The sequence below is a fragment of the candidate division WOR-3 bacterium genome, assembly GCA_011052815.1.
In the GTDB taxonomy this organism is placed as follows: Bacteria; Hydrothermota; Tepidihabitantia; order SM23-42; family SM23-42; genus DRIG01.
Genome location: DRIG01000032.1, coordinates 1 through 43,849 on the forward strand (window position 1 = coordinate 1; position 43,849 = coordinate 43,849).

Below are 43,849 nucleotides of genomic sequence, written 5' to 3' on the forward strand. Positions count from 1 at the left end.
AATCATCGCATAGCATATAACCTTCCTTCTTTCAGATTATACACATCTGTACCTATTTTTTCAATAGCCAAAGAATGAGTAACCAGGATTATCGTCCGCCCCTCATTCTTTAGACCACGAAACACTTCAAGCAGTTTATCAGTGTTCTCATCGTCGAGATTACCCGTGGGTTCGTCAGCGAGAATTATCAAAGGATCATTGATAAGGGCGCGTGCGATCGCGACCCGCTGTTTTTCACCGCCGGAGAGTTGCTCAGGCAAACGGCCTTTCTTGTCAGCCATACCGAACTTCTCGAGCAGCGCCATAGCCTTACTGTAAACGACCTTCGGAGAAACACCGTTGATCAATCCCGGCAGGGCGATATTCTCCAGACATGTGAATTCAGCAAGGAGATGATGAAACTGGAACACAAACCCGATCTTCTTATTCCTTATTCCGGAAAGTTCCCTGTCACTGCAAAGCGACAAGTCCAGATTATCAAAGATGATTCTGCCTCCTGTAGGTCGGTCGAGGCTTCCGATTATGTTAAGAAGCGTCGATTTGCCGCTCCCCGACGGTCCGAAAATACCGACGAAACTGCCTGCTTCAACCTTCAGGTCGATCCCCTTCAATACTTCGATTGTTTCGTGTTTCAGATAGTAGGTCTTCTTTATGTCGGAAAGTTCAAGGATATTACTCATTACGTAAAGCCTCCACCGTCGTCAACCGCGTCGCCCTTATCGCCGGATATATTGTAGCAAGAAAACTGGTGACAAGCGCCGCCCCTGCGGTCATAATAAAATCAGTCAAAGACATTTCAACCGGCAGGGTTTCGATGAAGTATACATCACCGGGAAGATTTATGAACCGATATTTTCCAAGAAAGAAACAAGCCGCAAAAGCGAAGATCACACCGAGCACCGTTCCCATTACGCCGATCATTGTACCGTGATAAATAAAGAGCCTCATTATACCGGGACGGGTGAACCCGAATGAACGGAGAATACCTATCTCCTTGGTCTTCTTCTTGACCATATTCACGAGTGTCCCGACGATATTGAATGCGGCGACGAGGATAATGAGCGCCAGGACGATGAAGGTAACAATCTTCTCCAGTTTAAGCGCCGCAAATACAGAATGATTGGACTCTATCCAGTCCTGGGCACGGTAAGGATAGCCCAGTTCATCCTCAATGATTCCGGAATATCGAGGGGTCTTGTAAACATCATCGACACTCAACTCAATACCGCTCACTGAATTACCCATCTCGAAAAAATCCTGGACGTCCTTTATATCCATAAAAACAAAGAGCATATTGTAGTCATAATATCCGAAGTCGAAAACCCCCCTGAGCACGATCTTCCTCGCCCTGGGCAGCATGCCGAAATGTTCACCGAAAGGAGAAGCGATGATCAGGGTGTCCCCCACTGCAGCGGCTAAATTGTGGGCGAGTTCCACACCTATAACACAACCGTCCTTAAGGTCGAAAACACCGTCGATCATCTTGTGGTTGATCTGCGTAATCCTCTTTTCGATCTCCTGATTCACACCCTTTATCACCACACCATCCATCCGTTTCTTATGCCTTACAATGGTCTTTTGATAAACAACAGGTGCAGCCGCTTTTATAAAAGAAAATTTTGAAAGTTTTTCAAGCAACAGAGTATGATCTTCGATAGGCTCATTGAAGTAGCGACGGACGAGAATATGGGGAGCACCGCCGAGGATTCTCCGTCTCAATTCGTTCTGGAAACCGTTGAGCATGGACAGGGCGATCAGGAGCGCCGCCACACCGACGAAAATCCCTCCGATCGCAATCACTGTGGATAGAGAGAAAAAAACGCCGCTCTTCGAACGAAGATAACGCCGGGCTATGAATAACTCGGTATTCATCTTTCCCTGCGCAGCTGCGGAAACAATATCACATCACGGATCGACGGTTGATTGAAGAGCACCATACATAATCGGTCGATTCCGATACCGAGACCGCCGGTGGGAGGCATTCCGTACTCCAGTGCCTGGAGAAAATCTTCGTCAATTTCACTCAGCCCTTCTTCTTTTGCGGCGAGTTGCGCCTCGAATCTCCTGCGCTGTTCCAGCGGGTCGTTCAACTCTGAAAAGGCATTAGCCAATTCTATTCCGCAAATAACAAGCTCGAATCTTTCTACAAGATGCTCGTTCTCTCTGTGGACCTTTGCAAGCGGTGATATTATCTTGGGATAGTCGATTACAAAAGTCGGTTCAATAATCCGTTTCTGGACGAGTTCACTGAAGAGCTTGTCTATCTTGGCGCCCTTTGACAGCTTTTTGAAATCAATACCATGGTCTTTACACGCATCATCGATAAGCCTGTCATCGGCGGAGAGAATATCGAAATTAAGCCTTTTGTTGAGGGCGTCGACGTATTTGAGTCTTGCAAAAGGCCGTTTGAAATCGACCTCCTGTTCAATGAACTTTATCCTGCGCGAACCGATGAGACCATCCAGCAGGAATTCAAAAAGTGATTCGACAAGTTCCATAATCCCCTCGTAGTCCGTATACGCCTGATAGATCTCAATCATCGTGAACTCAGGATTATGAAAACGATCGAGTCCCTCATTGCGGAAATCGCGACAGACTTCATAGACCTTTTCAAAGCCGCCGACAAGGAGCCTTTTCAAATACAGCTCATCGGCAATCCTCAGATACATATTCTGCTCCAGGGCGTCATAATACGTCGTAAACGGTGTTGCCGCTCCTCCACCGTATATCGGCTGCAGGATCGGAGTCTCTGCTTCAACAAAACCTTTCCTATCCAGGAAATCCCTGATATGGGAGATGAGCCGTGCACGGTTCTTAAAGACCTCCCGCACCCCGGGGTTGGCGATAAGATCAAGATACCGTTTTCGATATCGAAGTTCAACATCTTTAAGGCCGTGCCATTTTTCAGGCAGAGGCCGAAGTGCCTTGCAGAGAATAACGAAATCCTCAACGAGGATGGTTATCTCATCGGTCTTTGTCCTGAAGACCTTGCCGGATACACCGATGAAATCACCGATATCGATAAATTTGAAGAGATCGAATTTCTCTTTGAGAATATCTTTTCGTAAATATATCTGAAGGGTATTACACTCATCGCTGAGCGTCGCGAAAGCGGTCTTTCCATGGCCTCTTACCGAAATAATCCTGCCGCATGATTTAACAATCTCTTCTGATTTGCTGAGCGCGTCAAAATTATCTTTCACCTCTGTAAAGGTATGCGTTCTGTCGAATTTATAGGGATATGGATTAATTCCCTGTTCTCTTATCTTTGCGAGCTTGTTCAATCTTTCTTCCATAAGTGAATAATATCCTAAAAACCATAAAAGTCAATAAAAATGATGGAACCGTAAATACAAATAAGGGTATGAATTACGAACTTCGGCTATGGTTCACAGGATGTCGTCGGTCGTCAGGAGGGTGGCGAAGCCGTATCCCAGATTCAACAACGTCGCTTTATGCATCTCCCTGGTGTAAGTGGCTGTTGCATCGATGCAAAAATAGACTTCAAATCCCCTCATAAAGGCGCTGCGCGCCGTGGTCTCACAACAAAGGTTGGTGAGTACCCCGGATATCACAACCTGTCCCACCCCTGCTGTTCTGAGAATCCGCTCCAGTTCCGTATATAAAAACGCATCGTACTGCTCTTTAATGATGATTCTACCGGCTTTTGTATCCAGAACATCGATGATGACACTCATCGGGTTGTCTTCGGTTATATTCTCCCGCCACCATTTGAGCATCAGATTGTTCTTCCGCCTGGAATCAATATGGCGTGTGAAGATGATCGGTCGGTTTCTCTCTTTAAAACACTTGATCAATCGACGGATATTGGTGATTACTTTTTTTATGCCGGGTACACAGGAATCACTCTTTTCATCGCAAAAATAACGCTGCATATCAATAACCAGCAACGCACAATCGTCCTTGTTTAACTGAAATCCTCTACCTGCCATGCGGCCTCGCGTTTCCTCAACTCACCGGGGATAACCTACGGGAATTATATAAAGAGGATCTTCTTCAACAAAAGCGAGTATTCCCTTGAGCTCGAGATCATCGAATGCTCCGATCGGGACCGAACCCAGACCCGCTGCCACCGCCTCGAGATGAATATTCTGGGCGCAATGGCCGACCTCGTTATAGACATAGCGGATGCCGCGCTCACCGTATCGTCCGGTTGTACGTCCAAAGATCGCCGCAATGACGATCACCATCCCGGCTTCAGCGATGAAATTTTGTTCCAAGGCGGCATGGGCGATTGCTTTACGCAGATCACCATCCTGTTCTTTCGTTACACCATGACTCTCGGGGATATAACGAAAAAATCCATCCTTGGTTGCATAAAAAATCTCGAGAGGATAGGTTGCACCCGCCGAAGGCGCCGCACGAAATCCATTCTCTTCATCAGTGATTCCCTGTGCCGCCCAGAGAATATTGGAAATCACCGCCAGGGGAATCTCCTTATCCTTGAAATCCCTGATTGACCTTCTTGTTCTTATGCACTCTTCAATCGATTTGTTCGTGAACTTCGGTTCAGGCAGTCTTATCATATTGTCCTGTCCTTGCATAATAATAAAAACAGCAAAAAGGGAAAACATCTAATCAATCTCCTCTTCAGTTCAATTATCTTTCTTCTCTTGTTCATGGATAACCCGTGCGGTGTTACAGTGTATTTCAACGGTATCATCCAGCATTTCAGCATAACCTCCGCCCAGTACCACTGCAAGAGGAATCTTTTTATCAAATGCACGCCTCACGACCGTCTCGTCCCTCTTTTTCAGGCCGTCGATAGTGAGACGCAGATTACCGAGTTGATCAAAGACATAAGGGTCGGCGCCGGCAAGATAGATTATAAGCTCAGGCATAAAATTCTCATAGAGCGCATCCAATCCTCGATTGAGCTCTGATAAATATTCATCGTCGCCGACTCCCATGTCGAGGCCGATATCCAGATCTGAACGTTCTTTTTTGGGGTACAAATACTCCTGATGTATGGAAAAAGTAAACACCCTCTTTTCATCCTGGAAAAACCTTGCCGTGCCGTTGCCCTGATGTAGATCACAGTCGATTACGGCGATCCGTCCGATCCCCTGCTCGAGCATTTTGACCGCGGCGAAGACGACATCATTGAAATAACAGAATCCTTCGGCGTGGTCATAGAATGCATGGTGGAATCCACCGCCGATATGGTAACAGGCACCGCCTTTTCGAGCGCGCTGCGCAGCCAGAAAAGACCCGCCGCAGCACAACCGCTGCGCCTCGATAATCGCTTTGTTCACCGGCATCTCAGAAGGAAATGTACGGGCGGTGAGACGGATATTCAACAGGTCATCAAGATACTCTTCAGAAACGATTTTGAGAAGATCATCCCTGTCGGGCATCTCTGGTTCAAAGAGATTGGATTCCGTGATTATCCCTTCTTCCTTCAATTTATCATGGATTAACCCGTATTTTTCGGTCCGGAAAACATGGACACCGATGTCAACGCGGTAATCCCAAGAAAAGACAAAGTCCATTATCTTGAAACGGATTGCAGACTATATCTCAAGACCGGCACAGCGGACAAATGTATCGCGCATATAGGTGTTCATTCTTCTGAGTCTTTCGCAGAGCAGGCGGACCAGTGAATGATAGAAATTCAACCCGACACGCGGAAATCTCTCTACAAGTTCCTTGAAATCCTCACGGTGGATGATGCCGAGTGTCGAATTTTTTGTACAGCGTGCAGTCGCGGAACGGGATTTCGGATCGACAAACGCAAATTCGCCGAAGACATCATACGGACGGACGATGTAGACGGTCGATTCACCGAGTTGCGGTGCAATCTTTATCTGAATCTCAACCTCTCCCTTAAAGAGCATATAAAATTCGGTCGATACATCACCCTCGGAAAATACTATATCACCCTCGACAAACTCCTTCTCTTTTACAATCTTAAGTAACTCTTCCCATTCCATTTCTTTGAGTTCACCGAACAGACCTGTCTTTTGTAACTGTTCCTTATCAATCATAATATTATTTTAACGATGAAAATCAAAATGTCAACGGGTTAAGAGCGAAGGGCATAGAGCAAAGGGTTAAGGGCGGAGGGTGTTAAGAGGTGATGATTTTGAAGAGATAATAGAGCAGGAATATCAATATCACAATAAGCAGAATCGAAATATAGAGCGACTTATTCTTTTTTCTGCGTCTTTTTTTCTTTTTCACCTTCGGCTTTCTCACGATCGTCGTGGCATGCCGACTCTGCTCTATGCTCTTCAACAAACCCGCAAGGTCCTCCTCGACCTGCGCCGCCTTTTTCCAACCGATGAAACGCCGCAGGTCTTTGCTCATCTGTGCTGCGCTTTTATACCGCCGATTGAGGTTTTTACTCATCGCCCTGCGGATTATACGTGAAAGCCTTAAGCTGTGATGGGGATCATGCCAGAACGGAGAAGAATATTTACCTCTGATTATCTTTGCAGTGATGGCGTGGGAATTTTCACCGGTGAAAGGTTTTTTACCCGTCACCATCTCATAGAGAACAATACCGATCGAATAGATATCAGATTGATGCGTCAACTTCTTGCCCACCGCCTGTTCCGGCGACATATAGAACGGAGTTCCAATGACCGTTCCGGTCGAAGTGAGATGCGGCATATCTTCACCACGGGCAACACCGAAATCAGTGATCTTCACCTCTCCCTGCCGGGATATGAGAATATTGGTCGGTTTTATATCACGGTGAATCACGCCGTTCTTGTGGGCGTGTTCAATCGCCTGACAGACCTCACGTGCAATCACCGCTGCAGTGACTGGATGCAGGGGTGCTTCGCACTCAATGATCTCGGCGAGATTCATTCCGTCGATATATTGCATAACCAGATAGCAGGAATTGCCGAAATTAAAGTAGTCATACACGGCGACGATGTTTTTGTGATCCAGGTTTGCGGAAATAAGGGCTTCCTGTTTGAATCTCCGCCTCGATTCATTCCTGCCCATCTCTTTAATCACCACGACTCGATTAAGCGGAATATGGATCGCCGTATAGATTTTAGCCATACCGCCTTTACCGATGATGTCAAGAACCTTATAGTTCCCGATGAACCTGACTTCTTTCTTCATATTTAACGACTCTGTTTCTCCCCGCCCTCTTCGCCTGATAAAGGGCTTTATCAGCACACTCCAGAATCTTTTTTAGACCGCCGCCGTCTGCAGGAAACGTCGCTGTCCCGATGCTCACGGTTATCTTAATCCCCAGAATCTTTCCGGTCTGCTCGGCGATTATCCGATTGATGTCCCTGCCCACCTTGAACGCATCAGCAGAGACGGTGTTCGGTAGAATCACCACGATCTCTTCCCCGCCGTAGCGAGCCACCAAATCACTCTTTCTGCAGGAACTCTTTATCAACTGGGCGACCACTTTTAAGGCATCGTCGCCGACACTGTGGCCGTAAGTATCATTTATCTTTTTAAAATGGTCGATGTCGATAAATAGTACCGAAAGGGAACGGCCGTTCCGCTTCGCTTCGGTAAATTCCTTTTTTGACATTTTGTCAAAGTATTGTCGATTGTATAAACCGGTGAGTCTGTCTTCGTGGGCGAGTACTGACAGCCGTTTTCTGCTCTTCTTGACCACGCTCTCTATCTTTTTGAACTCTTCTTTTAATTCGCTGTCTTTTATCTTACGGCGCAGGGAGATAAATTTGTTCTCGAGAAGCACTGTTTCTTCTCCTTTTCTGCCGAGCTCGGTCGCTTCAGGATAAGGCAGTTTAGCAGTACCGTCATCAAGGAGCAACAAATAATCTCCAATCGTCACCTCATCATGCAGGTTCAGAAATTCCTTCTTGATCCTGACGCCGTTGACAAAGGTACCATTGGTGCTGTTGAGATCTTCAATGATAAATCTCTTACCGTCGTATTCAAGAGCGGCGTGATGTCGGGAAACATCTTTACTGCTGATAACGAGGTCGACGTCGTCACTGCGGCCGATCAAATATCGACCCTTTTTGCCGACAGAAAACTTCTTTACGACAACGCCGTTGTCAACAAGCAACAGAAAATACTCATTCATAATCTTCTCAAAAACTCAACATCAGCTGCAGATAAGTATGGTTGTGCAGCCATTTAGGGGTCGGAAAGTCGCCTTCCATCGCCTCAACGAAATAGAACCAGATTCTTTTATAACGGTATTCAAAACCGACATTAATCCTCCGTTCGGCGAATTCCCTGGGCTGGTTATTAAAATAGAACTGACGCTGAGTGCCGAAATGCCACACGAATCGGCCACCGGGATGGTATTCAAGGTCGACAAGATATGCATAGATCTTTCTCTGATAATCAAAAAGACTGTCCGGAACCGCCGAAAGGTGATAAACCGACTCGCCTGCGTTCTTGTGATTATACGTCAGATATAAATACGGACGCCACCTGTCATTGAGTCTTAAACCGACCATGGTCTCGGTTATCATCTCGAAAATATCACTGCTGAAAACCCGCATCGTGTCCTGAATATCTGTTTCAAGGTATTGCAGATTGAAGATAAATCCGAGACGCAGTCTGCCGATATCCTGCCACACCCTTGTATAGAAATTCCTGTGCAATCCCTTCTCACGATAAGATGGCGGCTGAATACTGTCGGGTTCAGTGGATTCAAGACGGTACCTGTTCGACAGATCGAGTTTCAAAGAAAGATGGCCGGAACTCCAGTATCTGTTGAGATTCATCTTCACTTTAATCGGATGTTGTTTATAAATTATCTTCTCGGCACCGGCAGGATGATTCTTCAGTGAAAAGTTCCGGTCAAAATCCTCGGCAATGACAAAGAGTTCAAAAAAGTTCAAATAATCTCCGCCGAAGAAAACGCCTGTGCCGACCTCATCTTCACCTTTGTAATAATGGGTTGTAATGGTGAAGAGAAATTTGAAATTTCTCCACAGACGGAAATAAGGTTCAAACCTGTGATTTGAAATATGAGAACCATAATCAGCAAGATATTCATTTCTGTAGCGCAAGCCGAACCAATCGGTGAGCTCCGCCTCCAGTTTCGTATCAAGTGAAATATACCAGTTGAGCAAATCAAGACATCCCTGTGAAGTGCGGAAGCCAAAAGTAAGTGAATCGAACCTCGCTTCCCACTCCGGGAAATAATGCGCCAGCTGTTTATCGAGCAGATACTGACAATTCGAATCTTCAGGGACACAGAAGAAAAAGAGATATAAGATAATACTCATAACTCCTGACGTCGTGTAATATAAATATCGCCGAAGACTTCCTGTTGTTCCACCCGGGCATAACCCGATTTAACGAGCTCCAGCATTCCGAAGAAATATGCGACCGCAATCGTCACGTTGTTCTTCTCCCGTAAGAAATCGAGGAAATTAATCTTTTCCTCATTCGCCAATAAATTTTTAATCTCTTCAACAATGACCTCGATGGGTACTTCCTGGCGTTTGACCACAAGTTTTTTCTCTTCCTGCGGCTTTAACCTGCGGAAGGCGAGAATCAAACTTTCGATATCCCCCTCTTCGAGCGGCGGCTCTTCCCTGCTTATCCTTGGAAACTGTTTACTCGTCTCCGCCTCCATCAAACTGAACGCCTTTGCTATCTCCTTATACTTTTTAAACTCCTCCACAATCTGCATAAGTGTTATCGGCTTTACTTCTTCCTCATCAACCGGCGTACGCGGCAAGAGTGAACGCACCTTCAATCTTATCAGGATCGCCGCCATGAGAAGAAAATCAGCGGCGTCTTCGAGATCGTCCCTTTCTATCTTTCGGATGTAATCAAGATACTCTTCAGCGATCTGGGCGATCGGGATATCGAATATATCAACCTCTTTTTTCCGAACAAGATAGACGAGCAGATCAATCGGACCGTAGTAAATTCCAATATCTATCTTCATCGTTTAAAAAAGTCTATTCAGGATTCGAAGGGTGTCAATAATCTCTATTAAATCTTTCAATGGGCGCCTCTCCGACTGAGTGAATAGACCTTAATCGTTTCCTCCTTACCCTTCACCTTGACTTCACCCAGTTCCCTGAATTCCAGTTCAGGAACCGGGTCCGCCATTACCATCTTATAGGTTGCGGCACCGACCACGATACTGCAGTCAAATTTCTTTGTCACTCCCTCAAGTCGGGATGCAAGATTGACCGCATCTCCGATCACCGTGTACTCCATGCGCATCGGAGAACCGAAATTACCGCTGATCACTTCTCCTGAATTTATTCCGACACCGATCCTGAATCCCAGTTTCTCGGCTTTTGCCACCATATCCAGAGCCGCATAACAGGCATTCACCGCATGATTTCTCACCCTGACCGGAGAACCGAATACAGCCATAATACAATCACCGATGAACTTGTCGACCCTGCCCTGATATTCAAATGTCGATTTCACCATCTCATCGAGGAATCTGTTCAACTTCATCCCGACATCTTCAGGAGCGGTCTTCTCGGCATAAGGTGTGAAATTCCGGATGTCGGCAAAAAGAATCGTACAATCGACCTTTTCCCCTCCTAACTTCGGCGGCGCCGCAGTAACCTTTTCAACCAATTCGCGTGAATAGTAACGTGAAAAAATCTGTTTGATCTTCTTCTTCTCTTTCTCTTCAAATCGATAACGATGGATCAAGGCGATGACGACCGTGCAGACCAGAATATATGTGGGACGTATAATCCCCAGTTCAATGCGAAGACTGAAGAGGAAAAAACTCAGAATAATAAAAATCAGGTAGATGACGATAATCGTAATGAGATAGATATGAGTATGGCGATACAGGATAAGAAAAGCGAAGATAATTGATAGAATCAATATTAAGATAATGGCAAAACTATACGGAATTTCATCTATTTTGAGGTTGTTGATAAAATTATTTATTAAATTCGCCTGGACAAGGACACCGGCGAGTTTTCTGGTAAACGGTACTGCATGGTAGTCGAACAATCCAGAAGCAGTGCCGCCGATGAGTATGATCTTATCATTGAAAAATTCCTGTGGTACACGCCGGAAATAGACATCAGAAAAAGAGATCCTGCGGAAAGAGCTTCTGTCCAGAAAATAGATCAAAAAATCGTTCTGGAGAGGCCTCTTATTCAAGAAAGCCGCAACTTCAGCGGCAAAGGTCTGTTTACCGAAAAGTTCTGAAAATCCCCGACGGATGACACCGTCGTCGTCGGCAAAGACCTTGCCGAGCCCTATCCGATTGAATCGCGTGTATATCGGCGGTTTTTCAAAAGAAGAAACGAGCACCACGCGCCCATTCTCTTTGATTGCAGCTTCGAGAAGTGAATCATAAGATGGTTTTGTAAAATACCGGCGGAGTTCCAGAGACAGGGTGTCCGGTTCTGCAAACAGGATATCCAGACCTATGACCCGGGCATTATTCAGATAATCTATCACCTTTGCAAAATAGAGCCGCTGCCAGTTCTGATACCGACCGAGTTTAAGAAGGCTCTTCTCGTCGATTGCGACAACCACTATCTCTTCACACTTTTCATGGGAAATATTCAACCGGTATTTAATGTCATATACTCTGCGTTCAAACGGAAGCCAGAACGGTTTGAACAGACAGAGCAGATTGACCAGAAACACCGACGCCGCCGCAATGGCGAATACCGTGATTATTTTATTTTTCACGCTCAGAAGTTTTGACTGTGGTGTTCTTTGAATTCTTTGATGAATACCCTGACAAGACGAGCATCGAATTGGGTGCCGCTGTTCCTCTTCAACTCATTGAGCGCGGTCTTGAAACTCTTTCTTCTGCGGTAAGGACGATCCGTGGTGATCGCATCAAAGGAATCAGCCACACATATTATCCGTGCATACAATGGTATCTTCTTTCCTTTAAGACCGTGAGGATATCCATTACCGTCATACCGTTCGTGGTGATGCAGGATATTGGGGATTATATCCCTCAACTCGGCGATCGGCTCGATGATGGAACTTCCGAGCACAGGATGGCGTTTCATATAAGCGAATTCTTCGAATGTCAATTTACCCGGTTTCCCCAGAATACGGTCGGGAATACCGATCTTTCCGACGTCATGAAGGATTGCGGAAATCTCAAGTTTTTTAAGCTCTTCTTTTCCCAGCTTCAACGCCTCACCGATTATAAGTGAATACTTGACGACCCTCGACGAATGGCCCCGCGTATAAGGGTCTTTTGCATCAACCGCTTCGACTATCGCACGGATGGACGAAAGAAAGAGTTCATCCAGTTCTTTATATAAGGATGCATTCTCAATAGCGATGGCGATCTGATGGCCGAGTGATTCGAATAATTCAAGGTCTGTCTTGTTGAACTTTCGGTTGCCCCTTTTATTGAGCACTTCAGCGACACCGATGATCTTACCTTTGGCGATAAGAGGAACCGCGATTATTGAACGGGTCACGAATTTCGTCTTCTTGTCGACTCCCTTGAACCATCTGGGGTCTTTTCTGACATCAGCCACGAGGAGTGACTTGCCGTGTTTCGCCACCCATCCCACTATTCCTTTGCCCATCGGCACCCTGATCTCTTTTGCCTCCTGACCTTTTTCACCGCGTGCCGTGATAAAATAAAGCTCGTTCTTCTCTTCATCGATTCTGAAAACCGACGATGCCTCGGCGTCCATCACCTCTTCGGCTTTCCGCAGTACGATGTTGAGCAGATCGTCAATATCCAGAATCGAAGAAAATATCATCGATGTATGAATCAGGGTTTCAAGCCGTTTTATCTTTCTGGTAAGTTTCACCGGCTCATCGGTTTTTTTAGAGCTTTTTGATTTCATAATTGCGTTCTCCTGCACCGAATTTTTCTGCAAAGACAAGCTGCTCCTGGGCGTCGACCTCAGGATGTAATTTATCTATCGGCTCCTTCACAAAATCATAACATGCCTGGTCCAAGCTGACCGGGTCAAAGGACGCCAGAATTCCGACATCAGGAGCGATCATCGGCTCATTGGTATGAAAACAATCACAGTTGGGTGAAATATTGATCAAAAAGTTGATGTAAAAAAGTTTTCTGCCTTTTATGAGGTCGGCGGCGTATTTTGCAATACCTTTCTGGATATCTGTAGAGGCGGCGTCCCAGGAAAAGACGATCGCCCTTTCCGGACAGATCGACATACATCCGCCGCACCCGGAACACAATTGATGATCGATCTCTAAAATCTTATCATTCTTTTTTATTATCGCTTTGTAGATACAGTAGTTGTAGCATCTCAAGCAGTAGGAACATTTCTTCATCTCGATTCTCGGCTTTGAACGTGAATGCATCATAAGTTTACCACCCTTTGCGGCACAACCCATACCGAGATTTTTCAGGGCACCGCCGAAACCGCAGTTGAGATGCCCTTTGAAATGGGAAACGCAGATTATCGTATCAATGCGTTCAAAGAGGCGGGCGATCCTGGAACCGTTTATCTCTATATATTCATCGCCGTGAAGTCCGTCCGCCACAATAAAAGGGGCGAAATCAAAACCGTGTTCCAGGGCGAGTTGCATATGTAAATCGGCGCGATGTCTGCGGCCGGCATAGAGTGTCGTTGTATCCGTCAAAATCGGCTCACCGCCCTTTTCACGGATCAGGCGGCAGAGCCGCCTGATATAAAGAGGACTGACGAAGTTGAAATTGCCCTCTTCTCCGACATGGAGTTTTACGGCACAAACAGAGTCTTTGTCTATGATCCGAAGCCCTCCGGTATCTTCTATGAATCGGTCGAACAACTTATCAATGCCGTCTTTATATCTCTTCCTTAAATCCAGAAAATAGACCTCTGACATCTTTAAGACCCGGTTTGTTGATTCCTTTTAAGACTGAACCCAGCTGAGCTCAGCTTCTGATATTTATAACCTTCTTTACTTCGGAATAATTTCCAGAACTCAATTTGATGAACAGCACACCCATGGGAAAGTCAGTGGAATTCAAAGTTATTTTGAGCGGCGCATTAACCCTGCCGGTGTAGAGCTCCTTTATCACCCTGCCGACGGCGTCGTATGCCTTTATGACGACCGGCCGTGAATATTCATCGACCTGCAGATATGCTATGCCGCTTAATATCGTAGGAGACTCCATCAAATGTGCCGAGGTTCTGCTCTTAGCCACCTGTTCGGCACTGCTCAACTCCGAAAGCAGGGCTTTGCTGAAATAGAGGTCGTTGTCATCACCGTTTCTGCCGTCGGGCCAGATTGCATAGAGATACAGACTGTCACTTGCGGTCACATGATATTCACCGAGAAAATCCGCAAGGCTCTTTACAGAGGTATCCGACACCCGGATACTCGGGTTGAAGGTAAGACCGCTGTCCGACGAATATTGATAACGCAGTTCAAAGAGACTGTTCTGATTGGTGGGCCAGCTCGGAGAATGGATGTATGTCACATGAAGTCCGCCGTAGACGTCAAAATGCGCCCAGCCCTTGCACTGACCACCGGCGGTTATGTCATTGACCGTGAACACCGAGCCCCAGGTTGAACCGCCGTCTGAAGAACGTATACCCATAACATCCCAGGAACCGTTGTTCAGGGTGCTCACCCAGGTGATGAAGACGATGTCACCATGGGCGGTGATGGAGTTGATCGGCGCCCTATCACCATAACTCGAGCTGTAATCGAACGACGAAAGGTATGTTTCGCTCGACCAGGTTACGCCTTTATCTGTTGATTTGCGGTAGTATACGGCACCGGCACCCCAGTGGACCAGACATAGATGGAGATTTTCATTCTCATCCATACAGAGGGCGGTGATCCCGGTACGCCACCAGATGTTCGAGGTACTCCAGGTAGCGCCGTAATCCGTTGATTTGGCGAAGATGATTCCGGTCGAACCCGATGTCTGCTGCCAGGTGATGTAAATCTCGTTATTGTGCACGACCATCCAGGGTTTGTCAACGCCGTAACTGGACCAGACAACCGATGTGTCGGACCAGGTCTGGCCGCCGTCACGGGAAAGATAATGCTTCAGCATATTGATCGAGAATTGAATCAACATATGGACGTGGCCTGAATCATCAAATGCAATCACCGGATCAGTATGCCAGCCGATTCCCGTGGTGTTATCAGTGAAGGGTATTGAAGTAAATGTCTGACCTCCATTGAATGAATAGGCATAAGGTGCAATCGGAACATCACCCCGCTCCGCAGTATTACAGATCGAAACAATCGTGTCACCGTAAATAGCAAAACAAGATTCTCCCTGGTTCAATGAATCCCACGGCTGGTCAGTACTGACACGCACATTTGCAGTCCAGGGCGGATCTGCATAAAGAAAACAGAAAAGAACAGCCAATACTACAGCGATCTTCCTCATAGTACCTCCTTGACAGGTTATGATAACATAAATTCTGAAATATGTCAAGGGGGGAAGGGCGAATGGAGAATGGGAGAAACGGAGAGACGGAGAATGGGAGAAGCGGAGAATGGGCGGAGGGTGTTAATCGGTTGACAAGATTATATTTATGTGTAAAATCTAATCATGGATAAAACCATTGTACCAATAGCACTGCTGGTTATTGCTATTGGTGTTCTCTTTTTTATCGCCAGGGAACTGGACCCGAAAAAGAAAAGAAAGCTGACAGGGTTCCTTTTCCTGCTTCTGTGTATACTTTTTTTGATCTCACAAATATCTTATATCTTGAATCCACTCAACAAATTCAAAAATTTCGGAGGTCTCTTCGGTTACTATTCATCCGCCTGGGTGTTCTGGCTTGTCGGTTTCTATCTCTTTATAATCCCCGGAATTCTGGGTTATCTCGGTTATCTCTACCTCTTCTCACCGGACAAGAAAGCCGATACCCAGCTTCTCTTCATCTTCCCCGTCGGCGTCATATTCGATACAGCCGCCGCCCTCTTTTTGAAAATCCAGGTAGCCGGGATCTCGGCAGGCGGTAAACTCGGGTCGATAATCAGTAATTTTTTAATCAACTACTTCGGTAATGTCGGAACCCATCTCATCCTCATCTTCGGTACGATAATCGTACTCTTTATGATGATTAAAGAAAAACTCTTTTCTCAAGCCGGGATAATCGAATTTCCAAAACCGACGACCAGAGAAAAGGTCAAAAAATCCAAAAAGCCGAAGAAGGATGAAAAACCGAAGAAGGAAAAGAGCACCTCCACGACAAAGATCATAAAAAAGGTGGTCCGACCGGTCGATTATAAGACCGAATATTTGAATATACTTCAGGATCCACCGACAAGCTACGGCGTCGACAAGGAAACCTTGAAAAAAGAGGCTGAACTTCTGTCACAGCGGCTTCAGGAATTCGACGTAAAAGGAAAGATCGTGGGAGTGGAATCAGGACCGGTCATTTCCCGCTTTGAGTTCGAACCGGCGCCCGGAGTAAAGGTGAATAGAATCGCGAATCTGGATAATGACCTCGCCCTCGCCCTGAAAGCCACGCGCATCAGGGTGGTCGCTCCGATACCGGGTAAGTCCGCGGTCGGCATCGAAGTTCCTAATAAAGAACGCAGCCTCGTCTGTCTGAAGAGCGGAATCCTCGATCCCGCCTTTGAAAACGCCGCCTCTCCCCTCACGATCGTTCTCGGTGAAGACATCACGGGTAAACCGGTCATCGACGACATCTCGACTATGCCGCATATGCTAATCGCCGGTACGACCGGCGCCGGAAAGAGTGTCTGCATCAATACCATCATCCTGAGTCTCCTGTACCACTCGACATATAAGGACCTGCGGTTCCTTATGATCGATCCAAAGCGTCTGGAACTGCCGATGTACAATCCGATTCCTCATCTCCTGCGCCGGGCGGTCACCCAGCCGAAGAATGCGGTCAAAGAACTTGAAAGATTGGTCTCCATTATGGAGATGAGGTACCGTGATTTTGCGCGTGAAGGAGTCAGAGATATCGACGGCTACAACGAAAAGATGCGGAAAAAAGGTGGGAGCATCAAACCTTATATACTCATCATCGTGGACGAACTTGCTGATTTGATGCTCACTGCACCGAGCGAAATAGAAGAGAATATCACCCGTCTCGCCCAGATGTCCCGTGCCGTGGGTATCCACCTTGTTCTGGCGACCCAGCGGCCCTCAGTGGACGTGATCACCGGTTTGATAAAAGCGAACTTTCCCTGCCGCATCGCATTCCAGGTTGCGTCAAAGACCGATTCCCGCACAATCCTTGATATGAACGGTGCCGAATCACTACTGGGACGCGGAGATATGCTCTTTCTGCCGCCGGGTAAAGGTACACCGATAAGGCTGCACGGCGCATATATATCGACTGAAGAGGTCAACGGCATCAGCAGCCTTATAGCAAAGAAGTATCTATATGAACTGCTCAGCGACGTCGAAGGCGATATCGAGGAGATCGTGAATGCAATCATTGAAGAAGAACTCTGGACCATCTTCGTCAATAAGAGGGATCCGGCGTTCGAAGAAAAGAGACGCACCCTTTCAAATCTCATCCCGGTGGAAAAGATCGATGAGATAATCGACAGCGGATATTATCCAAAACTTGAAGAGCGGGAACCGAAAGAGGAACTTGTTGAAATAGAAGAAAAGAGCGAAGTCGATCCGCTTTTCGCCGAAGCGGCTAAACTCGTATTCAGACATCAGGTCGCATCGGTCTCCCTGCTCCAGCGCAGACTGGGACTGGGGTATGCGCGGGCAGGCAGGATTGTGGATCAGCTCGAAGCCGCCGGAATCGTCGAACCGTTTCAGGGCAGTAAATCAAGAAAGGTTCTGATTGAACGCCAGGAAGAACTCGACTCCATACTCAAGAAATACACCACATAAAATATCCTGAGCCAGCGGTTCTATTCTATCACCACCACCTTCCTGCAAATAACATCTTTTCCTGAAGAGAGTGCTACAAAATAGACACCTGAACCGACCTTTCTTCCCTGATTATCATCACGATTCCAGAATAATGAAAAAAACCCGCCGCCCTTGATGTTGAAAAGTTCCTTCACCACTGCACCTGTCTGGTCGAAAATTTGAATCTTCACTCGGCTGGCCGGCGGCGTCGTACAATTTATAACAAGTCTTTCATCCACAACAGACGGAACAACATTCAGTTGAAAAGCCAGCCGGCCCGTTTCCGTTTCCATTACTGCGGCGGCTGGAGAGATATTGAATGAAGCCGGGGTCAGGGCAACGCTGGTATTAGTGGAAGTGACCGCTGTATAGCGGATATAACAGTTGTTTGAAGAGATTCCGACAGGGATCGACCATTGATATCGGCAATTATTGGGTGTGCTTGCTGTAATCTCAGACCAGGGTCCGCCAGGACCGCTGATCGACAGCTCGAGTTTAATGTCTGCCGTGTCGCCTGCCGGCACGCCGCAGGTCCATTCTATAAAGTGTACAGAACCGGCGATAAACGTCTCACCGCCGCGTGGAAAGATCGGAAAGACAAAAAGAGAAGAAGGAACACTCGTCTCTTTATAAAAATGTGGAGTATTAACAGGATTCCAGGAATCCCCCTGTTCACAGATCAGGACGATATCAGGATAACCATTGTGGTCTGCATCACCACCGACCCGGAACGCCGAAAGACCGCCCGGTCCCGGTGTATAGAACGTAACATCCTCGGTCCAGGTGCCGCCGCCGTCACCGACCCAGAGCGTAACCGTACTGTCACCGAATGCAATAACGTCAAGGTCACCGTCGATATTCATATCATAAAGTTGAACCGCGGAATAAGGCCCTGAGTCAGGAAGGCTGCCGGAGAAATCACTCCAGGTATTTCCTCCTTCCCAGGTCCACACCTCCACCCCGCCGTTATCATTACAGAAAGCAAAATCCTGGTCACCGTCATTATCGACGTCACCGAGTGCCGGACCTCTTCTACCCATGCTGCCTGCCGCCGGCAGATTACCGTCAGCCAGAGTAAAATTACCGTTGCCGTCACCGAGATAAACACTGCCGTACTCGTGTGCCGCCACAAAATCGGCATTACCGTCGGCATTCACGTCGCCGAAGAGAAAATCCATTGTTGAGTTGCCGCCGAGAAAACCGAAACAACTGCTCCAGGTGCCGTCACCGTTGTTCAAAAAGAGATGGACTCCGTCATCAGCGCCAAAGGCGTTTGCGCCGAGGTCGAGATAACCGTCGTTGTTGATGTCAGCGAAATCAGTACAGAACATACCCCATTCATCCGGGTCATTGATCGAGATACCGTCATCCCAGGCAGTCCAGTTCTGGCCGGTACCGTCACCCAGGGCGGCTTCAAGAATTGAATCTCCGAAATCAACCCCTGAATAATTATGGTGCATTCCATATCCGATATCAAGATAACCGTCGTTGTTGATATCACCGATCGCTATGCCGCCGTAACCAAAATCACCGTTTTGATAGACTGTCCAGTTACCCTGACCGTCGCCGAACCAAACCATTACACCATGTTCCTGGGTATTTACATAAGGTGAACCGTGGTCCCCGATACAGAGGATGTCCATATTGCCGTCATTGTCTATATCAACAATCTCCACCTCGGTCCTGCCCGACTCCATTGTCGGAGTTCCAAGACCACTGGAAGAATCAACATAATCAAGACCATATAGCACGACGAGAAGCAAAAAGAAGGAACTGACAAAAATTACTGAATTCTTCATACTACCTCCTTTTAAAATACAAAAAGGGCAAGTTCCTCAAAACCCGCCCCTTTTATATCCCTCCACAGACTCATCTGTTAATCTATGTCAAACAGTCCTGACAACTGATCCCAGTATTTCTCGACCAGATCTTTGTTTTCCTGTGGTACTTTGGCATACATCTCACGTGTCTTTTTCAAATTTTCAAGAACCTCTTTAAAGAGTTTTTTCTGCGCCTCGGGAATCTTAGGATCTTTGAGCTGCTTCTCCATTTCAGCAGCGCTTTTGTCCATCTTGTCACCCATCTTAACGGCGATGACTGCAAACCAGGTCTTTGAAAAAACAGGCCAGAACTCTTCCCAGGACATCCCGGCAGCCCGCATCTTTGCATCCAGACCTGCAATCTCTTTGTTCAATGCCGCCAGATTACTGAATCCCTGGAGCGGAGAATCCGCCTTTTTCAGGTCCAGTCGCTTCCCCGCCTTTTCAATCTCTGTTCTGGCGATGGGATATACCTTGATGAATCTCTGTATCTCAGATTCACTCAACTTCTGATAGATTATGTCTTGACCGGTCTCTTCCGTCTTTACGCCGGTTTTGGTCTCTGCTCCCCTATCTTCAGGCGGTGCACCGCAAAAGATAAAAACAAAGGCCATTAATAAAATCGTTCCGAATATTTTCTGCATTAAAACCTCCTTACAGGTTATTATACCCACAAAATATGATAAATCAATACGGAATAGATCAACCAAAGGTTTCGACACGGTTCTTGCCGTGCTGTTTCGCCTTGTAGAGCGCCTCATCCGCAACTTTAACAAGGTCGATGAAGTCCTCGGCATCACCTGGATAGGTCGCCACTCCGATCGATACAGTCAATCTTTTCCTGCCCGCTCCCCTTATCAAAAGCATCGCTCTTTCAACCTCAGTGCGGATCCGCTCAGAAACATGGACCGCCATATTTTTGTTTGTCTCCGGAAAGATAATCACAAACTCCTCACCGCCGTAACGGGCGACGAAATCCGTATCCCGGACATTATTCCTTAAGGTGCGGGCGATATGGATGAGCATCTTGTCTCCGGCGATATGGCCGAATCTGTCATTGAAGTGTTTGAAATTGTCGAGGTCGATCATCGCCAAACTCAGAGGTCTGGAATACCCGCGTGCTTTTTTCCACTCGTTCTCAAGCATTAAATCAAAGTGGCGCCGATTGGCGATCTTGGTAAGGGCATCGGTCAAAGAAAGTGCCTTTGTTTCATCAAAGAGACGCGCATTTTCAATTGCAACCGCTGCCTGGGATGCAAAGACCGAGAATATCCGCAGATCCCTTTCAGTAAAGGCATTCAATTTATTACTTTCAATATCAAGAACACCGATGATCTCCCCTCTTATCTTCAAGGGGATCGCCGCCTCGGACTTTATCGACTTCTTGCCTTTCACATAAAAAGGAATTTTGGAAACATCAGGGGCATAGAACAGTTCTCCTGTGGCGGCGACATGACCGCAGACCCCTTCCTTACCGATCTTCAATCGAACGTTCTTCATTATGTATTGCGAGTAACCGTGAGCGGCTTTGATATAAAGTTCATGCTTCTTTTTATCGACAAGCAGAATGGCGACATTTGCAAAGCCGAACGTGGAACGAATGACTTCAAGAATCTTATGAAGGACGTCATCAAGTTCCAGCATCGAAATCAAGGACTTTGCAATCGAAAAGGAGACGGCGAGCTCCTTGGCGTGATTGGTCGCGTCTTCATAAAGCCGTGCATTATACAGAGCGGCGCTGAGTCGGTCTGCAATCAGTTCCAGGATGCGCTGGGTGTTCTTGTTGAATGCATTTAACTCATTGCATTCGATATTCAAAACCCCGATCGTCTTATTGGAAACCTTCAGGGGCAGGGCGATCTCAGAACGTGTGCAGCTCTGTCCATACGCCCGATAGCGTTTGCTCCTTGCCACGTTGTTCACGATAAGCGGCTTGCCGGTCTTCGCCACATAACCGACTATCCCCTCCCCCAATTTTAAAGAGAGGTCGCGCGGCACCTGGTCTCTGAAACCCTTTGACAGTTTTTTCAACACCACCTTTCCGTTTTCGATGATGAATATCGAAACATTGAAATTCTTGAATTGCTGAATAATTGATTTCGTAACACTCTCACAAATATCCTCGATCCTGAGACTCTTTGTCAGACGGTGCGCAATCTTATTCATCAGCTCCAGCTCCTTCGCCCTCTTCACCTCTTCATCGATCAATCTCGTATTGGCAATAACCACTGCGGCGCGTGCCGCAATCCCCAGAAGGAACGACTCATCTTCAGGCGAATAGACATTGTTCTTCTTATAATCCTGGATGGTGATGACACCCTCAACATTATTCTTATATATCATCGGAACGCCCAGCCAGCTCTTTGCATTCCTGCCGATGGGTTTGATACCGAGCCTGCGACAGAATGCCCTGAGGTTTTTATTGATCCTTATCGGCTTTTTCGAACGAATCACATATTCGGTCAATCCCTTTGATAAAGGCCTGGAAGAAACTGCATATTCCTTTCCCTCAATGGTATAGACCTCAAAATGTATTGTATTCTCCAACCGGTTGTAAAGTGCGATGTAGAAATTACTCGTGTCCATCACCTTGCCGATCTCTTTATATATCTTACGAATGACCTTGTGGAGGTCATAAGATGAACCCAATATACTGTCGATTTTGCGTAACAATGCCAAACGCTTCTTTTCTATTCTCACATTCCCCATACGATTATAATAATCGAAAAAGGCTGTTTGTCAAGACCGGGGAAGGGCATAGGGTATAGGGAGAATAGGAGAAACGGAGAGACGGAGAATGGGAGAGCGGGAGAAAAGGGAGAAACGGGGAACGGGGAAAGGGCATAGGGCTAAGGGCGGAGGGAGAAACGGAGGAAGGAATAGATTGACAAAGAGCTGAAAATCAATATAATTGAAGTATGTTGGATAAGATCAGCGTGAGAACCGGCAAACGTACAGAACTTGTCGATATAACCGAAAAAATCCAGAAGGTGATCGACAGCCGTAAGGTCAAAGAAGGTGTTCTGTATATATTCTGTCCCCATACAACAGCGGCTCTGATCGTGAACGAAAACTGCGATCCGTCAGTCCGGACAGACATAACCGAGGTCCTGAATAGATTAATACCTCATAGTGCAGGTTATGCCCACAGTGAGGGTAATGCCGACGCACATGTTAAAGCATCAATAATAGGTTCTTCAAGAACACTCTTTATTGAAAACAAAAAAATTGCCTTGGGAACCTGGCAAGGTATCTTCTTATGTGAATTCGACGGCCCACGGACAAGAGAGGTGTGGGTCAAATTAATAGAGGAACAGAGCTCATAAGGCTCCCCGAGAAGATGATGGGTATGAAGAGAGTCTGTATACTCTATGTTTGGTCAACAGCGCAAAATTATTCTGCAGTGAGCATTTAAAAAATAGGAGGAAAAATGCATAAAAAATTATTTATACCTGGTCCAACCGAGGTAAGGAAGGATATTCTCGATGCTCAAGCCGAGCCGCTTATCGGTCACCGTATGAAAGCCATGACCGAGTTGTACACCGGTATCATCGGCAAATTACAGGAACTCCTTGCGACAAAAAATTTCACTTTTGTGCTGACCGCTTCAGGCACTGCGATAATGGAAGGTGCAATCAGAAATTGCGTAGCCAAAGATGTTCTCTGCTGTGTAAACGGCGCGTTCAGCGACCGATGGTATAAGATAGCCCAGAAGTGCGACAAGACCGCCGATGCAATAACCCTGGATTGGGGTAAGGCGATTAAACCGGAAATGGTCGAAGAAAAACTGAAGGCAAAGAAGTATGAAGCAGTGACCGTGGTCCATAATGAAACCTCAACAGGAGTCAGGAATCCTGTCGGAGAGATTGCAAAAGTTTTAAAGAATTATCCTGACACCCTTTTACTCGTTGATACAGTGAGTTCTCTGATGGGCGACGACATCAGAATCGACGAATGGGGTATTGACGTATGCCTGGCTTCATCACAAAAGGCATTCGCCCTTCCTCCGGGACTCGCCGTGGGTGTCGTCAGTGAAAGGGCGTTGAAAAAGGCTGAAGGAGTGACCGGACGCGGCCATTACTGTGATTTTATCGGTATCAGGGATTATTATGAAAAGAAAGGACAAACTCCATCCACTCCGGCAATCACCTTGATGTATGCCATGAACAAACAGCTCGACAAGATCAAAGCAGAAGGAATGGAAAACCGCTATAAGAGACATCTTGAAATGGCGAAATATGTCCAGGATTGGGGCAAAAAATATTTCAGTCTCTTTGCTGAGCCCGGCTATGAATCCGTAACTGTATCCTGTATGAATAACACCAGAAATATCAGCGTGGCGGACTTGAACAAAACGCTCGGCGAACGCGGCTTCGCGATATCGAACGGTTACGGTAAATTGAAGGAAAAGGCATTCCGCATCGCCCATATGGGAGATCTGACACTCGAAGAAATCAAAGATCTCATAAATAATATCAACGACATTCTGAAGTTATAAAAAGAAGGAGGAAAAGATGAAAATTTTGGTCTCAGATCCCATCGCGCCGCAGGGTATAGAAATCCTGAAGAACGCCGGCTTTGAGGTTGTTGAAAAAACAGGCCTTTCTCCTGAAGAGCTCGCCAAGATCATTCCGGATTTCGACGGCATCATTGTACGGAGTGCGACCAAGGTGAAAAAAGAAGTGATTGACGCGGCGGAAAAGTTGAAGGTCATCGGCAGGGCCGGAATCGGTCTGGATAACATCGACCAGGAAGCGGCAAAAAGTAAAGGTATAAAGATCGTCAATACGCCGACGGCGACGTCGATCTCAGTAGCTGAACTCGCCCTGGGAATGATGTTCGCCGCAGCCCGGAGAATCCCGCAGGCAAGTGTCTCAACCAAAGCGGGGAAATGGGAGAAGAAGCAATTCAAAGGATTTGAACTTTACGGAAAAAAACTCGGCATCATCGGCATCGGAAGAATCGGAACAGAAGTCGCGAAAAGAGCCAAAGCACTCGGTATGGAAGTAATGGCGTACGACCCCAATGTAAAATCGCATGAATATGCAGAATGCGTTGATCTTGACACCCTGCTTAAAAACTCCGACTATATTACACTCCACATCCCCCGAACCAAAGAGACCGAACATATCCTCGATAAAGCTGCTTTTGAAAAAATGAAGGACGGGGTGGTCATCATCAACTGTGCCCGCGGCGGGGTAGTCGATGAAGAAGCGCTTTATGAAGCGATAAAATCGGGCAAAGTAAGGATTGCCGGGGTTGATGTTTATGAATCAGAACCGGCGAAAGAGAATAAACTATTCGAACTTGAACAGGTGATCGCCACTCCCCATATCGGCGCCCAGACCAAAGAAGGACAGACACGTGCAGGTATTCAGATTGCAGAATTGGTAAGGGACGTTCTGAAGGGATAAACGGACAAAGGAGAAAAAATGCCGGAAATCAAACCTTTCAAAGGAATCAGATACAACCCGGAAAAGATTGAAGATTTAACCGGTGTGATCTGCCAGCCTTATGATCAGATAACGAACAAGATGGAAAAGGAATATAAGAATAAAAGCCCCTACAATTTCGTCCGCCTGGTTCTGACCAAATACGCCGAAGGCCATGACCGCCAGAGGGAATACCGCGATGCGAAAAAATTCATCGAACACTGGCTGAGGGATAAAATCTTCATCAGAGACGACTCCCCTGCGATCTATCCTTATTGGCAGGAGTTCTCAGTCGAGGATAAACAGTTGACCAGAAAAGGCTTCATAAGTCTGGTCCGCCTGGAAGAATTAGGAAAAGGAAACATCCTTCCCCATGAAAAGACACTTTCAAAACCGAAAGCGGATCGGTTGAACCTGCTGCGTATCACTGAGAAAGACCTTGAACCGATATTTCTCCTCTACACGGATCCGGAAAATGAAGTCATGAACCTCATAGAAAAAGAATGCAGCACTCTGCCGCTCATGGAAGTGAAGGATGAAAAGGAAGTAACCCATAAGGTCTGGCGGATCGATGCAGCGGAAATAATCAAAAAGATAGCGGACAAATTGAAAGATTCCATCTTCGTCATTGCAGACGGGCACCATCGTTATGAAACAGGATTGAATTACCTTAAACAGGTGGCGCCTGAAGACAAAGATCACCCGGCGAATTTCAAGATGATCACCCTCGTCAACATCGAGGACCCCGGATTGGTGATCTTACCGACCCATCGACTTATCAAAGACCTTGCCGGATTCAGTCTCGGTGGATTTCTGGAAAAGACCGAAGAATATTTTGAAATAAAAAAGAGCAACAAAGAAAATATAATGCAGGAATTGAAAGAGGTGGACGGAAAGGCATTCGGGTTCTACAGCCCGCAAACCTGCTATATTTTAAAATTGAAATCCTTAGAGCCGATGAGAAAATTACTGCCTGACCGCAGTGAAGAATACCGCACCCTCGACGTCGCCATTCTGCACACCCTCTTGATAGAGAACGTACTCGGTATTGAACCGGCCAAGATTGAAGACCATATCCGCTATGAAAGAGGTATCCAGAGAACAATGAAGAGGATTGAAAGCGGAGAGTTCCAATTCGCCTTCTTGATGAACCCGACAAAACCTGAACAGGTGAAGAAGATAGCACAGAAAAAAGAAAGGATGCCGCAGAAATCCACTGATTTCTATCCAAAACTGATTTCAGGGCTTGTCTTCTATGATATAGGAGGCGGCTAAAAAAAACTCTTTAAAATTCCCTACCCTATATCAGGTAGAACTACCTATTGATATAACAGGCAAAAAGAGTATAATTATTATTAAGAAAGTTTCAGTTATAATGTTAGCCTGATGTTATTTCTGGTTAGCAAATAAAGAAAGGAGGTAAAGCGCAAATAAGGTTGGTATGTTTTGGTAACAAAAGTAAATATATACAGAACAAAAGGAGAAAAAATGAAGAAGATAATAATGGGTATAACAGTGATCTCGATGGCGATGCTCTTCGCCGCAGAGATTGAAAACCCGGGCACGCATGATGTAATGCAACCGAAAATATCAGTGGTCCAAGGTACCACTGACAACATTTCGGTAAAAATCAATGAATCCACAAAAGTAAGTGGTATAGAGTATGACCTTCCTTATGGGCCGCAATATTCGCCGACTATCGCTCCTATTGACCCGACAACCCTGCCAGACCCCGATGACCCGACCTCAGGAAGGAGATATCAATTCCCTCTCAAAAGGCTCAATATGGAAAAGAACGAATCAGGTCAGAAAAGAGAGGAGAGCAGATGGGATAATGATGTCCTTGTTTATGACGGCGAGGTCGGTGAAGGGCAGGATTTCGATGTTGACCCCTCAACCGGCGACATCTATGTAATTTTTGATACCTACCATACAAGTCAGGACAGTCTTGTTGTTTACCGCTCAACTGATGGAGGCAATTCATTCCAGTGGTGGCGGGCAAGCTATAACGGTGATGGAGAAATCGGTAATCCAAAGATACGCATAGCCCAGGATGCTGGCGGGCAGACCTGGGTCTGTATGTTCGGTATCTGGCATGAACCATCAGGAGATGATGTTCTGTATATGCGCAGAATGACCCCGGATCAAAGTCAGGGTTACTGGGAAGAGGTCAACTCAAATGTCGTTTACGCAGATGTCGACGCCGACGTCGGCACCGGAGCCTGGGTCTATGTGACCTATATTCCAGAAGGTACAGATAATGATATCTGGGCGGCGAGGAACAACCTTGACGGCACTGGCTGGCAGGATAACCAGCAGCTGTTCGCCGACCCCGGTGTAACACCCTATCCGCAAATTGCGGCTGGTTCAGGCGGTAATGTCGCCGTGGCATTCATCGACGACAGGATTACCACAAATAATGAAGTACGCATCAAAAGAAGCACCAATTACGGTTCGACCTGGATTAGTTCTGAACAGGTGAGTAACAACTCCGGTGCTTATCCGATAAGAGAAACCGATATCGCCTATTCATACAGCGCCAGTTATGAAACCGGCTGGATCACTGCAACGTTTTACGTCGTTGATAATGACAACCTCGTCTATTACTGGAGTACTGACGCCGGTGTCAACTGGACTTACGGCGGACTGATCGGTTCAAGCTCAAATGATGAGAATCTCAGCTCAATCCGTGCCCGTAAAGCAACGGGTTCTCTGACCGTCGCTTACAATCAAGATCCCGGTGACTCAACAATGTTCACCTGGACAACAGCATCAAATCCGACCAACTTCATCACACCCTATCGTATCAATGATTACAATGCAACAGGCATCTGGGCTCCTACAGCCGGATGGATCAGTAGTTACTCTGCAATCTGCTATTCTTCGTACACAATGGGTTATAACCTCTTCTTCGACTGGTTCAATAACACAGGTGTTGCGGAACTGCCGGATGAGCAGACCGGTGCCGGAGTAATCAATCTTGCGCCGAATCCTTCGAGCCGGGTTACCAGACTCACGTATGCAATCAACAACGAAACCGATGTCAGAATCACACTCTATGATGCGACAGGTCGATTGGTGAAGAATATTCTGCAAAAGACACAGGCACCGGGTGAATACACTTTGAACATCAGAACCGATGAAATGGCTTCCGGTATATACATCATAAAGATTCAAACAGCAGAACATACCATCACCAGGACGATGACGGTTGTAAGATAAGATACAGAATACGGTTGAATAAAAAAGGGGAGTGAATAACTCCCCTTTTTTATTTCTTCACACTAACCGACCGTCTTCAGCAACTCATCAATGATGTAATCTGATTTAATCCCCTCGGCTTCCGCCGCAAAATTGGTAAGCACACGATGGCGCAACACCGGGTGCGCCACATATCTGACGTCGTCGAAATCAGGGGCATATCTTCCTTCAAGAGCCGCCCGTGCCTTGGCACCGAGGATAAGATACTGGGACGCCCGCGGTCCTGCGCCCCAGGCGACATATCCCTTTACTATTTCCGGACTCTTCTTTTCTCCGGGCCTGGTCAACCCCACCAGTTCGATCGTCTTTTTAATGACCTCATCGGACACAGGAATCCGCCTCACCAGTTTCTGGAACAAAAGGAACTTCTCTGCTCCGAGTATCTTCTTTAATTCCGCCTCATATGCTGAGGTGGTGGTTTTGATAATCTCTTCTTCTTCTTCAGATGACGGATAATCGATATTGATCGTAAACATAAATCTGTCGAGCTGGGCTTCAGGTAATGGATAAGTACCTTCCTGCTCAATGGGATTCTGCGTCGCCAGGACAAAGAAAGGCAACGGCAGATCATATGTCTCTCCGGCATAAGTGACCTTATATTCCTGCATCGCCTGAAGCAGTGCTGATTGGGTCTTGGGCGGTGCCCGATTAATCTCATCAGCAAGAATGATATTGGAAAAGAGCGGCCCCTTTACAAATCTGAAGCTGCGCCTGCCTGTGGTCAAATCCTCTTCGATAACCTCGGTCCCTGTAATATCCGAAGGCATCAGGTCCGGCGTGAACTGAATCCTGTTGAACGAAAGATCGAGAATCTGCGCGATGGTATTTACAAGCATGGTCTTTGCCAAACCAGGCACTCCGATGATCAATGAATGGCCGCTGCAGAAAAGGCTGATGAGTACCTGCTCGATTACATCTTTCTGTCCGATAACAAGTTTGGCAATCTCCCGACAGATTGCATCATAACTGCCCTTCAACTCTTTCAAAGCTGCAAGGTCTGATTTTTTCATTTATTCGAATTATTATAAGATTGTGGATAACTCATAATAAATTTCATTAAAAAATGCAGGAAACCTATGTAATATCAAGAATTTTGATTTATCCACACCTTATCCTCATTTATCCACATCATTTTTGACAAAATTATTCACAGGTAATCCCGTTATAGAGTTCTTTTCGCCGTGCTTCCAGAAGCTCTTCTTTCTTTCCCAGGTATGCAGCGGCAGAACATACCGTCACCCTCTTACTGAAATTCTTTATTGAAACGAGGTATTCTGACCAGTTGATGTCCCTCAAAAGATGGTGATCGATTATCAATTTTTTCACTGAAGTCTGTTCGATTATCTTTTTTATATTCTTCAAGGCGAGGGCGATGTCACTCTTTTTGTAATGTGACCCCAATAAATAGGTTGCAGGCCCGTCGAGAATAATCGTATCAGGAGATCTTTCAACTATAAAATTCACCGCCTCGTCGTTCAATGGTCCCTGGACATCAGAGGTATAAATAAATTTTTCTTTCTCTTCGATATATACTTCCACTACATAACCGAGGCGGTTGGACAGACCGTGAAAAACCGGTTCAGAAAATATGATCTTTGTATTTCCGAAATTGAATGTTCTGGCGTCAGCGATATTTATCGCTTTGGCGCATGATTCAATCATCCCCAGAAGCACCGTCGCCCTTTCTTTTTGACTGTGATTGATGAACTCGCGCGGATGTTTCAAAAAGATCTCTTTACCAGCATAAATGCTCTCTTCATCAGGATTGTGATGGTCATAATGATAATGGGTGATGATAATTACGTCTGAAACTCCGGTCCAGTGTTTGATCGCCTCGACCATCTCCCGACGGCGGTCCAGCTCAAGTCTGTGCGGCGGCAGAGAGTATCTGTCCGGACTGACCGAAACTCCGGGATCGATGAATATTCTCACGTCCTCGGTTTCAACATAGGTCGCCATGCTGCGTACCCCAAAACTCTCAAATGCCACAGGTAAAATCTTCATGATTTCAACCTTGAAGAACGGGTTCGACACTTACATAAAACCCTTTTCTCATAATCCTTTATCATATTGATCCTACGTCGATGCCTTCCGCCTTCAAATTTCGTCGTCAAAAAGATATTGATCAAAAAACAGAGTTTTTTATTGAACCTGACAAAACCGCCGGGAAGAACCAGAATATTGGCATCATTATGAGCCCGGGTAAGACGCGCGATCTCTGAAGACGTACACACAGCCGCCCTTATACCCCTTACTTTGTTGGCGGTCATCGCCATTCCCTGACCCGTATAACAGATTAAAATCCCGAATTTGAATCTTTTTTTAATAAGGCCGTCTGCCAGGGACAGAGCGATCTTCGGGTAATCAACCGACTCTGCAGAATCAGTACCGTAATCAATAACCTTATGTCCTGATTCAGTCAAAAACTCTATTATCTTCCTCTTCAACAAAACTCCCCGATGATCAGCACCGATTCCAATCTTCATGTCGTTAATGAAAAAGTTTTGATATCATGAGACCCGGGTGAGCCAGCCGTACTTATCTTCTCTTCTGCCTTCAACAACATCAAAAAACGCCGCCTGCAGTTTTTTGGTGATCGGACCGGCCTTACCCGCACCGATCTTAATCTTATCAATACTTCTGATCGGCGTGACCTCAGCCGCCGAACCGGTGAAAAACACCTCATCAACGATATAGAGAAACTCCCTTGCAATCATCGTCTCAATGACCTCGATCCCCATATCTTTTGCCAGGGTCATAATCGTATTTCTCGTTATGCCGGGCAGAATCGTCGCATGGAACGGCGGGGTATAGATCACACCGTCTTTGACCGCAAATATATTTTCACCCGAACCTTCACTTACATATCCGGTAACATCCAGGGCAATACCTTCGACAAAACCATAGGTGATCGCCTCCATCTTTATAAGTTGTGAATTCATATAGTTGGCACAACATTTCGCCATCGCCGGAAAGGTATTTGGTGCCATACGGTTCCAGCTGGACACCATCACATCAACTCCCTGTTCCAGGGCTTCTTTACCAAGATATTTTCCCCAGCGGAGTGTAGCAATACAGACATTTACAGGACAGGGAAAAGGATCAACACCGAGTGCATTATATCCCCGGTAAGCAATGGGTCTGATATAGGCATCTTCCAGTTCATTCTTCTTGATGAGCTCGATGGTAACCTTCACCAATTCATCCTGGGGATAAGGAATCTCCATACGATATATCTTCGCAGAATTAAAGAGCCTTTCTATATGGTCTTTAAGTCGAAATATCACCGATCCTTTAGGACTCTTATAACATCTCAATCCTTCGAAAACTCCTGTTCCATAATGAATAACATGAGAAAGTATATGTATCTTTGCATCATCCCAATTTACGAAATTCCCATCCATCCAGATGTATTTTGATTTTTCCATTGCCATAGGATACCTCCTTGATTCAATAATAATTAAATTTTACTGAAAGTCAAGAAAATAATCCGACAAGTAATTATGATTGACTTGATAATTTTTTTGTTTATACTTTTTAGCGATGGAAAAGAAAAAAATAAATCTCGGGATCGTCGGATGCGGAGTCCACTCACAGATCGCCCATATTCCTTTTTTTAAAAAGAACCCGCAGTGTGAGTTGACCGCCATCTGCGACTCAGATGTGCGGAAGATCGACCATCTCAGTTCAAAATACAATATACCCCATAGGTATCAGGATTTTCAGGAGATCGTCCAGGATGAAGAGATCGATGCCCTGATTATCGCCACACCCAATTATCTCCATGCCGCAATGACCATTTCCGCCCTCAAGTACGGCAAAGACGTACTCTGTGAAAGTCCGATGTCGATAAATCTCAAGGAGGCGGAAGAGATGATTGACACCGCGGAAAAGACCGGAAAGAAATTGGTCCCGGCGATGAACAACAGGCTGAGACCCGATGTCCAGATCATAAAAAAATTCATCAAAGAGGGAGAATTGGGAGATATCTATTACGTCAAGGCTGGCTGGCTCATCGGTTCGAGTGAATGGGTGCTCAAACCATGGCGCCTTGAGCAACTCAAGAGCGGCGGTGGTGTCTTCCTAAGTCTCGGCAATACGCTTCTTGACATCGCACTCTATCTACTCAAAGATAAAACCGTTTCCACGATATTCGCCTCGATGCACAAAAAGGAATCTGAAGCAGAGGTCGAAGACACCGCGATGTGTATAATCAATTTCAAAGACGATACATTGCTCACGATCGAAGTGGGCTGGTCTCTGATATTTGAACAGGATTTCCTTTACTGTAATATATTCGGAAAAAAAGGAGCGGCGCTGCTCAATCCCCTGCGTATCCAGAAGGAACTTCACAACGAACTCTTCAATGTAACACCGAGCGTCGCACATAAAAATCCGTATCAGGACTCCTATGAAAAACAGGCGCAAAAATTTCTTGATTTTCTGACAGGCAGCGGCAAACCACCGATAACCTGCGAAGACGGCCTCACCATTGCAAAGATAATCGAAGCCTTTTACAGATCAGCAAAAGAAAAAAAATTGATCGAGATAAAATAAAAAACCTGTATGACGCGAAAATCATTCATCCTCATCGTCATATCCGCTGCCCTGACCTCCCTCTCTTTTCATCCACTCAATCTCTACTTCCTGCTCTGGTTCAGTCTTGTCCCCCTCTTATGGGCGATTGAAGAGATGGACCCATCTTCTGTCTTCAAGTCCGGCGTACTATTCGGAACCGTCTTTTCCCTCCTGTCATTATTCTGGATCGTCTTCCTCCAGATCGAAACGACGATAAAATTGATTATGCTCTTCGGCCTGCTCCTCCTGTTTCTCTATTACGGTCTTTATTACGGAACCGGACTGCTCATTGCAAAAAGAATCGGTATATGGTTCCTTCCATTTATTCTCACCGGTCTGGAATTCATCCGCAGCATCGGCGAACTGGGATTTCCCTGGCTGGTGTTCGGATATTCTCAGGCGCGTTATCCCGTAATCATCCAGCAGGCCTCGATATTCGGGGTATACGGCGTATCTTTCTGGTTGATCCTGGTGAATGTCGCCCTGTTCAAATTGACCGAATTAAAACGAATCAAAAATCTCGTCATCCTGCTTCTTGTTTTTTCCATTCCCTTAATATACGGCGCACTGAGAATAAAAGAACCCGTAGGTAAAACCATGCTGGTCGGAGTAATCCAACCCGATATCGATCCCAATCTGAAATTCACGAAGGCGATGCGTGATGAAACCTTTGAACGCCTCATCTCTCTATCCGAAACCGCGAATCAATACAGTAAAAAAAAATTCGGTGAGAACCTTGATTTGATTATCTGGCCCGAGACGGCTGTACCGGTATTCATAACCTTTCCCGGCAAATATCAAAATCTTATCTTCAGTTTTGTAGACAGAACAAAAACACCCCTCCTGACCGGAACACCGATATATGAATCAAAAGAACACAGTATATACAACGGTGCGATTCTCATTGAGCCGGACAAGGGAATCACACAGCAGTACAGAAAGATGCACCTTGTCCCGTTCGGAGAACATATCCCTTTTGACCAACAACTCACCTTTTTGAAAAAGATCGACGTCGGCGGGGGAAAATATACACCCGGTACTCTTTATACCGTCTTTGAACTTGATAAGACGAAATTTTCCTGCCTTATCTGTTTTGAATCGATCTTTCCCGAACTCTCCAGAAGGTTTGTCAAAGACGGCGCCGAACTGCTGGTGAACATCACCAATGACGGCTGGTTCGGCAGGATCTCCGGACCGCAACAGCATAATGACATGGCGATCCTGAGAACCGTTGAGAACGGCAAACCCCTCGCCCGCAGCAGTAATACCGGCATATCGATGATCGTAAACAAGTACGGAATGGTCCTGCAACAAACCCCTCTTTTCACCCGGGCCGTTCTCGTGGAAAAAATCGTCTTTGACAAAGAAAGGACAGTGTACAATATCCTCGGCGACATCCTGCCCGCGGTTTCACTCATTTTAACCACCGTGCTCCTCGGATTCTGGTTTTTCAACCGGATGCGCGGTTCTTAATCTTTCTCTCTACCTGTTCCGTTCCTTTCTCCTTGACTGTTGACATTATTTTTTCCTGCAATATAATTATATATGTCCGAAGGTAAATTGTACAAAAGTCTGGCGGCGATCACCGGTTCCCTGCTGGAACAGAGAGGACTCGACAGTGTTTTTGACGCGATAACAAAACATGCATGTTCATTTTTCAATGCCTCGGCGTCATCAATAATGCTCTTCGACGAAAACAACGAATACCTGACGATCGCCCGCTCATACAATTTATCTCCGGAATATTTGAAGGTCGTAAAAGTATACAAAGATCAGGAGGTCGCCGGAAAAGTATGTCAATCAAAAAAACCAAGGTTCATAAAAGATGTAATCAAGCTGTTTAAAGACATCGGTGATGATTTCACAGTAGAGTGGGCATCAAAAGAAGGACTGGCGTCCCTTGTCTGCGCTCCCCTGCTCCTTAAAGATGAACCGATCGGCTGCCTCAACATCTATTACCGGCAGATGCAGGAGACCTTCGAACAGGAGAACGCCCTGGATTTTTTCACCAGAATGGCAGCCCTGTCGATTGAATATTCAAAACTGATCCAGCAGACCGAGGAGAAAACGAAGATCCTCACCATACTTGAAGAAGTGGGGCTCGTCCTTACTTCTTCTTTTGACATCAACGAAATAATGGTCGTATTCCTGCCCACAGCGGTATTGATCACAAAAACCGATGCCGGAAGTCTGCTTCTCATCGACGAAACCAAAAGGACGGCTGTCGATCTCTTCAAATACAAAAAAGGAACCGACATACCGAGAAGGTACAAACCGACCACCCATCTCGTCGATGGAATTTCCGCTGAAATAATGAGAACGAAGAAACCCGTAATCATTCCCGATTTACGAAGCTATGAGAGATCACACAACATGGAAAACAATGAAAAAGAACGGGCGGCGACCGCCGGGATACCCCTTATCGCAAGAGGTAAGATGATCGGAATTCTATATGTTGATTCTTTTAAACCGAGAAATTTCACCAAGAGCGAGATCGATTACCTCACGATTTTGTGCAGCCAGGCGGCGATCGCCCTCGACAATACCCGGTTGTATAAAAAGATAAGCCGTGAGGCGAAGGAGATGTCTCTCTTATACGAAATAAGTCAGACTTTCATCTCAACATTAAATTTTGACCAACTGTTGAAAAATATCCTGCAGCGCTTGAAAGAAACATTCGGCTACCTGAATCTTGCAATCATGCTGGTGGATGAAGAGAAACAGGAGTTGTATCCGCGGTCGTATATCAATTATCCGGAACATATAAAATCACTCCGTTTCCGGATAGGAAAAGACGGAATAACCGGCCATGTCGCTGCCACAAAAAAGATCTATTACGCTCCTGATGTCAGTAAAGATCCCTTTTATAGGGCCGGCGTGGAAGAGGCGAAGAGTGAAGTATGTTTTCCGCTGATGCTCGGCGAGCAGCTCATCGGAGTGCTCGATGTAGAAAGCCCTGAAATCAACGGTTTCACAAAAGAAGACATAAATATGCTTGCCGGTTTAAGCGCCCAGATTGCGATTGCGCTCGACAACTCGCGACTCTATGAAGAAGCAAGAAAATTATCACAGACAGACCCTCTGACCAATCTTCCCAACAGAAGAAGTTTTGATATGTTCATCGATGCCGAGATCCGTAGGTCGGTGCGGTACCACCGTCCTTTCTCGATATTGATGATTGACTACGATGATTTTAAATATTATAATGACACATTCGGCCATCCGGCCGGAGATAAAATTTTAAAGAAATTCAGTCAACTGATGAAGGAAATAATACGGGATGTCGACTTCCTCGGCAGGTACGGCGGAGACGAATTCATCGCAGTCCTGCCGGAAACCGACAGTACCTTTGCTCTGGAAGTCGCCGAACGTATGCGTAGAAAAATCGAGATGCAGAATATCGAACCCCGGGTGACATTGAGCATCGGAATCGCGACATTTCCTTCAGACAGTAATGAAAAAGATACTTTAATAAAACTCGCAGACCAGGCATGTTATGAAGCAAAACAATTAGGAGGCAACTGCGTCAATTTTGCCTCAAAGAGAAAGGAGTGAAAAATGTTGTCTATCTTAATTCTGTTCATAACGATGAACAGCCGAATCATTCAAAATGTGCAATTTGAATTGGACGACTTCACGGCAGAACAGAGAGGACAATACACTAAATTAAGGATGGTTGGTTGTGAACTGACTGATGAAATCGGTGCACCTGAGCTGCCGGTGAAATCTATAAAACTCGCCCTTCCCCATGGTGCGGAAATCACCGACATCAAAATTCTGTCAACCGATTTTCAGAGATTGCCGCAGAAGTCTCCGGTCTCGTATGTACATAAACCGGTGATTCTTTCTCAGAAGGAACTCAAGACATTTACTGAACCGAATACCACCATATACGAATCCGATAAGCCCTATCCGGAAAATATCATTGAATATAAAGGAACCGGGGTCTACGACAACCAACAAATCTGTGAACTGCTGATCCATCCTGTCCAGTATCTGCCTTCCTCACAAGAATTGATTTTCTATAACCGCATAGAATTCGCTGTCGACTACAAAGGCGGTGTAAAAAGACCGGCAGGCGGCGGATATATCACAAAGATCGTTCTCAACCCCGAGGATGTCATAAAAACCGACAACGGTTCTTACCGGGAATATCTTGAATATCTCATCATCTCAAATCCACCCCTTGACACCGTATTTCAACGGCTGGCGGACTGGAAGACAAAAAAGGGTATATTGACAAAAATCAGGACCGTGGACTGGATTATCTCCCATTACTCGGGTGAAGATAATGCCGCCCGTATCAGAAATTATCTCAAATCCCTTGCAGACTCAAACACCACCTATGTCCTTCTTGGTGGAGACACCGACATCATCCCCTGCCGTTTCGCCTACGCAATGAGTTGCAGTGCAGGTTTCTGGCCCGGCCGGGAAGATACAATGCCGTGCGACCTCTATTACGCCGACCTTCAGGGAACATGGGACCTGGACGGTGACGGCAGCTATGGTGAGATCGAGGACAGTATCGACCTCTATCCCGACCTTATTGTAGGAAGGGCACCGGTAAACACCGTATCCGAAGCCCAGAAGTTCGTTGAAAAAGTTCTGCTCTACGAAAAGAATCCCGACCTCAATTATCTGACCAATGCGATCTTCGCCGCCGATGTCTTGTGGTCCAATCCATATACTGACCAGGGAATACACAAGAATAAAATCGACGCTGAATCTTTCCCACCGTATTTCAACATCACGAAATTATACTACAGTCAGGGAAATCTTTCTCCGAATTCAGTAAAGAACGCCCTGCGCCAGGGACAGGGGCTCTTCAATCATGACGGCCACGGCTGGATCGACGTGATGGGCGCCGGCACAGGATACCTGCATAACATCGACTTCGACACCCTGACGAACGAACCGATGTACGGTATCGCCGTCTCTATCGGATGCTGGACCACTGCATTCGACTTTGATGCGATTGCGGAATCGTTTGTCAACAGCCCACACGGCGGCGGCGTGGCGTTCATCGGAAATTCAAGCTACGGCTGGGGTTCTCCCGGCAACCCGGGATTCGGCTACTCCGACAGATTCGACAGCCGGATTTTCTATTCACTGCTTGTCGAAGATAACTTCCATCTCGGCTCGGCATTGAGCCAGGCGAAAATCCACTTCATTCCTTATTCACGAGAAAAGAACGTATACCGCTGGCACCAATACCAGCTCAACCTTCTCGGCGACCCGGAGATGTGTGTCTGGACCGACACCCCGGAATCACTCTCGGTCTCTTATCCGCAGTCAATACCCATTGGAAACAGTCGGATATTAATCAGTGTGCGTAACAAAAACAACGGAGCTCCTGTAAAGAACGCCCTGGTCTGTTTGATGAAAAACAATGAATCGTACGCATCAGGATATACAGATACAGACGGTACGATCTTCCTCGACGCCGGTGCCGCAACCTCAGGAAATTTCGACCTGACCGTCACCGCACACAACTATCTGCCTGTGGAAGAAACCATCCCGGTGATAAACGGCTCTTATGTGAACTACCTCGGCTGGTCACTGAACGACGCATCAGGGAATAACGACGGAATAGCAAACCCCGGTGAAGAGATCTATATCGATGTCGCGATAAAGAATACCGGCAACGCCGTCGCTAACAATGTTTCCCTTATACTCCACTCCCAGGACTCGATGATCGTGGTTCAGGACAGCACCCAGAGCGCAGGCTCGCTCAATCCCGGTGATTCCGTGTATATCAATAATGCATTCAGAGTCACCGTCGGTTGGGCGACGAACGGTTATGGAATCGATTTCAACCTGGAGATCACCGACGCTTCAAGAACCGTCAACTATCATCCGGTAATGTTGGTGGGTACACCGGTATTCGGTTTCGGTGAAATGAGCGTGGCTGAACCGCCGACAATGCCCGGAGATACGGAATCCGTATATCTGCAGATAGAAAATAGAGGATTCGGTTATGCCCATACACCTATCGTCACTCTCAACACAAGCGATCCCTATATTACACTCCTCTCGGACAGCCTCATGCCTGCCGACATCCCGCCGGAATCATCCCTTACCGTCGGTCCTTTCACAGTACATGTACTGTCAGGCTGTCCTCCAGGCCACCACCCTCTCCTCACCTTCACCATTGTCTCGGAAAGCTGCAGTTACACCGCGGACAAAACCCTCATCGTCGGCGAAACTGGTTTCTCTGATGATATGGAATCAGGCACCGGTCAATGGACCACGTCGGGAACCAATAACCTCTGGCATTTAACCACGTACCGTTCATTCTCACCCACCCATTCATGGTATTGCGGCGACAGCATCACTCATCACTATACCAATAATATGGACTGTTTCATCCAGACCACACCGTTTATGCTGGGTGAAAATTCAATCCTGAAATTCTACCGCTGGTTCAGTGTTCCCCTGTATGGAAGCGACGGTATCTATGTCATAATCATCGGAAATGGATTCAGAGACACCCTTGATTTCATCGGAACAGGCGGTGCTCTGTCAGGACGTGGTATCCAGAGTGAATGGTTTGAAGAGAAATACTCGCTTGCGGATTACCCGGCAGGCGACACTATTCAGGTCAGACTTTCATTCGTCAGTGACGGCGACGGAGATGTAGGCGAAGGTTTTTATATCGACAACTTCAATGTGGAAAACATCACAATGATTGAAGAACATACCGATACCGAACCCACCCCGCTTCTGTTTATGGTTCTTCCGAATCCCTTCACCAGAAAGATCGACATCCGATTCGGCAATACCCAGAACAATCCGATTACGACATTGAGGATCTACGACGTAAGCGGTAGATTGATAAAACAGTTCACGGTGGAATCCCTGAAAGACGTCCAGACGGTCACCTGGAATGGAACCGATAATACAGGTAAAAAGATGCCGGCCGGCATATACTTCATCCAGGTAATGTCTGAGAATACAACGATTACCAGAAAAGCGATAATGCTGAGGTGATAACACGGGAATAACATAACTAAGATATAATCATCGATTCGGGAAGTTCAATTCCCTGCTCTTAGACGATCAAAAGAAAGGAGAAGTCATGCATTATCGAACCGTTTTTTCAACCATTGTCTGTCTGTACTTTATACTCTTCACAACGCCGTTGATGTACGGCGAAGACAAGATAACCGACGACGATTACATCATATTTTCAGTGCAGAAGAACAGAGTGGTGGATCTCGAAGAGATAGTGACCACGATGAAAAATTATGACGTGCTTTTTTTCGGTGAGGAACATAATGACCCGGTTGCACATTATCTTGAAGAACTCCTTTTGAAAAAGCTCTATGCCAGATATCCAAACCTGATCGTCCTGTCACTGGAAATGTTTGAACGTGATGTCCAGCTCGTCCTCGATGAATACCTGAGCGGCATGATTACGGAAAAACATTTCAGAAAAGACGCCAGGGTATGGACGAATTACAAGGATTATCGCCCTTTGATCGAATTCGCCCGGATGAATGATATCCCGGTGATCGCCGCCAATGCACCCTACCGTTACTCCAATATCGCGAGCACCAAGGGGCAGCAAGCCCTTGAATCGTTGTCTGATGCGGCTAAATCATTCATCGCACCCCTGCCCTATGATACCGCAACCGGAGCATATTACCAGAAACTGCTCAGCGTCAAAAAGAATATGCCGTTCTCTCTTCCGAAAAAAACACCTGCGGATGCGGACACATTGAAGAAGATGAAAATGCCGGTGATCTCCATGCCGGAATTCAAAATAAACCAGGGACAATCACTATGGGATGCAACGATGGCACACTCGCTCGTCCGGTTCTCAAACAAAAATACGAATAAAAAAATAATGCATATCAACGGAAGATTCCACAGCGACGAGTACTTTGGTGTTGTTCAACAATTGAAGAAGTATGCGCCCGATATAAGACCCCTGGTCGTCTCGACTTTTTCTGACAGCGCTTTTCCTGAAGTCGACTTCAACAGTTATAAGAATATCGCTGATTTCATAATTATAACCGACCCGTCTGTTGAGAGAACATTTGAATAATTCGAAAGGAAAAAATTTTTAATGCGGTAAATACAAAGAGACACCGATGCCTGCGCACCGGCGCCCAAAGCAACAAAATTTCTGGAATTACCGGTTTTTATCAATGCCGCTTTGGACAGAAATCATAGAGTTTCTGAAAGACATCGTCGGTGATCAAACCAAGTCTGCCGGCCTTTTCAAGTAATCTGCGACACCCGTATGTATCACCCGTCTTTGCAGAATGGGTGCATAATCTGGTCAGTACATTCTCCACCATGTTCAGGACCGCCGTCCGCATCTGATCAGACCATGCATCATACATCTTCATAAACGGCTCACCCCTGAACAGACTGAACGCCCGTGAATATTCTTTTAAAGCGAACTCCCACTCGCCGGCGCGTTCAAAAGCACGGGCGGCTGTAATACTCTGATCGAATTCACTATAATCGGTCAGAAAGTGAATGCCGTTGTTGACCAGAACCGCTTCTCCCCCACGTCGGGAAATTTGAAGCAGGTGCAGAGGAATCTTCAATGCCTTTCTGACACGCACAAGAAGATGTGACAAATTCCTGCCTGGCGCAGTACTTGTCTTCCAGAAATTCCGGTAAAGTTCGTTGAGAAATATCCTTCTGCCGGGTTCGCCCGCCTTCAGACTGAGGTGTATTATAAACGCAGACTCTTTGGGTGACAATCTGGTTCTCAAATATCTTTGATTCTTATAGAGTACCGGTTTTCCCAGAAATCGAATGTTATAGACCGGTACCTCTTTATTGAAGACAGGCAGTTGCAGCATTCCTTTTGGAAGACCTGTCGATCTACCGCGTTTGAGAAACTCGATCACCAGTTCAGGGAAGAAAAATATGTATCTGTGCAGATAAACCATAATGCCTTTCTGTTTTGCGTAAGAAAAGGCTCTCTGATAATCTCCTTCTTTGAGTAGATAAATAAGTTTTATCGACGGCGGCACGTTCCCGGCGCGTAAAAGATTATAATCGCGTCGGGCGGGATTCAATAAAATATCGATGATCACAGCCGCCTTCTCCATTTTGTGCCGGACAAACGGAAGAAGCCTCTTCAAGGTCCGCTCACCCTCTTTTCTGTCACCGAGGCTGCAATAGGCACTGGCAATCGTGAAATAAGCCCTTATCATGCTGTTCTGGACACCCGCCTTTTTGGAGAGGGAAAGTGATTTTTTTATGAATGACAGCGCCTTACCGGGCGCACCGTTCACCAGAGAACGCATAGCCATATAAAAAAGGATGTTCGGTTTATGCGCCCAATCAGGATTTTTCACCTCCCTGAGAAGATCAACCGCCTTTTTGTAATCTCCTTTTGAAGAATATATGTATGCCAGATGACCTCCGTAGATATTTTCTTCAGAAGCGGTTCCTCTCTCCAGTATCTTTAAATACCAGTATTCAGCCCTTCGGTAATCTTCCAGGTGGATGTATAAAGAACCGAGTAAATGGCTGAATTCAGCCGGAACCTTCCTCCACCGTCGGATCAAAGCATCACACTTCCTGGCACATTCCGCTGCTTCTTTAATCCTCTGATGTCGCGCAGAGACAATTCCTTCCAGGATGTCGAGATAATGCACAACATAACTGTTTTTTCCCTTGAACATCCGCTTCAACTCCCGGATCATCTTCATCTGTTCACTAAGTGACCTGCCCAACCATGTTGAGGCGGCGATTTCGATGATTCCCATCCGCAACGCCGAGAAGTAATACTTTTTCCTGAGCGACCTCAAATACAATGTGTGGACCCTTTTCACATAATCCCTTAAAGGAATGCGTAAATATAACTGTGCGGCCTTTTCAAGACACCTGCGGAGATTCAACAATGAATCAGGAATTTGAGGCACCAATCCGTTCTCAGGAAGTGCGGGTATGGAATTCAACACCGCGGCGGCATCCTCGACCCTGCCCAGTGTGAACTGTTCCTGGGCGAGTTTGAATTTCTCTTTTGCTTCTTTTCCCCAGGGATAGTGAACCGGAAAATCGCCGCTCAATTTTTCTCTGATAAAACCGGTATAGCCGTAACGTCGCCAGACCCCCCAGATGCCTTTCACGGAAATTTCAAACCCCTGTTTCTGTAATACCTTCTTTGCCTGTCGGAGAGTCAGTCCTGGTTCTCTTTCCTTCAAGAAAACGATTCTGTCCTCCAGATCGGCGGCCACACGGTTCCACGGCCTGCGGTATTCAGAAAGGAACCACAATTCTCCTTTGCTTCTATATGCCTTCACCCATTTATAAAAAGTTACATGGTTGATGCGGAAACGGGAAGCAACCGTCCTCAACGATTCATCGTGTTCAAGATAATACCGCACGGCCTTTAAGCGCCTCTCTGTGTTGTTAACCATCGCGGAAACATTATACTGTTAATTTCCGATCTGTCAATAACCTCATTCATCACCCGCCACTCCATAAAAAGACAGGGTTTGAGAGAATAATACCTCATGAATTAATACACAATTTACATTAAAATATAATAGTCTGTCTATGATTAACCGATATTTCATCATAGAAAGGAGGTTGCAATGAGTTTATTTCAGTCACTCGCGATCTTCTGGATGACATTACTTTTCACTCAAACACCTGATACACTATGGACAAAGAGATACGGTGGCCCCTTTGGGGATTTAGGTGTATATGTCCAGGAAACCTCGGACCTCGGATACATCATCGCCGCCCACACCCAGAGCGACTCAGGAGCACCGATGCAGCACTATCTCATAAAAACAGATTCCTTAGGTGAAATCATCTGGACAAAGACATTCTGCCGAAGTGATCCATTTTCCGGTTGCATTCAGGAAACCGCGGACAGCGGTTATATATTAACCGGTGGAACAGTCGACACAACCGGCCATATGGTGATCTATCTCCTCAAACTCAATGCCCAGGGTGATTCACTATGGGCTGAAACAATCGACGGCGGCGGCAGTGGAAAATCGGTTCAGCAGACCACTGACCTCGGTTATATCATCACCGGT

General features: G+C 46.3%; 35 protein-coding genes. 12 read left to right on the top strand and 23 right to left on the bottom strand.

The features are described 5' to 3' along the window. Positions 1–2: 2 nt before the first annotated feature. The 15 genes from ENI34_02930 to ENI34_03000 form a co-directional block, all read right to left on the bottom strand. Positions 3–680, bottom strand: coding sequence for an ABC transporter ATP-binding protein (locus ENI34_02930; protein HEC78079.1), 678 nt, complete (start codon positions 678–680; stop codon positions 3–5). Further along, positions 673–1,872 carry an FtsX-like permease family protein gene (locus ENI34_02935; GenBank protein HEC78080.1) on the bottom strand — a complete coding sequence of 400 codons (1,200 nt, stop codon included), beginning with the start codon at positions 1,870–1,872 and terminating at the stop codon, positions 673–675. The genes ENI34_02930 and ENI34_02935 overlap by 8 nt, the downstream gene beginning before the upstream one ends. Next, positions 1,869–3,296 carry a lysine--tRNA ligase gene (gene lysS, locus ENI34_02940; protein ID HEC78081.1) on the bottom strand — a complete coding sequence of 476 codons (1,428 nt, stop codon included), beginning with the start codon at positions 3,294–3,296 and terminating at the stop codon, positions 1,869–1,871. The genes ENI34_02935 and lysS overlap by 4 nt, the downstream gene beginning before the upstream one ends. 93 nt (positions 3,297–3,389) lie before the next feature. Next, positions 3,390–3,953, bottom strand: a complete 564-nt coding sequence (locus ENI34_02945; GenBank protein ID HEC78082.1) for a cysteine hydrolase — start codon at positions 3,951–3,953, stop codon at positions 3,390–3,392. 21 nt (positions 3,954–3,974) lie between these two features. After that, complete coding sequence (locus ENI34_02950; protein HEC78083.1) at positions 3,975–4,547, bottom strand: SagB/ThcOx family dehydrogenase; 573 nt, start codon at positions 4,545–4,547, stop codon at positions 3,975–3,977. A gap of 69 nt (positions 4,548–4,616) precedes the next feature. Beyond that, on the bottom strand, positions 4,617–5,513 hold the full coding sequence (locus tag ENI34_02955; protein HEC78084.1) for a histone deacetylase: 897 nt from the start codon (positions 5,511–5,513) through the stop codon (positions 4,617–4,619). Between the two features lie 21 nt (positions 5,514–5,534). Beyond that, a complete protein-coding gene (locus ENI34_02960) occupies positions 5,535–6,008 on the bottom strand; it encodes a cyclic nucleotide-binding domain-containing protein (GenBank protein HEC78085.1) in 474 nt (157 codons plus the stop codon). A gap of 82 nt (positions 6,009–6,090) precedes the next feature. Further along, positions 6,091–7,101, bottom strand: coding sequence for a serine/threonine protein kinase (locus ENI34_02965; GenBank protein ID HEC78086.1), 1,011 nt, complete (start codon positions 7,099–7,101; stop codon positions 6,091–6,093). Then, positions 7,067–8,050 carry a GGDEF domain-containing protein gene (locus ENI34_02970; GenBank protein ID HEC78087.1) on the bottom strand — a complete coding sequence of 328 codons (984 nt, stop codon included), beginning with the start codon at positions 8,048–8,050 and terminating at the stop codon, positions 7,067–7,069. The genes ENI34_02965 and ENI34_02970 overlap by 35 nt, the downstream gene beginning before the upstream one ends. Positions 8,051–8,057: 7 nt before the next feature. Next, positions 8,058–9,209, bottom strand: coding sequence for a hypothetical protein (locus ENI34_02975; GenBank protein HEC78088.1), 1,152 nt, complete (start codon positions 9,207–9,209; stop codon positions 8,058–8,060). After that, positions 9,206–9,880, bottom strand: coding sequence for a hypothetical protein (locus ENI34_02980; protein ID HEC78089.1), 675 nt, complete (start codon positions 9,878–9,880; stop codon positions 9,206–9,208). Before ENI34_02980 ends, ENI34_02975 begins: the two co-directional genes overlap by 4 nt. 56 nt (positions 9,881–9,936) lie before the next feature. Beyond that, positions 9,937–11,616 (bottom strand): adenylate/guanylate cyclase domain-containing protein, encoded by a 1,680-nt coding sequence (locus ENI34_02985; protein ID HEC78090.1) that lies wholly within the window; start codon positions 11,614–11,616, stop codon positions 9,937–9,939. A gap of 2 nt (positions 11,617–11,618) precedes the next feature. After that, on the bottom strand, positions 11,619–12,749 hold the full coding sequence (locus ENI34_02990; GenBank protein ID HEC78091.1) for a GAF domain-containing protein: 1,131 nt from the start codon (positions 12,747–12,749) through the stop codon (positions 11,619–11,621). Continuing rightward, on the bottom strand, positions 12,730–13,743 hold the full coding sequence (locus ENI34_02995) for a DUF362 domain-containing protein (protein ID HEC78092.1): 1,014 nt from the start codon (positions 13,741–13,743) through the stop codon (positions 12,730–12,732). The genes ENI34_02990 and ENI34_02995 overlap by 20 nt, the downstream gene beginning before the upstream one ends. A gap of 49 nt (positions 13,744–13,792) precedes the next feature. Further along, positions 13,793–15,268, bottom strand: a complete 1,476-nt coding sequence (locus ENI34_03000; protein HEC78093.1) for an exo-alpha-sialidase — start codon at positions 15,266–15,268, stop codon at positions 13,793–13,795. Positions 15,269–15,433: 165 nt separating this feature from the next. On the opposite strand from ENI34_03000, the gene ENI34_03005 reads away from it, so the two are divergent. After that, positions 15,434–17,716 (top strand): DNA translocase FtsK, encoded by a 2,283-nt coding sequence (locus tag ENI34_03005; protein ID HEC78094.1) that lies wholly within the window; start codon positions 15,434–15,436, stop codon positions 17,714–17,716. Between the two features lie 20 nt (positions 17,717–17,736). Here ENI34_03005 and ENI34_03010 read toward each other — a convergent pair whose 3' ends face one another. From ENI34_03010 to ENI34_03020, 3 genes are all read right to left on the bottom strand, one after another. Next, positions 17,737–19,536 carry a hypothetical protein gene (locus tag ENI34_03010; protein ID HEC78095.1) on the bottom strand — a complete coding sequence of 600 codons (1,800 nt, stop codon included), beginning with the start codon at positions 19,534–19,536 and terminating at the stop codon, positions 17,737–17,739. Between the two features lie 77 nt (positions 19,537–19,613). After that, the gene (locus tag ENI34_03015) at positions 19,614–20,201 is read right to left on the bottom strand and encodes a hypothetical protein (GenBank protein ID HEC78096.1); all 588 of its coding nucleotides are present in this window, start codon (positions 20,199–20,201) and stop codon (positions 19,614–19,616) included. Positions 20,202–20,259: 58 nt separating this feature from the next. Continuing rightward, positions 20,260–22,266 carry a diguanylate cyclase gene (locus ENI34_03020; GenBank protein ID HEC78097.1) on the bottom strand — a complete coding sequence of 669 codons (2,007 nt, stop codon included), beginning with the start codon at positions 22,264–22,266 and terminating at the stop codon, positions 20,260–20,262. Between the two features lie 209 nt (positions 22,267–22,475). Between ENI34_03020 and ENI34_03025 the strand changes: the two genes are divergently transcribed. The 5 genes from ENI34_03025 (at position 22,476) to ENI34_03045 (ending at position 28,211) form a co-directional block, all read left to right on the top strand. After that, a complete protein-coding gene (locus ENI34_03025) occupies positions 22,476–22,883 on the top strand; it encodes a YjbQ family protein (GenBank protein ID HEC78098.1) in 408 nt (135 codons plus the stop codon). Positions 22,884–22,987: 104 nt separating this feature from the next. Next, positions 22,988–24,055 (top strand): alanine--glyoxylate aminotransferase family protein, encoded by a 1,068-nt coding sequence (locus tag ENI34_03030; GenBank protein ID HEC78099.1) that lies wholly within the window; start codon positions 22,988–22,990, stop codon positions 24,053–24,055. A gap of 16 nt (positions 24,056–24,071) precedes the next feature. Next, positions 24,072–24,971 (top strand): 3-phosphoglycerate dehydrogenase, encoded by a 900-nt coding sequence (locus ENI34_03035; GenBank protein HEC78100.1) that lies wholly within the window; start codon positions 24,072–24,074, stop codon positions 24,969–24,971. Positions 24,972–24,989: 18 nt separating this feature from the next. Beyond that, a complete protein-coding gene (locus ENI34_03040) occupies positions 24,990–26,264 on the top strand; it encodes a DUF1015 domain-containing protein (GenBank protein ID HEC78101.1) in 1,275 nt (424 codons plus the stop codon). 213 nt (positions 26,265–26,477) lie between these two features. After that, the gene (locus tag ENI34_03045; GenBank protein HEC78102.1) at positions 26,478–28,211 is read left to right on the top strand and encodes a T9SS type A sorting domain-containing protein; all 1,734 of its coding nucleotides are present in this window, start codon (positions 26,478–26,480) and stop codon (positions 28,209–28,211) included. Between the two features lie 62 nt (positions 28,212–28,273). Here ENI34_03045 and ENI34_03050 read toward each other — a convergent pair whose 3' ends face one another. From ENI34_03050 to ENI34_03065, 4 genes are all read right to left on the bottom strand, one after another. Then, positions 28,274–29,260 (bottom strand): MoxR family ATPase, encoded by a 987-nt coding sequence (locus tag ENI34_03050; GenBank protein HEC78103.1) that lies wholly within the window; start codon positions 29,258–29,260, stop codon positions 28,274–28,276. Between the two features lie 133 nt (positions 29,261–29,393). Next, positions 29,394–30,254 carry a hypothetical protein gene (locus ENI34_03055; protein HEC78104.1) on the bottom strand — a complete coding sequence of 287 codons (861 nt, stop codon included), beginning with the start codon at positions 30,252–30,254 and terminating at the stop codon, positions 29,394–29,396. Then, on the bottom strand, positions 30,251–30,736 hold the full coding sequence (gene rpiB, locus ENI34_03060; protein HEC78105.1) for a ribose 5-phosphate isomerase B: 486 nt from the start codon (positions 30,734–30,736) through the stop codon (positions 30,251–30,253). The genes ENI34_03055 and rpiB overlap by 4 nt, the downstream gene beginning before the upstream one ends. 24 nt (positions 30,737–30,760) lie before the next feature. Then, the gene (locus ENI34_03065) at positions 30,761–31,684 is read right to left on the bottom strand and encodes a branched-chain amino acid transaminase (GenBank protein ID HEC78106.1); all 924 of its coding nucleotides are present in this window, start codon (positions 31,682–31,684) and stop codon (positions 30,761–30,763) included. A 109-nt stretch (positions 31,685–31,793) separates the two neighbouring features. Here ENI34_03065 and ENI34_03070 point away from each other — a divergent pair, with 109 nt between their 5' ends. The 5 genes from ENI34_03070 (at position 31,794) to ENI34_03090 (ending at position 40,878) form a co-directional block, all read left to right on the top strand. Next, entirely contained in the window at positions 31,794–32,807 is a 1,014-nt protein-coding gene (locus ENI34_03070) for a Gfo/Idh/MocA family oxidoreductase (protein ID HEC78107.1), read from the top strand. A 9-nt stretch (positions 32,808–32,816) separates the two neighbouring features. Then, on the top strand, positions 32,817–34,301 hold the full coding sequence (gene lnt, locus ENI34_03075; protein ID HEC78108.1) for an apolipoprotein N-acyltransferase: 1,485 nt from the start codon (positions 32,817–32,819) through the stop codon (positions 34,299–34,301). Between the two features lie 72 nt (positions 34,302–34,373). Continuing rightward, positions 34,374–36,383, top strand: coding sequence for a GGDEF domain-containing protein (locus tag ENI34_03080; GenBank protein ID HEC78109.1), 2,010 nt, complete (start codon positions 34,374–34,376; stop codon positions 36,381–36,383). A gap of 3 nt (positions 36,384–36,386) precedes the next feature. Continuing rightward, entirely contained in the window at positions 36,387–39,818 is a 3,432-nt protein-coding gene (locus ENI34_03085; protein ID HEC78110.1) for a T9SS type A sorting domain-containing protein, read from the top strand. 88 nt (positions 39,819–39,906) lie between these two features. Further along, complete coding sequence (locus ENI34_03090; GenBank protein HEC78111.1) at positions 39,907–40,878, top strand: hypothetical protein; 972 nt, start codon at positions 39,907–39,909, stop codon at positions 40,876–40,878. Positions 40,879–40,978: 100 nt separating this feature from the next. On the opposite strand, the gene ENI34_03095 is transcribed toward ENI34_03090, so the two are convergent. After that, a complete protein-coding gene (locus tag ENI34_03095; protein HEC78112.1) occupies positions 40,979–43,219 on the bottom strand; it encodes a hypothetical protein in 2,241 nt (746 codons plus the stop codon). Between the two features lie 177 nt (positions 43,220–43,396). On the opposite strand from ENI34_03095, the gene ENI34_03100 reads away from it, so the two are divergent. After that, a partial coding sequence (locus ENI34_03100; protein HEC78113.1) for a hypothetical protein occupies positions 43,397–43,849 on the top strand: 453 nt, incomplete at its 3' end.

Coding starts and splice junctions, on each gene's coding strand:
- ENI34_03050 (HEC78103.1), bottom strand. CDS start 29,260: ATGAAAAAATCAGACCTTGCAGCTTTGAAAGAGTTGAAGGGCAGTTAT.
- ENI34_02935 (HEC78080.1), bottom strand. CDS start 1,872: ATGAATACCGAGTTATTCATAGCCCGGCGTTATCTTCGTTCGAAGAGC.
- ENI34_03015 (HEC78096.1), bottom strand. CDS start 20,201: ATGCAGAAAATATTCGGAACGATTTTATTAATGGCCTTTGTTTTTATC.
- ENI34_03070 (HEC78107.1), top strand. CDS start 31,794: ATGGAAAAGAAAAAAATAAATCTCGGGATCGTCGGATGCGGAGTCCAC.
- lysS (HEC78081.1), bottom strand. CDS start 3,296: ATGGAAGAAAGATTGAACAAGCTCGCAAAGATAAGAGAACAGGGAATT.
- ENI34_03095 (HEC78112.1), bottom strand. CDS start 43,219: ATGGTTAACAACACAGAGAGGCGCTTAAAGGCCGTGCGGTATTATCTT.
- ENI34_03010 (HEC78095.1), bottom strand. CDS start 19,536: ATGAAGAATTCAGTAATTTTTGTCAGTTCCTTCTTTTTGCTTCTCGTC.
- ENI34_03090 (HEC78111.1), top strand. CDS start 39,907: ATGCATTATCGAACCGTTTTTTCAACCATTGTCTGTCTGTACTTTATA.
- ENI34_03045 (HEC78102.1), top strand. CDS start 26,478: ATGAAGAAGATAATAATGGGTATAACAGTGATCTCGATGGCGATGCTC.
- ENI34_03065 (HEC78106.1), bottom strand. CDS start 31,684: ATGGCAATGGAAAAATCAAAATACATCTGGATGGATGGGAATTTCGTA.
- ENI34_03085 (HEC78110.1), top strand. CDS start 36,387: ATGTTGTCTATCTTAATTCTGTTCATAACGATGAACAGCCGAATCATT.
- ENI34_03020 (HEC78097.1), bottom strand. CDS start 22,266: ATGGGGAATGTGAGAATAGAAAAGAAGCGTTTGGCATTGTTACGCAAA.
- rpiB (HEC78105.1), bottom strand. CDS start 30,736: ATGAAGATTGGAATCGGTGCTGATCATCGGGGAGTTTTGTTGAAGAGG.
- ENI34_02930 (HEC78079.1), bottom strand. CDS start 680: ATGAGTAATATCCTTGAACTTTCCGACATAAAGAAGACCTACTATCTG.
- ENI34_03080 (HEC78109.1), top strand. CDS start 34,374: ATGTCCGAAGGTAAATTGTACAAAAGTCTGGCGGCGATCACCGGTTCC.
- ENI34_02990 (HEC78091.1), bottom strand. CDS start 12,749: ATGAAATCAAAAAGCTCTAAAAAAACCGATGAGCCGGTGAAACTTACC.
- lnt (HEC78108.1), top strand. CDS start 32,817: ATGACGCGAAAATCATTCATCCTCATCGTCATATCCGCTGCCCTGACC.
- ENI34_02950 (HEC78083.1), bottom strand. CDS start 4,547: ATGATAAGACTGCCTGAACCGAAGTTCACGAACAAATCGATTGAAGAG.
- ENI34_03035 (HEC78100.1), top strand. CDS start 24,072: ATGAAAATTTTGGTCTCAGATCCCATCGCGCCGCAGGGTATAGAAATC.
- ENI34_02955 (HEC78084.1), bottom strand. CDS start 5,513: ATGGACTTTGTCTTTTCTTGGGATTACCGCGTTGACATCGGTGTCCAT.
- ENI34_03040 (HEC78101.1), top strand. CDS start 24,990: ATGCCGGAAATCAAACCTTTCAAAGGAATCAGATACAACCCGGAAAAG.
- ENI34_03005 (HEC78094.1), top strand. CDS start 15,434: ATGGATAAAACCATTGTACCAATAGCACTGCTGGTTATTGCTATTGGT.
- ENI34_02995 (HEC78092.1), bottom strand. CDS start 13,743: ATGTCAGAGGTCTATTTTCTGGATTTAAGGAAGAGATATAAAGACGGC.
- ENI34_02965 (HEC78086.1), bottom strand. CDS start 7,101: ATGAAGAAAGAAGTCAGGTTCATCGGGAACTATAAGGTTCTTGACATC.
- ENI34_02980 (HEC78089.1), bottom strand. CDS start 9,880: ATGAAGATAGATATTGGAATTTACTACGGTCCGATTGATCTGCTCGTC.
- ENI34_02975 (HEC78088.1), bottom strand. CDS start 9,209: ATGAGTATTATCTTATATCTCTTTTTCTTCTGTGTCCCTGAAGATTCG.
- ENI34_03030 (HEC78099.1), top strand. CDS start 22,988: ATGCATAAAAAATTATTTATACCTGGTCCAACCGAGGTAAGGAAGGAT.
- ENI34_03055 (HEC78104.1), bottom strand. CDS start 30,254: ATGAAGATTTTACCTGTGGCATTTGAGAGTTTTGGGGTACGCAGCATG.
- ENI34_02945 (HEC78082.1), bottom strand. CDS start 3,953: ATGGCAGGTAGAGGATTTCAGTTAAACAAGGACGATTGTGCGTTGCTG.
- ENI34_03025 (HEC78098.1), top strand. CDS start 22,476: ATGTTGGATAAGATCAGCGTGAGAACCGGCAAACGTACAGAACTTGTC.
- ENI34_03000 (HEC78093.1), bottom strand. CDS start 15,268: ATGAGGAAGATCGCTGTAGTATTGGCTGTTCTTTTCTGTTTTCTTTAT.
- ENI34_02960 (HEC78085.1), bottom strand. CDS start 6,008: ATGATTGATAAGGAACAGTTACAAAAGACAGGTCTGTTCGGTGAACTC.
- ENI34_02970 (HEC78087.1), bottom strand. CDS start 8,050: ATGAATGAGTATTTTCTGTTGCTTGTTGACAACGGCGTTGTCGTAAAG.